Origin of the sequence: Paenibacillus cisolokensis, from assembly GCF_018403665.1 — a bacterium.
Classification (GTDB): domain Bacteria; phylum Bacillota; class Bacilli; order Paenibacillales; family Paenibacillaceae; genus Paenibacillus_AH; species Paenibacillus_AH cisolokensis.
Genome location: NZ_BOVJ01000102.1, coordinates 1 through 57,671, shown reverse-complemented (window position 1 = coordinate 57,671; position 57,671 = coordinate 1). Strand labels below are relative to the sequence as shown.

General features: G+C 54.2%; 49 protein-coding genes, 2 tRNA genes and 12 pseudogenes (1 of these 63 running past the window's edge). 42 read left to right on the top strand and 21 right to left on the bottom strand.

Annotated elements, in window-relative coordinates:
• The 12 genes and pseudogenes from PACILC2_RS14615 to PACILC2_RS14560 all read left to right on the top strand — a co-directional run.
• Nucleotides 1-1,125: pseudogene (locus tag PACILC2_RS14615) on the top strand (extracellular solute-binding protein) (it extends 613 nt beyond the left edge of the window).
• 71 nt (nt 1,126-1,196) lie between these two features.
• The gene (locus PACILC2_RS14610) at nt 1,197-2,093 is read left to right on the top strand and encodes an ABC transporter permease (protein WP_213529257.1); all 897 of its coding nucleotides are present in this window, start codon (nt 1,197-1,199) and stop codon (nt 2,091-2,093) included.
• Nucleotides 2,094-2,110: 17 nt separating this feature from the next.
• A pseudogene (locus PACILC2_RS14605) lies at nt 2,111-2,987 on the top strand (carbohydrate ABC transporter permease).
• 57 nt (nt 2,988-3,044) lie between these two features.
• Nucleotides 3,045-4,103 (top strand): glycoside hydrolase family 53 protein, encoded by a 1,059-nt coding sequence (locus tag PACILC2_RS14600; RefSeq protein ID WP_213529256.1) that lies wholly within the window; start codon nt 3,045-3,047, stop codon nt 4,101-4,103.
• 254 nt (nt 4,104-4,357) lie between these two features.
• Nucleotides 4,358-5,257, top strand: a complete 900-nt coding sequence (locus PACILC2_RS14595) for a CBS domain-containing protein (protein ID WP_213529255.1) — start codon at nt 4,358-4,360, stop codon at nt 5,255-5,257.
• Between the two features lie 5 nt (nt 5,258-5,262).
• Nucleotides 5,263-5,556, top strand: a complete 294-nt coding sequence (locus PACILC2_RS14590; protein WP_244863520.1) for a hypothetical protein — start codon at nt 5,263-5,265, stop codon at nt 5,554-5,556.
• Nucleotides 5,557-5,677: 121 nt separating this feature from the next.
• Nucleotides 5,678-6,676 carry a PstS family phosphate ABC transporter substrate-binding protein gene (locus tag PACILC2_RS14585; RefSeq protein ID WP_062497089.1) on the top strand — a complete coding sequence of 333 codons (999 nt, stop codon included), beginning with the start codon at nt 5,678-5,680 and terminating at the stop codon, nt 6,674-6,676.
• Nucleotides 6,677-6,890: 214 nt separating this feature from the next.
• A complete protein-coding gene (gene pstC, locus PACILC2_RS14580; RefSeq protein WP_372447137.1) occupies nt 6,891-7,742 on the top strand; it encodes a phosphate ABC transporter permease subunit PstC in 852 nt (283 codons plus the stop codon).
• Between the two features lie 3 nt (nt 7,743-7,745).
• Complete coding sequence (gene pstA / locus PACILC2_RS14575; RefSeq protein ID WP_062494548.1) at nt 7,746-8,621, top strand: phosphate ABC transporter permease PstA; 876 nt, start codon at nt 7,746-7,748, stop codon at nt 8,619-8,621.
• Nucleotides 8,622-8,645: 24 nt separating this feature from the next.
• The gene (gene pstB, locus PACILC2_RS14570; RefSeq protein ID WP_062494546.1) at nt 8,646-9,401 is read left to right on the top strand and encodes a phosphate ABC transporter ATP-binding protein PstB; all 756 of its coding nucleotides are present in this window, start codon (nt 8,646-8,648) and stop codon (nt 9,399-9,401) included.
• 31 nt (nt 9,402-9,432) lie between these two features.
• Complete coding sequence (phoU, locus tag PACILC2_RS14565) at nt 9,433-10,092, top strand: phosphate signaling complex protein PhoU (protein ID WP_213529254.1); 660 nt, start codon at nt 9,433-9,435, stop codon at nt 10,090-10,092.
• 111 nt (nt 10,093-10,203) lie between these two features.
• Nucleotides 10,204-10,557: a hypothetical protein gene (locus PACILC2_RS14560; RefSeq protein WP_213529253.1), complete on the top strand. Its 354-nt coding sequence runs from the start codon at nt 10,204-10,206 to the stop codon at nt 10,555-10,557.
• Nucleotides 10,558-10,774: 217 nt separating this feature from the next.
• Here PACILC2_RS14560 and PACILC2_RS14555 read toward each other — a convergent pair whose 3' ends face one another.
• Complete coding sequence (locus tag PACILC2_RS14555) at nt 10,775-11,848, bottom strand: AI-2E family transporter (protein WP_213529252.1); 1,074 nt, start codon at nt 11,846-11,848, stop codon at nt 10,775-10,777.
• Nucleotides 11,849-12,038: 190 nt separating this feature from the next.
• Between PACILC2_RS14555 and polA the strand changes: the two genes are divergently transcribed.
• From polA to PACILC2_RS14530, 5 genes and pseudogenes are all read left to right on the top strand, one after another.
• Nucleotides 12,039-14,708, top strand: a complete 2,670-nt coding sequence (polA, locus tag PACILC2_RS14550) for a DNA polymerase I (protein ID WP_213529251.1) — start codon at nt 12,039-12,041, stop codon at nt 14,706-14,708.
• Between the two features lie 143 nt (nt 14,709-14,851).
• Complete coding sequence (gene mutM / locus PACILC2_RS14545) at nt 14,852-15,721, top strand: DNA-formamidopyrimidine glycosylase (RefSeq protein WP_213529250.1); 870 nt, start codon at nt 14,852-14,854, stop codon at nt 15,719-15,721.
• 116 nt (nt 15,722-15,837) lie between these two features.
• Nucleotides 15,838-16,536 (top strand): sporulation membrane protein YtaF, encoded by a 699-nt coding sequence (ytaF, locus tag PACILC2_RS14540; RefSeq protein WP_213529249.1) that lies wholly within the window; start codon nt 15,838-15,840, stop codon nt 16,534-16,536.
• 38 nt (nt 16,537-16,574) lie between these two features.
• A pseudogene (gene coaE, locus PACILC2_RS14535) lies at nt 16,575-17,170 on the top strand (dephospho-CoA kinase).
• A gap of 55 nt (nt 17,171-17,225) precedes the next feature.
• A complete protein-coding gene (locus tag PACILC2_RS14530; protein ID WP_244863519.1) occupies nt 17,226-17,735 on the top strand; it encodes a lytic transglycosylase domain-containing protein in 510 nt (169 codons plus the stop codon).
• An 81-nt stretch (nt 17,736-17,816) separates the two neighbouring features.
• Here the strand turns inward: PACILC2_RS14530 and PACILC2_RS14525 are convergent, their stop codons facing one another.
• The gene (locus tag PACILC2_RS14525) at nt 17,817-18,035 is read right to left on the bottom strand and encodes an alpha/beta-type small acid-soluble spore protein (protein ID WP_062494525.1); all 219 of its coding nucleotides are present in this window, start codon (nt 18,033-18,035) and stop codon (nt 17,817-17,819) included.
• Between the two features lie 130 nt (nt 18,036-18,165).
• Here PACILC2_RS14525 and nrdR point away from each other — a divergent pair, with 130 nt between their 5' ends.
• The 4 genes from nrdR (at nt 18,166) to PACILC2_RS14505 (ending at nt 20,733) form a co-directional block, all read left to right on the top strand.
• The gene (gene nrdR, locus PACILC2_RS14520) at nt 18,166-18,654 is read left to right on the top strand and encodes a transcriptional regulator NrdR (protein ID WP_062494522.1); all 489 of its coding nucleotides are present in this window, start codon (nt 18,166-18,168) and stop codon (nt 18,652-18,654) included.
• Nucleotides 18,655-18,897: 243 nt separating this feature from the next.
• A tRNA-Ala gene (locus tag PACILC2_RS14515) sits at nt 18,898-18,973 on the top strand.
• 192 nt (nt 18,974-19,165) lie between these two features.
• Nucleotides 19,166-20,506 carry a glycoside hydrolase family 140 protein gene (locus PACILC2_RS14510; protein WP_213529248.1) on the top strand — a complete coding sequence of 447 codons (1,341 nt, stop codon included), beginning with the start codon at nt 19,166-19,168 and terminating at the stop codon, nt 20,504-20,506.
• Nucleotides 20,507-20,657: 151 nt separating this feature from the next.
• A tRNA-Lys gene (locus PACILC2_RS14505) sits at nt 20,658-20,733 on the top strand.
• An 88-nt stretch (nt 20,734-20,821) separates the two neighbouring features.
• Here PACILC2_RS14505 and PACILC2_RS14500 read toward each other — a convergent pair.
• The 4 genes and pseudogenes from PACILC2_RS14500 to PACILC2_RS14485 form a co-directional block, all read right to left on the bottom strand.
• Nucleotides 20,822-21,505, bottom strand: coding sequence for a cupin domain-containing protein (locus tag PACILC2_RS14500; protein WP_213529247.1), 684 nt, complete (start codon nt 21,503-21,505; stop codon nt 20,822-20,824).
• Between the two features lie 136 nt (nt 21,506-21,641).
• Nucleotides 21,642-23,374, bottom strand: a pseudogene (locus PACILC2_RS14495) (ABC transporter ATP-binding protein).
• Nucleotides 23,375-23,620: 246 nt separating this feature from the next.
• Nucleotides 23,621-24,568, bottom strand: a complete 948-nt coding sequence (locus PACILC2_RS14490) for an alpha/beta fold hydrolase (protein ID WP_213529246.1) — start codon at nt 24,566-24,568, stop codon at nt 23,621-23,623.
• A 92-nt stretch (nt 24,569-24,660) separates the two neighbouring features.
• Nucleotides 24,661-25,446 carry a TetR family transcriptional regulator gene (locus PACILC2_RS14485; RefSeq protein WP_213529245.1) on the bottom strand — a complete coding sequence of 262 codons (786 nt, stop codon included), beginning with the start codon at nt 25,444-25,446 and terminating at the stop codon, nt 24,661-24,663.
• Between the two features lie 203 nt (nt 25,447-25,649).
• Here PACILC2_RS14485 and PACILC2_RS14480 point away from each other — a divergent pair, with 203 nt between their 5' ends.
• The 3 genes from PACILC2_RS14480 to PACILC2_RS14470 all read left to right on the top strand — a co-directional run bounded on the left by PACILC2_RS14480 (nt 25,650) and on the right by PACILC2_RS14470 (nt 27,311).
• Nucleotides 25,650-25,916, top strand: a complete 267-nt coding sequence (locus PACILC2_RS14480; RefSeq protein ID WP_145977254.1) for a hypothetical protein — start codon at nt 25,650-25,652, stop codon at nt 25,914-25,916.
• 334 nt (nt 25,917-26,250) lie between these two features.
• Nucleotides 26,251-27,066 carry a protoglobin domain-containing protein gene (locus tag PACILC2_RS14475; protein ID WP_280515315.1) on the top strand — a complete coding sequence of 272 codons (816 nt, stop codon included), beginning with the start codon at nt 26,251-26,253 and terminating at the stop codon, nt 27,064-27,066.
• A 5-nt stretch (nt 27,067-27,071) separates the two neighbouring features.
• Nucleotides 27,072-27,311: a hypothetical protein gene (locus PACILC2_RS14470; RefSeq protein WP_213529243.1), complete on the top strand. Its 240-nt coding sequence runs from the start codon at nt 27,072-27,074 to the stop codon at nt 27,309-27,311.
• A 445-nt stretch (nt 27,312-27,756) separates the two neighbouring features.
• Here PACILC2_RS14470 and PACILC2_RS14465 read toward each other — a convergent pair.
• The 4 genes and pseudogenes from PACILC2_RS14465 to PACILC2_RS14450 form a co-directional block, all read right to left on the bottom strand.
• Nucleotides 27,757-28,318, bottom strand: a pseudogene (locus tag PACILC2_RS14465) (transcriptional regulator).
• Nucleotides 28,319-28,512: 194 nt separating this feature from the next.
• Nucleotides 28,513-29,063 (bottom strand): annotated as a pseudogene (locus PACILC2_RS14460) (NAD(P)H-dependent oxidoreductase).
• 217 nt (nt 29,064-29,280) lie between these two features.
• A complete protein-coding gene (locus tag PACILC2_RS14455; protein ID WP_213529242.1) occupies nt 29,281-30,378 on the bottom strand; it encodes a methyl-accepting chemotaxis protein in 1,098 nt (365 codons plus the stop codon).
• Nucleotides 30,379-30,419: 41 nt separating this feature from the next.
• Entirely contained in the window at nt 30,420-30,968 is a 549-nt protein-coding gene (locus PACILC2_RS14450; RefSeq protein ID WP_213529241.1) for an MCP four helix bundle domain-containing protein, read from the bottom strand.
• A 159-nt stretch (nt 30,969-31,127) separates the two neighbouring features.
• Between PACILC2_RS14450 and PACILC2_RS14445 the strand changes: the two are divergent.
• The 9 genes and pseudogenes from PACILC2_RS14445 to PACILC2_RS14405 all read left to right on the top strand — a co-directional run.
• Nucleotides 31,128-32,194 (top strand): annotated as a pseudogene (locus PACILC2_RS14445) (alpha/beta fold hydrolase).
• Between the two features lie 366 nt (nt 32,195-32,560).
• On the top strand, nt 32,561-32,755 hold the full coding sequence (locus tag PACILC2_RS14440; protein ID WP_213529240.1) for a hypothetical protein: 195 nt from the start codon (nt 32,561-32,563) through the stop codon (nt 32,753-32,755).
• Nucleotides 32,756-32,829: 74 nt separating this feature from the next.
• Nucleotides 32,830-33,483, top strand: a complete 654-nt coding sequence (locus PACILC2_RS14435; RefSeq protein ID WP_213529239.1) for a nitroreductase family protein — start codon at nt 32,830-32,832, stop codon at nt 33,481-33,483.
• 28 nt (nt 33,484-33,511) lie between these two features.
• A complete protein-coding gene (locus tag PACILC2_RS14430) occupies nt 33,512-33,706 on the top strand; it encodes a YezD family protein (RefSeq protein ID WP_213529238.1) in 195 nt (64 codons plus the stop codon).
• 169 nt (nt 33,707-33,875) lie between these two features.
• Nucleotides 33,876-35,075 carry an LLM class flavin-dependent oxidoreductase gene (locus PACILC2_RS14425; protein WP_213529237.1) on the top strand — a complete coding sequence of 400 codons (1,200 nt, stop codon included), beginning with the start codon at nt 33,876-33,878 and terminating at the stop codon, nt 35,073-35,075.
• Between the two features lie 21 nt (nt 35,076-35,096).
• Nucleotides 35,097-35,868, top strand: a pseudogene (locus PACILC2_RS14420) (ABC transporter ATP-binding protein).
• A gap of 60 nt (nt 35,869-35,928) precedes the next feature.
• On the top strand, nt 35,929-36,771 hold the full coding sequence (locus tag PACILC2_RS14415; protein WP_372447136.1) for an ABC transporter permease: 843 nt from the start codon (nt 35,929-35,931) through the stop codon (nt 36,769-36,771).
• Between the two features lie 109 nt (nt 36,772-36,880).
• Nucleotides 36,881-38,219: pseudogene (locus PACILC2_RS14410) on the top strand (LLM class flavin-dependent oxidoreductase).
• A gap of 189 nt (nt 38,220-38,408) precedes the next feature.
• Nucleotides 38,409-38,762, top strand: a pseudogene (locus tag PACILC2_RS14405) (nucleotidyltransferase family protein); the annotation flags it as partial.
• Nucleotides 38,763-38,816: 54 nt separating this feature from the next.
• Here the strand turns inward: PACILC2_RS14405 and PACILC2_RS14400 are convergent.
• Nucleotides 38,817-39,902 (bottom strand): aliphatic sulfonate ABC transporter substrate-binding protein, encoded by a 1,086-nt coding sequence (locus PACILC2_RS14400; RefSeq protein WP_213529234.1) that lies wholly within the window; start codon nt 39,900-39,902, stop codon nt 38,817-38,819.
• Between the two features lie 293 nt (nt 39,903-40,195).
• Here PACILC2_RS14400 and PACILC2_RS14395 point away from each other — a divergent pair, with 293 nt between their 5' ends.
• The 6 genes and pseudogenes from PACILC2_RS14395 to PACILC2_RS14375 all read left to right on the top strand — a co-directional run bounded on the left by PACILC2_RS14395 (nt 40,196) and on the right by PACILC2_RS14375 (nt 46,075).
• Nucleotides 40,196-42,028: an AraC family transcriptional regulator gene (locus PACILC2_RS14395; protein WP_213529233.1), complete on the top strand. Its 1,833-nt coding sequence runs from the start codon at nt 40,196-40,198 to the stop codon at nt 42,026-42,028.
• Nucleotides 42,029-42,060: 32 nt separating this feature from the next.
• Nucleotides 42,061-42,849, top strand: coding sequence for an IucA/IucC family C-terminal-domain containing protein (locus PACILC2_RS14390; RefSeq protein ID WP_213529232.1), 789 nt, complete (start codon nt 42,061-42,063; stop codon nt 42,847-42,849).
• Between the two features lie 60 nt (nt 42,850-42,909).
• Nucleotides 42,910-43,548 carry an ABC transporter substrate-binding protein gene (locus tag PACILC2_RS26975; protein WP_244863518.1) on the top strand — a complete coding sequence of 213 codons (639 nt, stop codon included), beginning with the start codon at nt 42,910-42,912 and terminating at the stop codon, nt 43,546-43,548.
• Complete coding sequence (locus PACILC2_RS26970; RefSeq protein ID WP_244863517.1) at nt 43,533-43,934, top strand: ABC transporter substrate-binding protein; 402 nt, start codon at nt 43,533-43,535, stop codon at nt 43,932-43,934. The genes PACILC2_RS26975 and PACILC2_RS26970 overlap by 16 nt, the downstream gene beginning before the upstream one ends.
• 82 nt (nt 43,935-44,016) lie before the next feature.
• Nucleotides 44,017-45,040: pseudogene (locus PACILC2_RS14380) on the top strand (FecCD family ABC transporter permease).
• A 105-nt stretch (nt 45,041-45,145) separates the two neighbouring features.
• The gene (locus tag PACILC2_RS14375) at nt 45,146-46,075 is read left to right on the top strand and encodes a FecCD family ABC transporter permease (protein ID WP_307860593.1); all 930 of its coding nucleotides are present in this window, start codon (nt 45,146-45,148) and stop codon (nt 46,073-46,075) included.
• Between the two features lie 61 nt (nt 46,076-46,136).
• Here PACILC2_RS14375 and PACILC2_RS14370 read toward each other — a convergent pair whose 3' ends face one another.
• From PACILC2_RS14370 to PACILC2_RS26955, 10 genes are all read right to left on the bottom strand, one after another.
• Nucleotides 46,137-46,964 carry a carbohydrate ABC transporter permease gene (locus tag PACILC2_RS14370; RefSeq protein ID WP_213529231.1) on the bottom strand — a complete coding sequence of 276 codons (828 nt, stop codon included), beginning with the start codon at nt 46,962-46,964 and terminating at the stop codon, nt 46,137-46,139.
• Nucleotides 46,961-47,209, bottom strand: coding sequence for a carbohydrate ABC transporter permease (locus tag PACILC2_RS14365; RefSeq protein WP_213529230.1), 249 nt, complete (start codon nt 47,207-47,209; stop codon nt 46,961-46,963). Before PACILC2_RS14365 ends, PACILC2_RS14370 begins: the two co-directional genes overlap by 4 nt.
• On the bottom strand, nt 47,167-47,334 hold the full coding sequence (locus PACILC2_RS29405; protein ID WP_372447135.1) for a hypothetical protein: 168 nt from the start codon (nt 47,332-47,334) through the stop codon (nt 47,167-47,169). Before PACILC2_RS29405 ends, PACILC2_RS14365 begins: the two co-directional genes overlap by 43 nt.
• A 23-nt stretch (nt 47,335-47,357) precedes the next feature.
• Nucleotides 47,358-47,642, bottom strand: a complete 285-nt coding sequence (locus PACILC2_RS14355) for an ABC transporter permease family protein (RefSeq protein WP_213529229.1) — start codon at nt 47,640-47,642, stop codon at nt 47,358-47,360.
• 278 nt (nt 47,643-47,920) lie between these two features.
• On the bottom strand, nt 47,921-49,063 hold the full coding sequence (locus PACILC2_RS14350) for an ABC transporter substrate-binding protein (protein WP_213529228.1): 1,143 nt from the start codon (nt 49,061-49,063) through the stop codon (nt 47,921-47,923).
• Nucleotides 49,064-49,324: 261 nt separating this feature from the next.
• A complete protein-coding gene (locus PACILC2_RS14345) occupies nt 49,325-50,782 on the bottom strand; it encodes a helix-turn-helix domain-containing protein (RefSeq protein ID WP_244863524.1) in 1,458 nt (485 codons plus the stop codon).
• 31 nt (nt 50,783-50,813) lie between these two features.
• Entirely contained in the window at nt 50,814-52,379 is a 1,566-nt protein-coding gene (locus tag PACILC2_RS14340) for a sensor histidine kinase (protein ID WP_213529226.1), read from the bottom strand.
• A 512-nt stretch (nt 52,380-52,891) separates the two neighbouring features.
• Entirely contained in the window at nt 52,892-53,323 is a 432-nt protein-coding gene (locus tag PACILC2_RS26965) for an STAS domain-containing protein (RefSeq protein ID WP_244863516.1), read from the bottom strand.
• Nucleotides 53,323-54,000 (bottom strand): ATP-binding protein, encoded by a 678-nt coding sequence (locus tag PACILC2_RS26960; RefSeq protein WP_372447134.1) that lies wholly within the window; start codon nt 53,998-54,000, stop codon nt 53,323-53,325. The genes PACILC2_RS26965 and PACILC2_RS26960 overlap by 1 nt, the downstream gene beginning before the upstream one ends.
• A 41-nt stretch (nt 54,001-54,041) precedes the next feature.
• A complete protein-coding gene (locus tag PACILC2_RS26955; protein WP_244863515.1) occupies nt 54,042-54,446 on the bottom strand; it encodes a histidine kinase dimerization/phospho-acceptor domain-containing protein in 405 nt (134 codons plus the stop codon).
• Between the two features lie 365 nt (nt 54,447-54,811).
• Between PACILC2_RS26955 and PACILC2_RS14330 the strand changes: the two are divergent.
• From PACILC2_RS14330 to PACILC2_RS14320, 3 genes and pseudogenes are all read left to right on the top strand, one after another.
• Nucleotides 54,812-55,659: pseudogene (locus tag PACILC2_RS14330) on the top strand (helix-turn-helix domain-containing protein).
• Between the two features lie 186 nt (nt 55,660-55,845).
• Complete coding sequence (locus PACILC2_RS14325; RefSeq protein ID WP_213529225.1) at nt 55,846-56,565, top strand: DsbA family oxidoreductase; 720 nt, start codon at nt 55,846-55,848, stop codon at nt 56,563-56,565.
• A 1-nt stretch (nt 56,566) separates the two neighbouring features.
• On the top strand, nt 56,567-57,583 hold the full coding sequence (locus PACILC2_RS14320; RefSeq protein WP_213529224.1) for an LLM class flavin-dependent oxidoreductase: 1,017 nt from the start codon (nt 56,567-56,569) through the stop codon (nt 57,581-57,583).
• The last annotated feature ends 88 nt before the right edge of the window (nt 57,584-57,671 follow it).

The window sequence follows — 57,671 nt, the reverse complement described above, 5'->3', positions numbered from 1 at the left end:
CACGATTATTTGCTCTGGATCCGCCAGGACTGGCTGGACGATTTGAAGCTGGAAGCCCCGAAGACGATCGAGGAGCTGGAGGCGGTCATGGAAGCGTTTAAGACGCGCAATCCGGACGGCTTGAAGCCGGGCGAGGTGATTCCGCTCAGCATCGGATTCAAGTCGTCGATGAATACATGGATGGGCGATCCGTCCTGGATCTTCGGCGCTTACGGCACAATCCCGCAGCAGTGGAACGTCGGCGCGGACGGCAAGCTGGAGTACGGATCAATCCATCCGGGCATGAAGCAAGGGCTGCAGAAGCTGAACGAATGGTACGACAAAGGCTATATTCCGAAGGAAGCGGCGCTGTGGGACGAGAACAAGACCTCCGAACCCGCCGTAGCCGGCAAAGCGGGCATCATTCCGGGACCTTACTGGATGAGCGGCTGGCCGTTGCTCGACACGGCCAAGAATGTCGAAGGCGCCGTATGGAAGCCGTATCCGATTCCATCCGGACCTGACGGCAAGGCGGGACGCCACGGCACACACTTCACGAACGGCGTCATTCTGATCAATAAAAACATGAAGCATCCGGAAGCGTTCTTCACCTATCAAAACTACTTGTTCGACAACTTCGCCAACCCGGAAAAGGGCAGCGAATACGATCTGGGGCTGTTCAAAGGCTACGATTACGATCTGGACGAAAACGGCAAACCGCTGCACCTCGACAACATCCCGGGCGGTTACGTCAATTCCATCCGTTATTTGCTCGTCCGAGACGGCGCGCGCATTCCGGATGCCCAGATGAAAGCGCTGCTCAATCTGGCCGAAGGCAAAGAGCCGGAAACCCGTCTGGAGAAGGAAGTGAAGAACAACTACGGTCCGGAGACGCCGGCCGCCGCCAAGGTGCTGCTGGAGCAGGAAGACATCTCGATGAAGGATATGTTCACGGGACCGGCAACGAAGACGATGAAGACGAAGATGGACTATCTGAACAAGATTGAGAGTCAGACGTTCAATGAGATTATTTACGGCGAGCAGCCGCCCGAGGCGTTCGACAAATTCGTCGAAACGTGGAAAGCGTCGGGCGGAGAGCAAATCACGAATGAAGTGAACGAATGGTACGACAGCGTCAAGAAATAGGGGAAAAAGAGAAGGCGGCCGTGCGAAGGGCCGCCTTTGCCGGATTATTGGTCAACAGGAGGGCCTTTTTCATGAAACAACGGATGCGAAACTGGCCGTTTCATATCATGATTTTGCCGTCGCTTCTTTTTCTGATCGTGTTCAGCTATATCCCGATGGCCGGCATCGTAATGGCATTCCAGGATTTTAAACCGTGGCTCGGCATCGCCGGCTCCGAATGGGTCGGGTGGGACAACTTCCGCTACCTGTTCGAACGGCAAGACAGTGTGCAGGTTATCCTCAATACGCTGATTATCGCCGTGCTGAAAATCTTGTTCAACCTGATCGCGCCGTTCACGTTCGCAATCTTCCTTAACGAGTTGCGGCAAATGGCGGTGAAGCGGTTCGTCCAAACGCTCGTCTATTTGCCTCACTTCCTGTCCTGGGTCATTCTCGGGGGCATTCTGGTCGATATTCTCTCAACCGACGGCGGCATCGTCAATCGCGTGCTCGTCGAATGGTTCGGCATCGGACCCGTCTTCTTCCTGGGGGACGGTGACTGGTTCCGGGTAACGGTCATCGTCTCGGACGTCTGGAAAGAGTTCGGTTTCGGCACCGTCGTCTTTCTGGCGGCGCTGGCGAACGTCAATCCGTCGCTGTACGAGGCCGCGGAAACGGACGGAGCGGGCCGGTTCAAGCAGACGCTTCACATTACGATTCCGGCTATGATCCCGATTACGGTCGTCGTCGGCACGCTCGCGCTCGGCAACGTGTTGAATGCCGGGTTCGATCAAATCTTCAATCTGTACAATCCGCTCGTCTATGACAAGGGCGATATTATCGATACATTCGTCTATCGTACCGCAATTCTGAACGGCGAGATGGGCTTCGGCACCGCCATTGGATTGTTCAAGTCGGTCATCGGCATGATTCTGATTCTGATCTCCTACCGGCTGGCCTATAAGTGGGCAGGCTACCGCATATTCTGATCATGGGGTGAGCCACGATGTATTACAAAACGACGTCCTATCGGATATTCAATGCGTTTAATGTCACGTTTCTCGTGCTGCTAGCCGTGCTTTGCGTTATTCCGCTCATCCATGTGATGGCCGTCTCATTCAGTTCCAAGGCGGCGGCCGACGCCAATATGGTCGGGCTGTGGCCGGTGGAGTTTACGCTTGAGGCGTACAAGAAGACGGTCCGCAATCCCGTCTTTCTCCATTCCATATGGGTCTCGGTGCAGCGGACAGTGATCGGGACGGCGTTAACGCTGCTGCTCGCCTTTCTGGCGGCCTATCCGCTCTCGAAGGAGAGCGCGGTGTTCAAAAGCCGGACTTTCTATTCCTGGATCTTCGTTTTTACCATGATCTTCAACGGCGGTCTCGTCCCGTTCTACATCGTCATCCAGAAGCTCGGTCTGATGAACAGCTTCTGGGTGCTCGTCCTGCCGGGCGCGGTCAACGTCTGGCTGACGATTCTGCTGCTCAATTTTTTCGCGGCGTGCCGAAGGAACTGGAGGAGGCCGCTTTGATCGATGGAGCCGGCCATTTTCGGACGTTGTTTCGAATCTATTTGCCGGTTTCGCTGCCGGCCATTGCCACGCTCGCGCTGTTCAGCATGGTGTTCCATTGGAATTCCTGGTTCGACGGGCTGCTCTATATCAGCGACGCGAAGAAGCAGCCGCTCGCAACCTTCTTGCATACTGTCATCATTCAACGGGATATGAGCACGATGAGCATGAGCCCAAAGGAACTGGAGCTGTTGTCGCAAACGACGGTGAATGCCGCTCAGATCTTTATCGGAGCGCTCCCGATTCTGCTCGTCTACCCGTTTTGCAGAAATATTTCGTAAAGGGACTCGTGCTCGGTTCGATCAAAGGTTGAGGCGAAGACGCAGGCGTGTCAAGGCAAAACGTAAAGGATGAAAGGATGGGGTTACAGATGACGGCGGTATTTCTGAACGGCATGGATGTATCGTTTCTCGACGAAATCGAACAAGCGGGAGGAACGTTCCGCGACGGGGACGAGGTGCGGGATGCGCTGGCCATCCTGCGGGACAACGGAATCAACTCGATCCGGCTACGCATCTGGAACGACCCGCCCGGCGGTTACTGCAATACGGAGCGCACGCTCGCCATGGCCGAGCGGATCAAGGCGCTGGGCTTGCATTTTCTGCTCGACTTTCACTATTCCGACAAATGGGCGGATCCGGCCAATCAGTGGAAGCCGAGGGCGTGGGAGAAGCTTGGCTTTGACGAGCTGCGGGAAGCGGTCCGGCTGTACACGAAGGAGACGCTGACAGCGCTGAAGGCGCGCGGCGCGCTGCCGGACATGGTGCAGATCGGCAATGAAATTACGCCCGGCATGCTGTGGGATGACGGTCGGGTAGGCGGCGACGATTGGGATACGGACGGGCAGTGGGGAAAATTTACGGAGCTCGTTAAAGCCGGTATCGACGGCGCGAAGGAGGCGGCACCCGATATTAACGTCATGATCCATATCGACCGGGGAGGCGACAATGCGGGGAGCCGCAAGTTTTACGACCGCTTCGAGCAATACGGCGTCCCGTTCGACACGATCGGCCTGTCCTATTATCCATGGTGGCACGGTTCGCTCGACGATTTGCGCTGCAATCTGGACGATCTGGCCGTCCGTTACCGGAAAGACATCATCGTTGTCGAGACGGCCTATCCGTGGACCATCGGCAAGCGGGAAGGACATCCGTTCATCGTCCAATCGGAAGAGCAACTGCACGAAGGCTATCCGGCGACGCCGGAAGGACAGGCCGCTTATATGCGAGATTTCGTCGAGCTGATCAAGCGGACGCCGGAAGGCCGCGGCGTCGGGTTTCATTATTGGGAGCCGTGCTGGATACCGGCGAAGACGGAGTGGTCGGTCGGGCATCCGAATAACTGGGCGAATTTGACGCTGTTCGATTTCACGGGGCGCAAGCTGCCTGCGCTCGAGATCTTTCGGTCCTCCGACGTCCGTCCGGAGTAACAAAAATGTCATAGCGGCGGCCGGCGCCCACATCGTCGGGCAGTCGGAAGATAGAGGCTTTGGTCCTTGAGTTGTCAAGCGGCCGGAGCCTTTTTACCGTTTTGAAGTGATCTCCCCTCCCAGGCTGGCTTTCATTCGTTTGCAGGAATAGGCAAGTTTTACACTGCGCTAACATTTTTCCGGGTTCGCGTTGATACTGAAGACCTATATTTGTAGGAAACGATTGTTTTGACGCTACGGAAGGGGAGATGCGAATGACAGCCGGCGTAATGGACAACCGGTCGGTCAACGGCGCTGACGGCGGAGGCGAACTGACCGCAGCGCCTGCGGACATGACAAATCGCGAAAAGGGTGACGTCGCCGAACGAACGCCGTCCGCCGTCCGTATACGCGACTACATCCGCCCGGCGGCGGCGCTTCCGCCTTCGGCATCATGCCGCGACGCTTTGGCGGTTTTTCGCCGGGACGGGGAACGGGAATGCATCGTCGTTTGCACAGCGGAAGGCGAGCCGCTCGGACTGGTGATGCGGAACGGATTCTTCACGCGGCTCGGCCAGCGGTTCGGGGCGGAGCTGTTCGATGACAAGCCGATCGAGCGGCTCATGAAAGACGTTTTGCTTACGGCCGACGCCGATTCGCCGCCGCAGACGGTTATCGATGCGGCGCTGCGGCGCGAGGACGGCGCGTTCTATGATTGCGTGCCGGTGACGGAGAACGGACGGCTGGCCGGCGTCCTGTCGGTATCCGATCTTCTGCGCATGTCGCGCGATCTGCAGGAGGAAGCGATCCGCTCGCAAGCTGCGATCGCCCTTCAGGCGGCGAATGGAATGGAGCAAATTTCGGCATCGGTTGGCCGCGTTCTGGAATCCGCCCGGCTCGGCGACGAGCGGTCTGCCGCGATGCTGGAGCTGGCGCGCCAGGGGAAGGACAAGCTGAAGCGGCTGGCCGATATGCATCGGCTGATGGCCGAACAGGCCGTGCAGCAGGAGAGCCGGATATCCGCTCTGCGCGAGGAAGCGCTGGCCATCGGGAACGTATCCGCCCTTATTCGCGAGCTGACGGAGCACAGCCAGCTGCTCGCTCTTAATGCATCGATCGAAGCAGCCGCGCGGGAGAGCACGGCAAAGGGTTCGCCGTCGTCGCCGAAGAGATGATGAACTTGGCGAACCGGACGAAGCGTTATGCCGATGAAATCGCGAAGCTGACCGGCGGCATCTCGGCTGCGGTGCGCGACCATGTCGGCTTTTTGCAATCGGAACGGGCCGAAACCGAGGGCAGCGGGAAGCTTGTCCGCGAGGCGGAGGCGCTGTTCGAGCAGCTGTTTCAATCCGCGGAAACGAATCGCGCAAGCACGGGCGAGATCGGGCGGCTCGCCGAATCGTCCCGCTCGGCGGCGGAACAGGCAGGCGAAGGCATGCGGCGGCTGCTTGCGAATTGGTCCGGAAAAGCGTGAAAACAAATTAACAGTAATTTTACATAACCTGAACACTCGATTTACAAACGGCTTGTAATATAGAAGACGTAAGAGCAAGAATAGACAAATCCGGGGAGTGGTAGAGTTGTTGAATCGGCAAATGAGCAAGGGGATCTTGATGCTGGCGATGGCCATGCTGCTCGTGTTCGCTGCGGCGTGCGGAAACGGCGGTTCGGGCGGCGAAACGGGCAATGCGCCGGCCGAATCGGCGAACGGCGCGCAGGAGAACGGCGGAAGCAAGCCGGCCGAAGAGGAAGCGAAATTGTCCGGCGATATTGTAATCGATGGCTCCAGCACGGTCTATCCGCTGACGGAAGCGGCTGCCGAAGAGTTCAACAAAGAGCATCCCGACGTTCGCGTTACGGTCGGCGTATCCGGCACGGGCGGCGGCTTCGAGAAATTCGCGGCCGGCGAAATCGCGATTGCCGACGCATCCCGTCCGATCAAGGACGAAGAAGCGCAAAAAGCGAAAGACGGCGGAGTGGACTTCATCGAGCTGAGCGTCGCCTATGACGGCTTGTCGGTCGTCATCAACAAGGAGAACGACTGGGTCGACCATCTGACGGTCGAAGAACTGAACAAAATTTTCGCCGCGGGCAGCACGGTGAAAACGTGGGCCGATGTGCGCGAAGGGTTCCCGGCCGAGCCGATTACGCTGTTCTCGCCCGGCGCGGATTCCGGCACTTACGATTACTTCAACGAAGCGATTCTGGACAAAAAAGGCATCCGCAACGACGATCTGATCAGCTTCAGCGAAGACGACAACACGCTCGTTCAAGGCGTGGCAGGCAACAAAGGCGGCATCGGCTACTTCGGCTTCGCCTATTTCGAAGAAAATGCCGACAAGCTGAAAGTGGTGCCGATCGAAGCCGGCAACGGTCCGGTCGAACCGACCCTTGAAACGATCAAGGACGGCTCATATTCGCCGCTTTCCCGCCCGCTCTACATCTATGTCAACAAAGCCGAACTGGAACGTCCGGAAGTGAAAGCCTTCGTACAGTACTATATCGACAATATCGGCAGCATGGCCGCCGAGGTCGGATACGTGCCGCTTCCGGATGAACAATACGCGAAGGAAGCCGCCAAAATCGAAGGCTGACATTCTCGCAGAAAACAGCAAGCTCTTGGAAAATGTGGTGTCTTGCAGGCATCACATTTTTCACGCAACCGATGTTAACGAATTGTAAAGGCAAGGAGTGAGCGACGAAATGTCTATGCCGACTCTTCCGGCAAGCAAGGCGAAGCGGGGCAGGACGGACGCCGGATCGACTTACAGCTTCAAAAACGAAAAGAAAAGCTTGGCCGACACCGTCATGCCCTTGCTCCTTTTTCTCTGTGCAGCCGTGTCGATTCTGACAACGATCGGAATTGTCGTCACGCTGCTTACGGAAACCTACCACTTCTTTCGTGAAATACCGATATTCGAATTTTTGACGGGACGCAAATGGTCGCCGCTCATTCCGCCGGTCAGCTACGGCATTTTGCCGCTGCTGTCGGGTACGCTGCTCATTACGGTGATCGCTTGCATCGTCGCGATTCCGATCGGCCTCGCGAGCGCCATCTACCTGTCGGAATACGCGCCGTCAAGCGTGCGCCGCGTCGTGAAGCCGATTCTGGAAGTGCTGGCGGGCGTTCCGACGATCGTATACGGATACTTCGCGCTGACGCTCGTCACGCCGCTTCTGCGCGAAATCTTTCCGCAAATGGGCGTGTTCAACGCGCTTAGCGCCGGCATCGTCGTAGGCATCATGATCATCCCGATGGTCTGCTCGCTGAGCGAGGACGCGATGTCGGCCGTTCCGCGCAGCCTTCGCGACGGCGCCTACGCCCTCGGCGCGACGCGTCTTGAAGTGGCGCTGCGCATCGTCGTGCCGGCCGCCTTCTCCGGTATCGTCGCATCCGCCGTGCTTGCGTTCTCGCGCGCCATCGGGGAGACGATGATCGTCACCGTGGCGGCCGGATCGACGCCGAAGCTGACGGCGAATCCGCTCGAAAGCATCCAGACGATGACGGCCTATATCGTGCAGGTCAGCCTGGGCGATACGCCGCGCGGCAGTCTGGAGTACGGGTCGATCTTCGCCGTCGGCATGACGCTGTTCGTCATTACGTTTCTGCTCAATATTCTTGCCCAATACGTGGCAAGACGATTCCGGGAGGAGTATTAAGCCATGGGTGTACTACAGGATGCCAACCGCAAGCAGATCGCCGGGCGGCGCCGGCTCGATTTCGCGCTCCATCTGCTGTTCGTGGCCGCTACCTCGGTCGGCGTCGTCGTGCTGATGGCGCTGCTCGTCGACATTCTGATCGACGGCGCCTCGCGTCTCCAGCCGGATCTGTTCAACCAATATCCGTCGCGGCGGGCTAGCCAGGCCGGAATGAAGTCGGCGATCGTCGGTTCGCTGTACATGCTTGTCATTATGGCGCCGCTGTCGTTCGTGCTCGGCGTCGGGGCGGCGATCTATCTCGAGGAATATGCGCCCAAAAACCGGCTGACCCGTCTCATTCAGCTGAACATCAGCACGCTGGCCGGCGTGCCGTCCATCGTTTACGGCATACTGGGGCTCGCCATCTTCGTTCGCGCCATGCAACTGGATCGAAGCCTGCTGGCCGGCGCTCTGACAATGACGCTGCTCGTCCTGCCGATCATTATCGTTTCGTCCCAGGAGGCGATTCGGGCGGTTCCGAGATCGCGCCGCGAGGCCTCGTTCGCGCTCGGCGCCAACAAATGGCAGACCGTCGCCCGCGCCGTGCTGCCATCGGCCTTCCCGGGAATTTTGACCGGGGTCATCCTGGCGATGTCCCGGGCGATCGGGGAGACGGCGCCGCTCGTCATGATCGGCGCGATGACGTACGTCGCGTTTCTGCCGAACGATCTGCTCGATTCGTTTACCGTCATGCCGATTCAAATCTACAACTGGATCGCCCGTCCGCAAGCGGAATTCCGGGAACTGGCCGCCGCAGGCATCGTCGTCCTGCTGGCCGTATTGCTGCTGATGAACTTCGCAGCTATTCTTCTGCGCAACAAGTACAACAAGAAAGTGTGACGGAGCGATGAAAGGAGAAGCCCTATGCAAACGTTGATCGAAATCAGTAACCTGAATTTGTACTATTCTTCCGTTCACGCGCTCAAGAACGTGTCGCTGAGCATTCCGGAGAAGGCGATCACGGCGTTCATCGGGCCGTCGGGCTGCGGCAAATCGACGCTGCTGCGCACGATGAACCGGATGAACGATATGATTCCGGGGACGCGAATCGAAGGGAAGCTGACTATCGGCGGAACGGACATTTACTCCAACGAGGTGGACGTCGAGACGCTTCGCAAAAAAGTCGGCATGGTGTTCCAGCAGCCGAACCCGTTTCCCAAATCGATCTATGACAATATCGCTTACGGCCCGCGTCTGCACGGCATTCGCAACAAGAAGCAGCTGGACGAGATCGTCGAGAGCAGCCTGCGCGCCGCTGCGCTTTGGGACGAAGTGAAAGATCATCTGAAACGGTCCGCGCTCAGCATCTCCGGCGGGCAGCAGCAGCGGCTGTGCATCGCGCGGGCGCTCGCGGTCAATCCGGATATTCTGCTGATGGACGAAGCGACGTCGGCGCTCGACCCGATCTCCACGCTGAAGATCGAAGAGCTGACGCAGGAACTGAAAAACCGTTATACGATCGTCATGGTAACGCATAACATGCATCAGGCGGCGCGGGTATCCGATCAGACGGCCTTCTTCCTGAACGGGGAAGTCGTCGAGCACGCCGATACCGAAAAGTTGTTCTCCAATCCGTCCGATCAACGGACAGAAGACTATATCAGCGGACGTTTCGGCTAACAAGCGGCCGTACGAGGAGGAAACCACATTGATGACGACACGCAAGGAGTTCGATTCCGGGCTGGAAGAGCTGCACCGTTTGATCGTGGACATGGGAGAGCGGGTGGAGCGGACGCTCGCCCTGTCGATGGACGCGCTCGTCCATCTGAACGCGGATCTGGCCAAACGCATTATCGCCGAGGACGCCGAGCTCAATCTGATCGAGGAGAAAATAACCGATCTCGGCACGAAACTGATCGCTACGCAGCAGCCGGTCGCCAAAGATTTGCGCCGCATTCTGGTCGCTTTCAAAATATCGAACGATCTGGAGCGGATGGGCGACCTGTCCGTCGACATCGCCAAAGTCGTGCTGCGCCTCGAAGGACAGCAGTTCATCAAGCCGCTTGTCGATCTGCCGCGCATGGCCGAAATCGTTCAGACGATGATCTTCGAGTCGACCCAGTCGTTCATTCAGGAAAACGTCGACTTGTCGTACAAGATGGCTGCGGACGACGACCGAGTCGACGCGCTGTACAGCCAGATTTTGCAGGAAATGTACACGCTGATGGCGGATAATCCGAAAATCGTATCCCAGGCGATGCTGCTCAGCTTCGTCGGCCGCTATATCGAACGGATTGCCGATCATGCGACCAATATCGGGGAAAGCGTCGTCTACCTGGTGACGGGCAAACGGCCCGATTTGAACCAGTAAGGTCCGGCCTCGCTATAATTAGGACGCAAAATGCGCATCCTGTCTTTGTAGGCGTCAAATTCCGGCCTTGTCCAGGCCGGCTGAGACCAAGACAAAGAAGGAGCGATACCTTTGCAAGGACAACAGCCTTCCAACTTGAACATGACATACGAGCAGTTTCAGGAACAGGTGCGCCTGCGGGAATTGCAGGAGCAGGAGCAGGCGCGGATCGCGCTGCAGAGAGCGGGCGCCGACAGCGGCTCCGGCCTGATACGTCAGCTCATTCAGGAGCTGCAGAATATCCAGCAGGAAGTCCAATTGTCGGCCAATCAACTGCAGGTTCAGATGGATGCGCAGAAGCGGCAGACCGAGCGGCTGGTGCAGCGCATTCAGCAGGCGGAGCAGCTCGTCCGCAGCAGCCTCGGTGCGCCGGGCGCGGCCGGGAACACGGTTCAGCAGCCTCCCGTCCAAGGCTATACGCAATAGCCGATTCGTCACGTCAAAACCTCCGGAATCCGGATCAGCAGGATTTCGGAGGTTTTTCGCCATTTTCTTGTGTTCATTCCGGCGCACGCGCGCGAGACACCGATCAGTCCGACCATGTTGTCATAGCCGACCCGGAACGCTACGGCAATCATCAGACAGCCGATCAGCGCATCATTCCCCTTAACGAACTCATGTACGAATCTTCCTCCTAAACATTTCAGCTGTACTGGCTCTCTGCCGCGTAATGGCGGAAAAGGCGGGATGCCACGATTTTTAAAATCAGATAGGCCGGAATGGCGAACATAATGCCGATGATGCCGAACGCGCTTCCGCCCGCCAGCAGGATCAGGATCGTCGTCAGCGGATGAATGTCCAGCTTTCTGCCGTAAATATGCGGCGAAAGCAGGTTGCCTTCGATCTGCTGGGCGGTCACGTTGACGATCAGAACACCGATAACCGTCGAAGGGCCATCGATAAACGCGATGATCAAGCACGGAATAAGGCCGATAATTTGCCCGACGTACGGAATCATGTTCAGCGCGGCCAGCAGCAGCGCCAGCATAAGCGAATAGGGCAGCCCGATCAACAGGAAGCCGATATAGATCATAATGCCCAGCAGGAAACTGAGTATAATACGGCCGAGAATAAATTCGCTCATGACCTTGTCCATATCCCGCAGCGTTTCCACGACGGCGGCGCGGTATTTTCCGGGAAGCCGTTTTTTCAAGGCGTCGTAAGCTTTCCGGTCTTCTTTGAGCATGTAATAGGCGAGTACGGGCACGGTGGAGACGATCAGCACGACATTCGTCAGAACGGACACGGCGTTCGTGATATAACTGGTCACCTGGTTGAAAGCGCGGCCGATATATTCCGTCAAGTTGGAGCTGAGATCGAGCTTGCCCGGGTCGGCCGCCCGGAACCAGGCATGCTCGCGCAGCCGTTCCAGCTGGGTCTGCAGATCGGTCAGCAAGACCGGCAAATTGTTCGTAAAGCTGGTGAATTGCGCCTGCAGCGTCGGCCAGGCCAAAGTCGAGATCAGAGCCGTCAATCCCCCGAACACGAGGTACAGCAGCAAGATCGCGGCAGACTTGTTCAGCTTCCTTCGATGCAGCCATCTGACCGAGGGCCGGAGCAAATAATAGAGAAAGACGGAAAACAATAGCGGCAGCATAACGATGTTGAATGCGGCAACGAGCGGACGGAACACGAATCCGACCTTGTCGAGCAAGTAGATGATGATGAGCACCAGAATAATGCTGATGCAAACCTGATAGAACCTCCCGATTTTCATCCGTTCACCTCGTATCGAAAAGGCGTGCAATACGTGACAATACCCTTTTTCGCCGCCGAGCAATCAGGGTCCTTCCTTAATATAAATAATGGAAATACGCGCCAATCGCGGACAGGTTTCGGCAAATCGGGAAAGGAAGCGGCTTTTATGTTAAAATAGTGGGCAGGACTAAGGTGAGTGAGGTGCCGGGATGAACAAATGGGTTTTGATAGACGGCAACAGTATCGCGAACAGAGCTTTTTACGCCATTAAACCGCTGACGACCTCGGCCGGCCTGAACACGAATGCGGTGTTCGGCTTTACGACGATGCTGCTGCGCCTGCTGGAAGAAGAGAAGCCTTCCCATATGCTCGTTGCGTTCGACGCCGGCAAAGTGACGTTCCGTCACAAAGACTACGGCGATTACAAGGGCGGGCGGGCCAAGACGCCTCCCGAGCTGTCCGAGCAGTTCCCGCTGATGAAGGAGCTGCTGCGTTCGTTCGGCATCTCCCAATACGAGCTGGAAGGCTACGAGGCGGACGACATTATCGGGACGCTGTCGCGCATCGCGGAGGAGCGCGGCGACGAGGTCGTCATCGTCACCGGCGACAAAGATATGCTGCAGCTTGCGACGGATCGCGTTACGGTGCTGCTGACCCGCAAGGGCGTCAGCGAGGTGGAGCGATTCTCGCCGGCTGCCATCAAGGAGAAGTACGGGCTCGAACCGTTGCAAATTATCGACCTGAAGGGGCTGATGGGCGATCCGTCCGACAATATTCCGGGCATCCCCGGAGTCGGCGAGAAGACGGCGCTGAAGCTGCTGCACGAATACGGTTCGGTGGAAGAAGTGCTGGCGCATTCGGACGAATTGAAAGGCAAAATGAAAGAGAAGGTCGAGCAGCATAAGGACGACGCCATCATGAGCAAGGAGCTGGCGACGATTTTCCGGGAAGTGCCGCTGGAGCGGGAACCGGACGAGCTGGCTTACCGCGGGTACGATCCCGCCGCGCTGGCGGAAGCGTTCCGCAAGCTGGAGTTTCGTTCGCTGATCGAGCGGCTCGGACTGCCCGGGGAAGGCGGAGCCGCCGCCGACGCGTCCGCCGACGCGGCGGAGCTCGATATCGTCGCGATCGCATCGGAGGACGAGACGGACAAGCTGTCCGCGATGGCCGATGCGCTGGCGCAGTCGCAAGGCGTGTATATCGAGGCGATCGGCGAAAACCCCCATCATGCGGTCGTGCTCGGTCTGGCGGTTGCGGCTGGCGGCCGCGTATATGCGGCCGCTCTCGAAGCGCTGCAAGGCGAAGCGGGCGCTCCGATCCGCAGCTGGCTGGCCGATGCCGGGGCGCCGAAAGTCGGCTACGATCTGCACAAGGCGGAGCTGGCGCTGCATTGGCTCGGCTGGGAGCTGCGCGGAACGGCGTTCGATGTGCAGCTTGCCGGCTATTTGCTCGATCCGACGGATACGTCCCAGACGATCAGCGGGCTGGCGCAGCGGTACGGTCTGCCGGCCGTTCCGACCGACGAGTCGGTCTACGGCAAGGGAGCCAAATTTAAAGTGCCGGATACGGAAACGATGCTGCGCCATCTCGCCGTCAAGGCCGACGCCATCGTAAGGATTGCGGTTCGGCAGAAGGAGGACCTGGAGCGGGACGGAATGCACCGGCTCTATTACGAGCTCGAGCAGCCGCTGTCCGCGGTGCTGGCCGGAATGGAGAAGCAGGGCATCGTGGTCAATGCCGAAGCGCTGGAGCAGCTCGGCCGCGAGCTGGAACGGGATATCGCGGCGACGATGACGGAAATTTACCGGCTTGCCGGCACCGAATTCAACATCAATTCGCCGAAGCAGCTCGGCGATATTCTGTTCGACAAGCTGGGACTGCCCGTGATCAAGAAAACGAAGACCGGCTACTCGACCGACGCCGACGTGCTGGAGAAGCTGGAGCCGTATCATGAAATTGTGCCGCTCATTTTGCATTTCCGCCAATTGTCGAAGCTGCAGTCGACGTATGTGGAAGGCTTGCTGAAGGAGATTCGCCGGGATACGGGCAAGGTCCATACGTATTTCCGCCAGACGATTGCGGCGACCGGCCGACTCAGCAGCCAGTTTCCGAATTTGCAAAATATCCCGATCCGGCTGGAGGAGGGACGCAAAATCCGCAAGGCGTTCGTGCCCTCGGAAGAAGGCTGGTATATTCTGGCCGCCGACTACTCGCAGATCGAGCTGCGGGTGCTGGCCCATATATCGGGAGACGAGAGGTTGAAGGAAGCGTTCATCAACGATCTGGACATTCATACGAAAACGGCGATGGACGTGTTCGGCGTCAAGGCCGAGGAGGTGGACGCGAATATGCGGCGGCAGGCGAAAGCCGTCAATTTCGGCATCGTCTACGGCATCAGCGATTTCGGCCTGTCGCAAAACCTGAATATTACGCGGAAGGAAGCGGCGGCGTTTATCGACCAGTATTTCGCCGCGTTCACGGGCGTTCGCGCCTATATGGACAATATCGTCGCGCAAGCGCGCGCCGACGGTTATGTGACGACGCTGTTGGAACGGCGGCGGTATTTGCCGGAAATCAAGGCGTCGAACTTCAACCTGCGCTCGTTCGCCGAGCGGACGGCGATGAATACGCCGATCCAGGGGACGGCCGCCGATATTATCAAGCTGGCGATGGTTCGCATGCACGAACGGTTGAAGGAACAGGGGCTGCGCAGCCGCATGCTGCTTCAGGTACATGACGAGCTCGTGTTCGAGGTGCCCGAAGACGAACTGGAGACGATGAAAACGCTCGTGCCCGAAGTGATGGAGAACGCGATCGAGCTCGACGTTCCGCTCAAGGCCGACGTTCATTACGGCGTCAATTGGTATGAAGCGAAGTAAACCGCGTTAACCGACAACGCTTGAAAATAAGGGAGGGCTCGTAGGCGCCCAGATGTTGAATTGGAGACAGGGTTCGAAATCGCCCCAAGTTTGGAAAGGAAACAGGGGTTCGAAATCGCCCGAAGTGTTGGGAGGGAGAGAACATGCCGGAACTGCCTGAGGTGGAGACGGTCCGGAGGACGCTCAATCAGCTTGTGGCCGGCAAGCGAATCGAATCGGTCACCGTAAGTCTCCCCCGGATTATTCAGCGGCCGGCGGAGCCGGAAGCTTTCGCCGCCGCGCTGGCGGGCCGGACGATCGAGACCGTGGAGCGCAGCGGCAAATTTTTGCGAATTGTATTGGACGGGCTCGTCCTGGTGTCGCATCTGCGGATGGAAGGCCGGTACGGCGTCTACGCGCAGGACGAGCCTGTGGAGAAGCATACGCATGTCATTTTCCATTTCGACGACGGTACGGAGCTGCGCTATAAAGATGTGCGGCAGTTCGGCACGATGCATCTGTTCGCCCCCGGGGAAGAGCTGAAGCAGCCTCCGCTGAGCAGGCTGGGGCTCGAACCGCTCAGCGATTCCTTCACGCCGGATGCGCTGCGAAAGATGCTCGCCCATCGTCCGACTAAGATCAAGCCGCTGCTGCTCAATCAGACATATGTGGCCGGTCTGGGCAATATTTATGTAGACGAGGCGCTGTTTCAAGCGGGCATCCATCCGGAGCGAAGCGCCGATTCGCTTAAAGCTGCGGAATGGCGCCGGCTTTACGAGTCGATTCGCGCAACGCTCGAACGCGCGGTCGAAGCGGGAGGCTCCTCGATCAAATCGTATGTGAACGGTCAAGGCGAGATGGGCATGTTTCAGCATCAACTGCTTGTCTACGGCCGCAAAGGCGAACCGTGCTCCCGCTGCGGAGGCCCCATTACGAAGACGGTCGTCGGCGGCAGAGGAACGCATATTTGCCTCCGCTGCCAGCCGCCGCGCCGCAAGCGCCGGGCGGCGACCGCCGGCGAACTGTCGAATTAGGCGGGCCGCCAGCGGCTGAACGGTCGATACCAGCCAGGCACGCCGAACTTTTCCCCCACATATGATATACGAAATAAATGGGCGGCCGCATGCCGCCCGACGGGGAGGGTTCGGGAATGCTGGCGCATTACGTATCCTTGCTGCTGCTTGCATTTGCGGTAAGCGTGGACGGGTTCGGTGTCGGGATCGCATACGGCTTGCGCAAAATTCGTATACCGCTTCTTTCGGTTTTCATTATCGCCGGCTGTTCCGGCCTTGTCATCGGCTTGTCCATGCGGGCCGGGGAGTGGATATCCGCGATGCTGCCGCCTGCCGTTGCGCAATTGATCGGCGCCGTCGTCCTGATCGGAATCGGAGGCTGGGCGTTGTTTCAATACGGCCGCAACCGGGCCGGCCGCAGCGCCGTCCAGCCTGACCCGGCTGGCGACGACCGGCTTCCGGCGTCTCCAGTCCGGCAGCGGCAGCGGACAGCGGCTACCGTGCTCGTGCTGGAGCTGAAGCGGCTCGGCCTTGTTATCCAAATTTTGCGTACGCCGCAGGCGGCGGACGTCGACCGTTCGGGCGTCATTTCGGCATCGGAAGCGGTGCTGCTCGGCTGCGCGCTGTCGCTGGATGCGTTCGGAGCGGGACTCGGGGCGGCGATGATCGGGTTGCCGGCTTTGCTGACGGCTATCGTTGCCGCCGTCTCAAGCGCAGTCTTTTTGCTTGGCGGCATGCATGTCGGATTCCGGTTTGCCGGATGGAGAGGCATTCAGACCTTGTCTTTATTGCCGGGAATCGTATTGATGGCGATGGGTATTATGAAACTGTTATAATGATCGAATGATTACGGGTGAACGTCGAGGTGAAGGGAATGATCATCGGATTGACGGGAGGAATCGCATGCGGCAAAAGCACGGTTGCGGCCATGCTTGTCGCGCGCGGCGCCTTCCTGGTTGATGCCGACGCGGTGGCGAGAGAAGTGGTGGAGCCGGGGGAACCCGCCCTGGAAGCCATCGCTTCCGCGTTCGGACAAGCCGTGAAGAAGGCCGACGGCACGCTTGACCGGAAAAGCTGGGCGCCATCGTTTTTGAGGACCGGGACAAGCTGCGGCAGCTGGAGGCCATTCTCCATCCGGCGATCCGCGCCCGCATGAAGGCGCGCATTGACGCATATGCGCAAGCGAATCCGGGCAAGCTGGCGGTAGCGGACGTTCCGCTTCTCTTTGAGACGGGACAAGCTTCCGCTTACGAGGGCGTGCTCGTCGTTTATGTGCCGCGCGCCGTACAAATCGAAAGGCTGATGCGGCGGGACGGAATCGACGAGGAGAAGGCGAAGCAGCGCATTGCGCTGCAAATGGACATTGAAGAAAAACGGAAGCGGGCGACTTGGGTTATAGACAACAGCGGAACGGTCGAGCAGACGGAACAACAGGTGGAACGTTTCTGGCGCAGCTTGGGTATGACATGAAGAGACGGAGCAAAAAAGATATTTCCTCCTTCTGTTCATTTTGGTGATCGGCCTGTTGTTCGTCAAATCGGACTGGATGGGACGCTGGATGTATCCGATCCGGTATATGGAGGATATTCGGGCGAGCGCATCCAATTACAATATCGACCCTCACCTCGTAGCAGCGATCATACGCGCGGAAACCAACTTTTCGACCGGGGCGGAGTCCGCGAAAGGCGCGCTCGGCCTGATGCAGATTATGCCGGAGACGGCGGACTGGATTATGGAGAAGGCCGGTTTTACGGGGATTACCAAAGAAATGCTTCGCCATCGGGCAGACGTCAGCATCGAGCTTGGAAGCTGGTATCTCGGATCGCTTCACAAGCAATTCAACGGCAATTCGGTTGCCGTTGTCGCGGCCTACAACGCCGGGCCGGGAAACGTCAGCAAGTGGCTGAACAACGGACAGTGGGACGGCAAGCTGGAGAACATCTCCCAGGTACCGTTCGGCGAGACGCGCCACTATGTACAACGCGTTTTTTATTACTATAATAAGTACAAAGACTTTTATCCGAAATTCGAATGAAAAACGTGCGAAAACGAACGAAACTTTGGCAAGCTTGCCGATCGGGCAAGCTGCCAAAGCTCCGGTTATTAAGCCTTTGGATTATTTGAATTGACCAGCAAGAGATTGCTCAGCGATTTGCACCAGGCGGCGGGTAATGTAACCGCCCAGAGAGCCTGCGTCGCGAGTAGCCATGTTTCCGTAGTATCCGTCTTGCGGAATGGCAATACCCAGCTCTTGCGCTACCTCGAATTTCATTTGGTCGAGGGCTGCATTCGCTTGCGGTACAACCAGTTGGTTGCTGCTGCGTCCTTGTGCCATTGTTGTTCACCTCCTCGCGGGTTGGTATTTGTATTATGTACGATATAAGCGAGTTCATTACGGCATTTGATTGGTAAATTATAGCGACCGGCGAACGGGACAGCCGGGGCGGAATGGAGGGAGCATCGTTATGAAATGTCCTTATTGCGATTATTCAGGTACGAAAGTGCTTGATTCGCGGCCTGCCAACGAGAATAAATCGATCCGCCGCCGCCGTGAATGCGAGAAATGCAACCGCAGATTCACTACGTTCGAGATGGTCGAAGAAACGCCGCTCATCGTCATCAAAAAGGACGGCAGCAGGGAAGAATTCAGCCGCGACAAGATGCTCCGCGGCCTGATCCGGGCGTGCGAGAAGCGGCCGGTATCGGTGGAGCAGCTCGAAGTGATCGTGTCCATGGTCGAGAAGGAACTGCGCACAACCGCAAAAGCGGAAGTGGAAAGCCGCGAAATCGGCGAGCTGGTCATGCAGCAGCTTTATCCGGTCGACGAAGTTGCTTACGTTCGGTTCGCTTCCGTTTACCGACAGTTCAAGGACATCGACATGTTTATGAAGGAACTGAGCAGCCTGCTCTCCAAACAATCTAACATCGGACGGTCGTCCGAGTCCCGGGATTGAAGCGGCGATACCGTAGCCGGATTGAACGTTTGACCGGGCAACGAATATGGAGCTTGCCGCTCTCATTCAGGGCAAGCTCTTGCCGATTCGGCGCGAAGCATCGGCGGCGGTCATAGTTTGCCGCATTCGCTTCAAAAGCAAACGATGTTCGCGAAAAAAATATTGACAACCTTTTCTGGATTATGATATGATCTATCATGTCGCCGCAAACGCGAGACCTCAGATTAACGCAAAATGAAATACGGGGAATTAGCTCAGCTGGGAGAGCGCATCGCTGGCAGCGATGAGGTCAGGGGTTCGAACCCCCTATTCTCCACCAACATGCAACGCAAACGGCAGAGATGCCGTTTTTTTTGTTTATCACGAATTACACAAACAGAGTGCATAGAGTGCTTTATTTGAGTGGAAATGCAGCCAACATTGAATCTTAATTCGAACATTGTGCGACCGCAGTTGTGATATATTAGTTATGAACAAGTCACCCCATTTGAAGAAAGGTGGCAGAACAAGCATGGAGATCCAAGCAACGCCATGGTTAAAGGTAAGCGAGAACCAAAGATTTCTCGTCAAAGAAGACGGGACCCCGTTCTTCTGGCTTGGAGATACCGCCTGGGAACTGTTTCACAGACTTGACCGGGAAAATGCGGAACTCTATTTGAAAACAAGGGCAGACCAAAGATTTACCGTCATCCAGGCCGTTGCTCTCGCTGAATTTGAAGGATTAACCGTACCCAATGCTTATGGCCGAAAGCCTCTCCTGCAAAACGGTAGCGGACAGTATGATCCGACGCTTCCGGATGTTTCCACCGAGGGCTATGATTATTGGGATCACGTGGATTACATCGTTGACAAGGCGGCGTCATTGGGGCTTTATATTGCACTGCTGCCGACATGGGGAGATAAGTTCAATCTGGCCTGGGGCAAGGGGCCGGTCATATTCAACGTCGAAAATGCCAGAATATATGGACGGTGGCTAGGTGAACGTTATAAGGATAGGCCAAATATCATTTGGGTTCTGGGTGGAGACCGCCCATTGACAACAGCGTTGCATTTTGCCGTTATCCGGGGGATGGCGGAAGGACTGAAAGAAGGCGATAGCGGACGCCACCTGATAACCTTCCATCCTATGGGAGGCTATTCTTCCTCCTATCATGTACACGACGAAAGCTGGCTCGATTTCAACATGATCCAATCCGGTCACGGCGATTTGAACAAAGACAATTATAACTTGGTCGGGATGGATTATTACAAATCGCCGCTCAAGCCTACATTGGACGGGGAACCGTGCTATGAAGACCATCCCATCGGTTTCAAGCCGGAAAGAGGCTATTTTGACGCCGCTGATGTGAGAAAGACCGCCTATTGGGCCGTTTTTGCCGGAGCATTGGGGCATACGTACGGACACCACTGCATCTGGTCATTCAACCAAGAACGTTCTCCCTGCTTCATCATGCAGTGGAAAGATGCGGCACAACGCCCCGGTGCAAATCAAATGCAGTTTGTCAGGGCGTTAATGGAATCCAGGCCCTTCCTTGAACGTGTTCCCGATCAGAATTTAATAGCGGAAAATTATGAAGGCGCAAATCATCTGCAGGCTACCCGGGGAAAGAATTACGCATTCATTTATACTCCTAATGGCCTGAATATCAAGGTCAATATGGGGAAAATCTCTGGCGAAACGGTCAGGGCATACTGGTACGATCCACGGACAGGAGGATTTCAGTTCATTGGTACATATGAGAATAAAGGCATTCTCACCTTTGTCCCCCCGACAAGCGGAAGAGAAAATGACTGGGTTCTGGTTTTGGATGACGAATCCATGAATTATCCGGTTCCGGGGAAGCAATATTAATTTGATTTCATGCCATTTTTCGATAAATCTTGTCACTAAATGATCCGATAAAGCCGTAATCGGCGGCAGTCCGGACGCTTGACACAAAGAAGCCTAGCATATATAATACTAAAGTGTCTCATAAAGCGATTTTCGCATTTATCGATTATTTGGGCTCTTAGCTCAGTTGGTAGAGCAGTTGACTCTTAATCATCTGGTCCAGGGTTCGAGTCCCTGAGAGCCCACCATACATTTACAGCAAAACGGCCTGGACGGCCGTTTTTTTTGTCGTATATTCCAGTGGCTCCGCCGAAACCAAAACTTTATTTGAAATGGTTAATACCCGTATCCCCATCCATTCCCGATGTACGGCTGTTGCTGCGGGGGAGCAAAGGTTTGACGCTGCACGTGTCCCTGTCCCTGGTAGTAGTGCGCTTGATTCGGATACGCCGGAGCTGCCGCTCGTTTGTTGTGGCCTTGCTCCGGCGCGCAATCGCTGGGCGGTCCGATGACAACGGTATTGGTAATGGGCGCTAGCGTGTCCTTAACTTTCGCCTCGTTGAGGCAATACGTATGGGCAAACACATTGGCCGGCGTTAATCGCAGCATGTCGGAAGCAGGTATGAATTCCGGAATCGGTGCATCGAATATAGCCAATAAATGGGTGTTGTCGGCTGTGGCCATTTCATAATGCCACCATCCTTGAGGCACATTGGCTACTTGGCCCGGCTGGATCGGGAAATTGCGAAGCTCTTTCGTAAACGGGTTAATCAGGGAGACAATCGCCGCGCCTGAAATACAATATACCAATTCAGATGCATTTTGATGAATATGGGGCTCGACAACGTTTCCCGTGCTAAGAAAAATGTCCAGCAGGGACACATTTCCTAATGTGTTGAGCTGATTGACGGAAAGAGCGTTAATATAATTCCGGTTATCCTTTTTGAAAAATTGGTTATTATTTAAATCAAACGTAAACCGCACCGATGGTGAAGTAAAGTCCATGTACGAAACCGCCACTTTATTCCCTTCCCTTCATTCCCGAATAGGCTTTTGACTTATGGGTTATCTTATGTTTCTTCCCAAATGAAAGTGCGCCGTTTTTTCATCTTGAAGGTAAAGGGAAACCGGCATCGGGGTAGCATGGCGTCCGAATCTACAATCCAAACTGCTTGGAATACAATTTTGCGTATACGCCATTGCGTGCAAGCAGGGCATCGTGCGTTCCTTGTTCCACAATACCATCCTCCGTCAATACGATAATTCGTCCCGCATTGCGGATTGTGGAGAGGCGGTGGGCAATGACGATGGTCGTACGTCCTTTTGCCAGCAATTCCAATGATGCCTTAATGACGCTTTCGCTCTCGTTATCCAGCGCGCTTGTCGCCTCATCGAAAATAAGAACGGGCGGATTTTCAAAAATACGCGGGCAATGCTTAGACGCTGCTTCTGTCCGCCGGACAGTTTGACACCTCGCTGGCCGATCTCGGAGTGATAGCCGTTCGGCAAGCTCATAATAAAATCATGGGCATTGGCATGCTTGGCTGCCGCAATAACTTCTTCGTCGCTGGCCGCTTGATTTCCATAGCGGATATTTTCCATCACCGTCCCTGCAAAAAGGTAGACGTCTTGCAGTACAATACCTATTTTTGTCGTAATGATTGCAGGTCGATATTACGGACGTCGATCCCGTCGATTAACACCTCCCCGTCAGTCACATCATAAAGGCGGGGGATGAGCGAGCATAATGTCGTTTTTCCCGCACCGGACGGCCCTACTAATGCAACATATTCGCCCGGCTCGATACGAAGCGACAGGTTTTGGATGACTTTGTCCAAATGATCTTCATAACGGAAGGAAACTTGTCTGAATTCAATCTCGCCTCGTATCTCCGGCAGAATGACGGCATCCGGTTTGTTTTCGATGGCCGGCTTCATATTCATGATTTCCATAAAGCGCTGAAAGCCGGTGATTCCTTCCTGAAGCTGTGTGCTCATATGATTCAGTCGTTGAATCGGCTCGATCATAAAGTTGATATACAGCAAAAAAGTAATCAAATCCGCCAAGTCCAAATCAGTGTTGACGATATTGACGCTGCCGAAGATGATCACAGTGATCGTAATCAACTGAATAATCGATTCGAAGCTGTTGTAAAAAAGCGCCTCCGCTTTATAGGTGTTCTTTCGGCTCTCGAGAAAACGGATATTTTCCCGGTTAAACTTCTCGATCTCGAAGCTCTCGTTAGCAAACGATTTTACGGTGCGGATCCCCGCCAGACTATCCTCTATCTGAGCGTTAACATCCCCGATTCGCTCTTTGTTTCTTCGTAATGCCTTGTTCAACATTTTATTGAAATACACAGTCAAGAGACCGAGAACCGGTAAAAACAGAATACGGCGAGCGTTAACGGTGCGTTAATAAAGAACAAAATACAAAATGCCCCGATAAAGCGGACGAAATATTTCGTGTAATCTTCCGGACCGTGATGGTACAGCTCGGAAAGCAGCAGCAGGTCGTTCGTCAGTCGGGACATGAGCCGACCTGTCTTTTCCTTATCGTAAAAGCTTAAGGAAAGCTTCTGCATGTGGGCGAACAGCTCGCTGCGCATGTCGCTTTCCATGCGGGCGCCTACTTCATGGCCTTTGTAGTCCACAAAGTAATTCCCGATATTCTGAATCGCGACTAAAACGAGCATGAGCCCGCCAATCGCGAACACTTCTTGGAGTGCGTCGATAAATCTCCTTCCAGAACATCTTTCGTAATATACCGAACGAGCAACGGAAACACCAAAGTTACGGCGGATGTCATAATGGAGCAGGCCAATACGGCAAGAAACAAGCGTAAATACGGCTTGTAGTATGAGAAAAATTTACGAACTGGAAAACGCATCGAATTTCCCCTTCTTTGTGTTATTTCAAAACACATATAAAGGGGAGCACCGTTTAGGATTAAAGCAAGTGTCCCTCCTTATATGTTTGCACGGTTGGAATCGTCATGTTTTTCATTTCAATTGCCTCCTCGTTTTTTCATAATTCCATTGTAAACTGTTTCAATATTTATTTTCATGGTCTTATTTGGTTATAGTCAGATTTGTCGGGTGAGGCACTGGCGATCGCATCGAAGAATCGCTCATGCTCATGTCGCCGACGACGATCTCCCGAGCCGATCGATGGCGTTCACGACCTGTTGCGGATGATTTTGCGGGATCATGTGGGCAACTTCCGGCAGCATGATGAGCTCGGCATGCGGGATATCTTCCTTTAACCGCAAAGACTGCTCTTTCGTTCCGAACGGGTCTTTCTCTCCTGCAACGATGACAACCGGATGGTTTATTTCCTTGTAGCGCTTGCTGATTTGTTCGGCCGCAGGGGAGAAGGCCAATACGTCCTCGCGATTTGCTTTAAACTGCCCCGGTCGAAGCCACAGCGCATGGGTCGCTTCCCGATAGCCGGCTGGTATCGATTCCGGTGCAAAGGTGGCTTGCAATGTGCGGTCTGCCAGAAATGTTCCGAGCGGACTGCGCAATAACGTATGAAGAACCAGATCTCCGATTACAGGAGTCGTTACCAGTTTGGAGATCGGATCTCCGTTCTCCGCAGGATACCCTTCCTTGTACATCGCCGCGCCCAACGTGACAATCCCTTCAAAATCCTGCGGATATAGCAGCGCATACGATAACACCAATGTTCCGCTCCAGGAGTGGCCCACCAGGATCGGTTTTTCGATGCCCAGCTCCTTTAAAGCGGCATGTATGAGCCGTGCCTGTACGAACGGGGTCACGTTCTCGGAATCCGGCCTTTCGCTATGTCCGTATCCGGGACGGTCAAAGGCGATCGCCCGATAGCCTTTGCCGGCTGCTATCTCGATGACGCGTTCAAAATCATTGCCGGTCAGGACGCCTCCGTGGATCAACACAACGGGTTTGCCCGAACCTTTGCTGATATAATGCAATCGGACACCTTCTATGGTTACGAACCGGCCGTTCGGAGGAAATTTCAATTCCGCCTGTTTGAATTTATACCGGTTGTACAGAATGAATCCTCCCAAAGCGATTGTCAATAATAAAAGGGCCCAAATCCACATCGCATTCCTCTCCTCTTCGCTGCATTTTTACAATAATAACATACTTACAAGTATGTTGTGCCGTTTGCAAAACCCGTAAGGCTACGGGTTGCTTAATTGCGGTTCGATTCCGGACGAATCCCTTGCCATAATACGCTGGAGATCTCTGCTGCAAGAGATTGGAACGAAACTTGATCGGGGGCTGTCAGCCACATTAATACTGCCCCGTTGATAAGAGCGTGAAGGGTGACGGCCAAGTTGTGCGGTTCCGCATCTTTCGTGATGAGTCGCCGGTCTTGCAGCTCTTTTAATAGGACGGAGGTACCTTGAATCAGTTTCGTAAAAGCTTCGTTTAATTTTTTGCGGATTTGGGGCTCGCGGCTGTTTGCAATAAATTCGAAGAAAAGCAAGGGGCGCTCGCCTCCGCCTTCTTTGCACGCTTCAAATTCCGACTGGAGCAACCGTCTCAAAGATTCTGTCGGGTTATCCGAAGCGAACACCTTATGAACCTGACCGGGAAGTCTGTTCAGCAGACGGTCGAGACTTCGTTCGCATAAAGCCAGGAACAGGTCGCTTTTGCTCGAAAAGTGCCAGTATACCGCTCCTTTGGTCATGCCGGTATCGGCTGCCACCAGATCAAGCGTGGCGCCATTGTAACCATGCTTCGCAAACAGACGGGCGGCCGCGTCCAGTATTTTGGTCCGCGTGTCGGCCAGAGAAGGATCCCGGTATTTTTGCAGGATAAACGTTCTCATCGCTTCCTTACTGCCGAAAAACCTTTGAACGGTCGTCCAATGCACGCCAGCTTCCTTCGCGACGTCGGCGAATGTGATTTTATCATGCGGAAGACGAGCGGCCAGTTCTTTTACCGCTTTTTGAATTTGTTCGGAAGATCTCATGTGATCACCTCCGCGAATGAATAATGTTATTCAGATTCTTGAAAGTATGCGTTTATAGTAATTCATACAAATGATGATGTCAAGTGTGACATAAATCACAGTCTAATCCAAGCGATTATGGTATATTTAATTACATTTTAAGATTCATAACCGGTGCCTGTTTTCGAATATTGTATTGTGTCAATGTGAGATATGGAGGTTCCATGATGATGAAAATAGAGGAATGCAAGGAAGAGCAGGTCGTCATCCGGTTAGAAGGAAACATGACATCAAATGATATGGCCTCGATCCAAAACGAGCTGTTCCAGCTTGTCGAAAACGGGTATCTTTATTTTGCTTTTAAAATAGACAGCGCAACGAAACTGAACCGGTCGTTTGTCGGTTTGCTCGTTGCGATCCAACAACAAGTGGCCGAAAAGGGAGGGGCTGTGACGATGTGTTTCTCGAATGGGAACCGGTCGGTACATTGATGGCAGAGCCTGCTTTCCGGCGCCATCGAAGAAGTGGAAGCGCTGTCAAACTATTTTGTCTATGAGGAGCGGTCAACATGCGGATAAGAAAGAAGTCTCCTAATCACGAGCTGACTGATGTCGAGCATCGTTTTTGGAAAACGTACGGTCGGCAAAAGCAGGATTTCACCTTCATGAATCGCACGACATTCGCAAATCCTTCAGCATGATCGATCTGAATGAGGAAGATCTGAAGCTGATCTAGGCATTGCAAGGCATAATGGACGAGCACCTCGAACAAATAACGGACGCGTTTTATTCTACTATACTTGACATCGATCATTTATGAGCGACGATAGAGAATCACACCACTATCGAACGTCTGAAGATAACGTTAAAGGACCATTTGTTTGACATGTTTTCGGGCGTCATCGACGAAGGGTTCATTGAAAAACGATATAAAATCGCAAGCGCGCATGTACGCATCGGATTGGAGCCGAAGTGGTACATGGGAGCCTTTCAAAACTTGCAAAACAGCATCATCGATGTTATACAGAACACTTTTTCCAACAAATCCTTAACGGTTCGAATCCACAAAGCCGTCGCCAAGCTGCTGAATATCGAACAGCAAATCGTGCTGGACGCTTATGAAACGCAAAATTTACATATAAAAGAAGAGCAATATGAAAAAGCAAAGCAAGAACTGAGGCGGCATATCGGAACGATGAGCGGAGACTTGGCGGCTTTGGCCCAGCAAACGAGCGCGTCGGTCGAACAATTGGTGGCGGGCGGGATCGAAATCAGCCGTTCGTTCGAGCACAGCATCGCCAATTCGGAATCCACACAATCTATGGCTTCGATCGGGAAGGGCAGAATTAACCGTTTGAATCAAATCGTAAGCGACGTATTCCGGGGAATGAACGAAATGAATCGTCTAGTGAATGATCTGGGCCAATCGTTCGACCAAATAAAAGGGATCGCTGCCATCGTACAAGAAATCGCGGCCCAAACCCATTTGTTGTCTTTTAACGCGTCGATCGAAGCGGCCAGGGCCGGATCGAGCGGTGCGGGCTTTTCCGTCGTAGCGAGCGAAGTGAAAAATTGTCGGAAGATACGAAGAAAGCGGTCGATCACATTCAAACGCTTATTGAAACCTCGGCAGCATGGATGAAGGATGTGGTTCGGGCGTTAGACGTGGTGAGCGGTCAAATCGCCGATGCGCAGACGGAAGCGGCATCCTCGGACCAATTGTTCGAGGCTATCTACGAATCGATGAATCAAAATATTCGGGAATTGCAAACGAACAAGCAGGATCTCCGCTCCTTTGTCCAGGTTATTGAGGAGATCGGCACGGCCACACAGAAAGTATCGCAGTCAGCCGAAAAGCTGAACGATCAGACGCTGCGTCAATTTTGACCGGTGTTTCCTTCTTGCCGATTGATGGTTCGGGAGCTCCCTATTTTGATCCGACATGAGCGGAACCCGGGTTCGTTCGCATAGAGCGAAGCGGATGAGCTAGAGTTAGGCATCGCGGCGTCTCGGCGTCTCATATGACGCTGGGCGCGGCTTCGCCGAGTTGGCTTCGATAGGATGAGCACGAGACGAGTTTGCTCAGCAATAGCTGCTGAGAATGGTGAACCCGGGGTGGTTCGTTTACGGACGTCGGAAACGTTCTTTGTGCTAACGAATCTCACAAGCTTTATTTTGGCCAATAGGCTGCTTTTTGGAATTTTAACGAATCTGAGCCACCTTATTTACGTTTTACCGCCTGAATTCGATCGCTTTTAAGCAAATAGCGTTGCTCAGATTCGTTACAATTCCGGAACATCGATTTTTGACCAAATAGCGATTGTGAGATTCGTTAAAAAGTCGATGGAAGCTTGTAGGTCCGGTAACGTTGATTGCCGCTGGCGATGTCGAGCTTTTGCTTGCCGACCAATTGACGGAGAATCCGTCTCGCATACTGTTCGGTAAGCCGCAGATGAGCGGCGAGTTCTTTAGGTGTGAAAGGTCGCAGCATGCGGCGCGCAAATCGTAAAGCTTCCGCCTCGGCCCAAGTAGGCGATCGGAAGAAAGAGCCAATCGTCGAGGGCGAGCAACGATTGCTTCATACATAAATCCTTGAAGCGGCTGGCCTCGATATCCCGGGCATGACTTCGATAATCCTGAATCTCGATACATCCTTTGGCGTTGCCCGGTAGATAGGCAAGATCCAGATACCGGTATCCGTTGTTGAAATCTCGAACTTCATATTCGGGATATAAGTGATCCAGGTTGCCGATGGCGGGATACCATATCCAGCGCAAATAGTCTATCGTTCCACGGCTCAGCCCTTTTTGAAGAAACTCCCGTCTGCGCGGGTTCTTTTCCTCGGCAATCTGCTTGGCGATCCAATGGCTGTACAATGCGTCAAAGTTGCTCATCCATAACCACACCCCGTCCGATTAAAAATAAAATACCGCCCCAATACGCCCATGTTCCGAACGAACATGACGTATGATAGCGGTATGTGCTTCACACCGATAGATTTAATCCCAATTTACCATATGCCATACGGTTCATCAAGCCGGATCGCGGTGAGCTATCCCTGGAAGTTCCGCCACGCCGGGATTCGGTTTTAACGGGTTTGCGACAAATTGGCAAGTTCGTCGTACGGTGCGGTCAAATATGCGGCCAGCCGTTCGGCGCTCTCTTGAATTTCTTCATCGCTCAAATACGGCGTTCCGTATAGAATAAACGGCGGCAAATAGATCATTTCGGTAAGAAATGTAGTCGCTTGCAGCGGAATTAAAAATTGCTCCATCGTATATTTGCTTCTGCCCTCGGGCCGGTACGAATCTTCCGGCCTTCCCGCCGATATGGCCAATACGAATTCTTTGCCGCGCAATTTGTTCCCGGTGCCGTAGCCGAAGCCGTACGTGAAAACTTCATCCTGGTATTTTTCAGCAGGGGCGGAGTGCTGTGCCAGTAAAAAGGAAACTGGAATACGATCCGATCATGTTCCGTCAGCAGCCGTTGTTCGCGCTCCACGTCCAGCACTTCCGTCGGGTAAGTCTGATATAAATCGTGCACCGTAATGTTTTGTTCTTTCTCCAATCTTTCCTTCCATGTCCGGTTGACTCTGGATTCCTGCAAACGGGGATGGGCGACGAGTGTAAGTGTTTTCATGATTCGATGCGTTTCTCCTCTTAGTTTCGCTTTTTGTTACGAGTATACAAGTATAATAGCACAATCCTGCGCCCGAAGCCCAGCGGCAGCCGCGGGACGGCGCTGGGCGGCACGGCCGCTTGCCGAGGTCGATGCGGTCTCGGCAGTGTCGGAGTCTCCGGATATGAAGCTGAAGAAAGACGAAAAACCCGCAATATATGCGGGTCGATCGGAACATTCACACGCGGAATCGTGAAATGATATCGTTTAATTCCTGGGCTGTTCGACTCAATTCGACGGAAGCTGCTGATATTTCTTCCAAAGACGCAAGCTGCTGTTCGGTCGCCGCCGTAACTTCCTGGGCACCTGCCGACGTTTCCTGCGAAATGGCGACCGTTTGTTCCATCGACGCAGAAATTTCTTGTGAGCTTGCAGCCATTTGTTCGGAGACGACAGATGCTTCCTGAACTTCTCTTTCCACATGATGCACCGATTCCAGAATCTCAACGAAAGCTTGTTTCGCATCGTTGGCGGCGTTCATGCCGTTTTCCACCTCCCGGACGCTGGAACGCATCGCTTGTGCGACTTTGTTGGATTGAAGCGAGATATTTTCCAAAAGCCCTGCTACGCTTTGTGCCGATTGCCCGGATTGATCCGCCAGTTTCTTCACTTCTCCTGCAACTACGGCAAACCCATGCCCCGCTTCGCCTGCTCTTGCCGCTTCAATGGATGCGTTAAGCGAAAGCAATTGGGTTTGGGCTGCAATTTCTCGCATCAAGCCGACAATACTTCCGATTTCGGATAACCGTTCGTACAACTGATCCATCATCTCGGATGATTCCGTGGCGGCATGCTGAACCGCTTCCATACGACTGTAGAGGTGCTGCAAAAGCTCGCTTCCCCGTTCCGCTCTTTCGGCTGTTTGCAGAGACGATGCGTGCATGCCTTCCGTTGAAGCGGCCAATCGTTGAATCCCCGTCGACAGCTCTTCGACTGCGCGGGAATTGGATTCCGCTCCTTTTGCCTGATTTTCCGCTCCTGCAGCGATATCCTGAATCGCAGTTGTAATTTGTTGCGCCGCTTGCGTCGACTGATCGGCGCTTGCGGCCAGTTCCCGGGAGTTTGTTGCGACTTCTTCCGCGCTGAGAGCGACAGTGCGGATCAGCGAACGCAAATTGGACGCCATCTTCTGGAATGCCGCAGACATGCTTCCCATTTCATCACGGCTTCGAATGACCGGAATGTCTTTCGTCAAATCCCCATCTGCGATCAATTGCGCGGCAGCAGTCATTTCGACAAGCGGCTTGGAAAGGCGAGAAGCAAGATAAAGCGCCAATCCGATCGCTGCCGTTATCGCAATGACCAGCGTCAGTAGAACTACTTTTGCGCTGTTTCGACAGTCGCTTTATTTTCCCGGCTCGCATTCTCCATTTGATTCTGTTGATAGGAAGCGAGACCGTCGCTTTTTGTCCGGATATCCCGGCTGAGCGGAAACAAATTTTCTGTCGCGTATTGCAGCGATTGTTCGGGTGACTTCTGCATCAGGCTAACAAATTCCGATTTGGCATGCTCCAGTTTTTCAAGGTTCGCTTTCATTTCCTGCAGCAAACGCTTGTTGTCTTCCGATTGCACCATGGCGGACCCTTCTTGAATCGAATTCGCCAATTGGTTCATAGCCTCGTTCATTTTATCCAAAGCGGCCGAATCGCGCGTGAGCAGGAAATCACGAGCACTGCTGTTGATCTGGGTCGCCTGTATCTGCATCTCTTTCGCTTTAAGCAATATGAGCGCTCTCCGGTCTACAAGGTCCGAATAACTACGGTCTACGATTCCCATATACGCGTACGCTATTATGCCCGCAACGCCAAGCATAACGGATATGGCTAGAAAACTGGTCAGTAATTTGATACGAATTGGAAATCTCATGATGATATTGCTGCATCCTCCTGCTATATTATGTTATTTGCTTTTTATAATATCAAAAATTGACGAATTTTGTCATCGGGTTATTGCAGTCTCCGGTTCCACATTGTTGATATAATGTTAGAATGGAAGTAATGCCGCCGCGACCAAGGAGACTTCGAGATGAAAAAGAAAATTGTCAAAATACTGAAAATCGGCATCGTCATATTCGTTCTGCTTATTGGAACCGGAATGGTATTCCCGACATGGACCCCCCGAATAAAAGGAGACTATAGCATCAGTACGTTAGGGCAAGTGGAAATCAACGGCACCGGGCATGAAGTGATGATCAGGGGCGCGGACCGGCGCAATCCGATTGTCATATTCGTACATGGCGGCCCGGGTTGTTCCGAAATTCCTTATGTGAGAAAATACCAGGACTTGCTTGAGGAGCGTTTTACGATCGTTCATTACGATCAGCGGGGGAGCGGAAAGTCCTATCATTTTTTGAGGACTACTCCGATTTGTCGACAGACCTGCTCGTAGACGATTTGCTGGCATTGACCGATTATGTGACGGAGAAACTGGGACAAGAGAACGTGCTGCTGATCGGCCATTCTTTCGGCACATACATCGGGATGAAAGCGGCGGCCAAAGCGCCGGACAAATTTGCTGCCTATATCGGAATCGGGCAAGTTTCGGATCATGTAAAAAGCGAACTGGACAGTTTGGACTATACGATCGAGCAGGCGAAGCTGGCCGGCAACGCCCGCGATGCGGAAAGGTTGGAGCGTCTGCGCGAACCGATCGGGAAAGGCGAGCGGATCACTCCCAGAGACATGGTTCGAAAATATGGCGGCGCGGCGAGATTGATTGACGACAATATGGATTATTACACGGGGTTCCTCTTTAATCCCGAGTACAATTTGCTGGATGTCATACGCTATTTGAAAGGAGTTTCGCTGTCGCAAAAAATATTGTTGGCGGAAGAAGCGAAAAACAATATTGTCCATATCGTCGATCGATTGGAGATTCCCTGCTATTTCGTGATGGGAAAATATGATTATATGACATCGGCAAAGGCGGCGAAAGAATACTTCGATATGCTGGAAGCTCCGGTGAAAGAATTTGTTCTTTTCGAAAAATCCGCTCACTATCCGCAGTTCGAGGAGAAAGCGTTGTTCGCCGAATGGCTGTACCGGACGTGGAGCCGGCAAATTTCCAAACCCGGTGTTGACAGCTTCCGGTAAACATGTTAATCTCTTATCAGTCCACTTATGCCAACTAAACTCATTGGAATTATAAAATATGTCCACCAAATATTTTGGAGACTTTCTGCCGCTCCCGGAGCGGGAAAACGGAAAGTCTCCTTTTATTTTCTCATTGACGAAAGGAGGATCGGGTGAAGCGATAGACCGGTGGGCATGATGCTGAAATCCGTGTATGGAACCTGAATGCCGAGGAGGAATGGCAATGAGCAAAGAAGTGCTGGATCACCAGAAATTTCGCATCGAACTGGAGGACGGTTCCTTTTTGTCGGGCGACGTGCGGACGATCAAGGACGGCGCCGCCAAACCGGTACTGCTGATCGGACACGGGTTCCGCGGCCATAAGGATTGGGGGACAGCGAGCGGCTGCTGGCGCAGAACCGGGCGCTTCGCGAGCTGGCGCCGCATCAGACGTTCGTCGCCGTCCCCGGAGGCAACCACACGTTCGGAGTCGCCGATCCTTACGAAGGCCCGACCGATGCGCTCGATCAGGCCTTCGAGGAAACGGCCGTCTTCCTGAAGCGCGTCTTCAGGCAGGCATAATCGGCTGGCACGACGATCGCCGGGCGTTCGGTTTTCGGTTACAAACCCTTATATCAAGATTGGGAGTGGTCCAGATGAGCAACATTCATTCTTCATTCGCTGCAAGCCCCCCGGCAGGATTGTCCTATGACGAAGAGGTGCTTGCAAGCCGACAACCCGATTATCCGGTGCATCCTCTCATTCTGAACAGGTGGTCGCCGCGATCCTACGCGACGATCCCGGTCAGCGACGAAGTGCTGTTCACCGTGCTGGAAGCGGCGCGGTGGGCGCCTTCCGGGGGCAATCAGCAGCCTTGGCGGTTCTATGTCGCCCGTACGAAGGAAGAGCATGAAGTGTTCCAATCGTTCATCCGGCCGCGGAACCAGCTGTGGACGCGAAAGGCGCCCGTTCTGCTGCTGATCGCATCCGAGAAATTCCGTGACAACGGCGAACCGTTGAATACGCACGCCTTCGACGCCGGCGCGGCATGGGCGACGCTGGCGCTGCAAGCGCGGCTGCTCGGCTTATCGACCCGCGCGGTCGGCGGCTTCGATCAGGAGCTTGCCCGGAAGACGCTGCAGGTGCCGGATTCGATTGCGCTGCATGCGGTCATTGCGCTCGGATACCGGGGCCGTTTGGACGAGTTGGATCCGAGCTTCCACGAGCAAGAAAAACCGAATGGCCGGCGGCCGATTGCAGACAGCCTGCTGCCGATTGCGCCGCCGGACACTGATCTGGCAGATGTCTAAATTCGTCAATGAGAAGGAGATATGTACGATGACCAAACTGGAATTCGACGAGACGATCATTCGTTGGATATTGGAGGAAGTGAACGGACTGGAATACGGCGTCGTTCAAATCAACGTGCACGACGGACGGATTGTTCAAATCGAGCGAACGGAACGCAAACGGTTCGACGTGCGTCAGTCATCGCGCCCCAGAGCAGGCAAAATATCGTATCGACCTCGGTAATGCGACACCTAACCCAGATGTCGACCGGTTTGCCGGAGACTTACCACCGCACGGAGGCTGTGCGGATATTGGTAAGTCTTTTTTGTCCTATCGCTGCCAGGAGGAGATGAGTGACTTTATTCTGAGTTGAATCATGAAAATATCTGAATGATCGAGGGGTGTGAGTAATATGGCAAAGCAAAATCAGGAAGTGGAGTTCGGCTGGTTCATTCCGACGACGGGGGACGGCAAGTATATCGGCGTCAAACCGGAGCGGGAGTCGACGGGGGAATACATGATCGAAGTGGGCAAGGCGGCCGAGCAGGCAGGCTTCACGTTCGCGCTTATCCCGACCGGCGGCTCCTGCATCGATTCGTGGATCGTCGGATCGCAGATCGCGGCGCATACGAAGATTTTGAAGCCGCTTGTCGCTTTCCGTCCCGGTCTGATCGCGCCGGTGCTTGCCGCCCGGATGGCGGCGTCGCTCGATTACGTATCCGGGGGCCGGGCTCTTGTCAACGTCGTGTCCGGCGGGGCGCCTGCCGATCTGATTGCGACCGGCGATCCGCTCGCGCACAATCATGACGAGCGTTACGAGCGGACCCGGGAGTTTCTCGAAATTGTAAAGGAGGTATGGACGCGTTCCAAACGTAACGGCGAACAATTCCTCGCCGCCAATTCCTCCTATGGCTCGAACGAGAAGCTGTCATACAAGGGCAAGTATTATCAGCTCGACGGTGGCGCAAGCCTTCCGGCGCCTGTGCAGGACCCTCACCCCCCGCTTTACTTTGGCGGCAGCTCCAAGGCCGGCAAACGAACGGCGGCAGAAACGGCCGACGTATACCTGATGTGGGCGGAACCGCTCGATTGGATCCGCGAGCAGATCGAAGAGATGGAGACGCTGCGCGCCGAATTGAAGCGCGAGAAAGGGATCGAACGGAAGCTGCGCTACGGTCTCCGCGCGCAGGTGCTCGTGCGGCCTACCGAGGAAGAAGCGTGGTGCGTGGCGTGGGACATCATCAGCAAGGTCGCCCCCGCGGCGATCGAGCGGTCCAAAGCCCGCTTCGACAACACGGATGCGACGGGCCAGAAGCGGCAAAACGAGCTGCGCGAGCAATCGCGGAACAACGACTTTCTGATCGCTCCGAACTTGTGGGCGGGATTGTCGACCGTTCGCGGCGGCGGCGCGATGCTGCTCGTCGGTACGCCGGAGCAGGTGTCGGACCGGCTGCTGGAATACGTCGATCTCGGCATCTCGTCCTTCATCCTGTCGGGTTACCCGCATCTGGAGGAAGCGAAGATTACAGGCGAGCTGCTCCTTCCGCTCGTGAAGCGCAAGCTGGCGCAGCGCGAAGGGCGAGATCCGCATCCGTTTCATGAGACGGCCTGAGCCGGAAAGGAGAGGTTGCAATTGTCCGCCGCTTTGCAGATCAATCGGTTGAACAAGTCGTTCGTCACGCCTTCGGGCGTCGTTCATGCGCTGAAAGACATTCAACTGCACGTGCGTCCCGGCGAGTTCGTCACGATCATCGGACCGAGCGGCTGCGGAAAGAGCACGCTGCTCAAAATTATCGCCGGCCTCGATATCGACTATGACGGCGAGGTGCTGCTGGATCAGCAGCCGGTGAGAAAGCCGGGCATCGACAAAGGATTTATTTTTCAAGAGCATCGCCTGTTTCCCTGGCTTACGGTCGAACGGAACATCGCCGCCGATCTGCCGCTTTCCCGTCCCGACACGCGCCGCAAGGTCGACGAGCTGATTGAGGCCGTGCGCCTGAAAGGCTTCGAAAAGCGTACCCCCGCGAGCTGTCCGGGGGAATGTCCCAGCGCGTGGCGATCGCCAGGGCGCTCTTGCGCAATCCGAAAGTTCTGCTGCTCGACGAGCCGTTCGGAGCGCTCGACGCTTTCACGAGAGGACATATGCAGGAAGTTCTGCTCGACATCTGGAGAAGAAACAAGACCATGATGATATTCGTCACGCACGATATCGACGAGGCCGTCTTTCTCGGCAACCGCGTCGTCATCATGGACCCGCGGCCGGGTACGATCCGCGGCGTCATTCCGATCGACCTGCCGTATCCGCGCAAAAATCCAGCGGCTCGTTCCAGGAATTTCGGCGCCGCGTATTGAGCGAGTTCGAGAAGATCGATGAGCCGGAGCTGGTCGACAGCTACGGCATTTAACGATATTCGAGACAGAGAGGTGTTACCATGAATTCTACAGAAGCGATCGCCCGTCCTGTTTTGCCGAAGGAAACCGGAAACGGCTTGCCGCTGCCGGAATCGCAGCGTGACCATTCCGGCGGCATCCGGTCGAAACGCCCAAATAAACGGACTGTCCTGATTCGCGGCTCGCTGCTGCCGGTCGGCATTCTGACGGTCTGGCAAATCGCAGGTATGCTGGAACTGATCTCCGCGAACTTGCTGCCTACGCCGGTGGCGATCGGCCGCTCGTTCGTGGACCTCATCGTTTCCGGCGAACTGTTCGGCCATCTGGGGATCAGCGTATACCGCGCCGCCCTCGGCTTCCTGCTGGGCGGGGGGCTCGGTTTGTTGTTCGGCTTCGCCGTCGGCTTGTTCCGGCGGTTCGAGGAGACGGTCGACCCGACCGTCCAGATGCTGCGCATGATTCCGCATCTGGCCATTACGCCTCTGTTCATCCTCTGGTTCGGCTTCGGCGAATTTTCGAAGGTGCTGCTCATTGCCAAAGGCGCGTTCTTCCCGCTGTACGTCAATACGTTTCTGGGCATCCGCAACGCGGACTCGAAGCTGTTCGACGTAGCGCGCATCCTCGAGTTCAGCCGGTGGAAGCAGATTACGCGGCTCGTCCTGCCGGCCTCTCTGCCGAACATTCTGCTCGGACTGCGCCTGTCGCTGGGCGTCTCCTGGCTCGGCCTCGTCGTCGCGGAGCTGATGGGCTCCAGTGAAGGCATCGGTTATTTGATTATGGACGCTCGCCAGTTCTCCCAGACGTCGATCGTGTTCGTCGGCATCATCATCTTTGCGATCGTCGGCAAGGCGACGGATTCATTCGTCCGTTACCTGGAGCGGCGGCTGCTCCGATGGCGCGACAGCTTCAACGGTTGATCCCCAATTCAACGGTTGATCCCCAATCCCTGTACGGCAATCCCGTCGGCAGCCATCCGTTTCCATCCGGGAGCTTTTGCATGAATTTGGGAAAGAGAGGGGTTACAGGATGAGCAAACGAGACCGTCAGCTTCACCTGAATTTGTTCGTCGCTCCGATGGGGCATCATGAAGCGGCTTGGCGACATCCGGATACGAACGTCAACCAATTATTGGATTTCGCTTATTATCAGCGGATCGCCGTCAAAGCGGAGGCCGCCAAGCTGGATTCGCTTTTCTTCGCGGACCGGTTGTCGACGAGCCCCGCTATGGTCCGGTCCGGCGCGGCAGGCGGTTTGGAGCCGCTCACGCTTCTGACCGCGCTCTCGGTCGTCACCCGCCGGATCGGCCTGATTGCGACGGTGTCCACCAGTTTCAACGAGCCGTTCAATCTGGCGCGCCGTTTCGCCTCGCTCGATCATTTGAGCGGCGGACGCGCCGGTTGGAACATCATTACTTCCGGTACGGATGAGGAAGCGCAAAATTTCAATCTCGACCGGATTCCGGAGCATGCGGAGCGTTATGAGCGGGCACGGGAGTTTCTCGATGTCGCGACGAAGCTGTGGGACAGTTGGGAAGAGGATGCACTCATTTGCGACCAGCAGGCGGGGATTTATGCCGATTCCGCCAAGGTGCATGAAGTAAACCATAAAAGCCGGTTCTACTCGGTGAAAGGGCCGCTGAACGTGTCCCGCTCCCCGCAAGGGCGGCCGGTGTTGGTGCAGGCCGGATCTTCGCGGGACGGCAGGCGGTTCGCGGCCGAATTCGCCGAGGCGATCTTCACGGCGCAGCAGACGTATGAAGATGCGCGTCTTTTTTACCGGGACCTGAAGCGGCAAGCGGAACAATTCGGCCGTTCTCCGGAGCATGTACACATTCTGCCCGGCATTTGCCCGATCATCGGCCGCACCGAGGAGGAGGCATTGGAGAAGGAAGCGAAATTGATCGAGCTCAGCAATCCTGCTCACAGTCTGCTGATGTTGTCGAAACGTGTCGGGTTCGATTTGTCGGGCTATCCGCTTGACGGACCGTTCCCGGACCTTCCGGTCGAAGAAGTAAGGGGACATGTAAGCCGGACGGATTTGATCGTACGGCTGGCTCGCAGCGAGAATTTGACGCTGCGGGAAGTGCTGCATCGGTTGGCCGGCGGACGGGGCCATCGGACGATCGCGGGGACGCCGGCGCAGATCGCGGATCTTATCGAGCATTGGTTTACGCAGGAAGCGGCCGACGGCTTTAACATTATGCCCCAGGTCATGAACGGGGGGGTTCGATGACTTCGTCGATTTCGTCGTCCCGGAGCTGCAGCGCAGAGGGTTGTTCCGCACGGAATATACGGGCGCAACGCTGCGCGATCATTACGGCCTGCCTGTCCCGGCCAATCGGTTCGTCCGTGAACACGCGCAATGAATCGTAGAAGAGAACAATTTTTCTTTCATCTATAAAGGTATCTCTGACCGGCAGTTTGCGGTGCAAGAAAATCCTTCCAACTATCTTGCGATTCAACTACAATAAGCATATATGTTCGGGAGGAGATCGTTTTTGAAAATAGAAAATGAGCAGGACATCATTCAACTTGTAAAAGACGACGCGTGGATGAAGCAGCTGGAACAAAAGCTTAAAGGTATGAATCCCGACATTCCTTGGTCTGTCAAAAATGAAGCAAGAATGCACATTGTAAATAACATACCGCCATATACTTCGTCCGTCGATGCGATCTCAAAATTTCCCGAAACCGCGACAGCATTAGGGCTTGCGTTAGACGAACGAAACGACGTGGTCTTAGCTGCCCCTTGCGGTATTGAAGATGTGCTGAATTTGCTTGTGAAACCGACGCCTTGCTTTGCAGAAACGAAGGAACGAGCCGAAATTTACGAGGAACGGATCGCGAAGAAAAATTGGAAGAGCATTTGGACCAAAATAGAGGTTTGCCATATTCGGCATACCTGCTGAAACCCAAGATATGTCGAGAAGCCAGCGAATTCACGCTGGCTTTTTGAATTTTCTTTATTTCCCCTCCTTCAGTTCATTCAATGCCTGCTCGACAAATTTGCTCTCCAGCACCTTCGAGGTGTCGACCTGTTTGTCGATCGCGCCGACGGAGTATAAGAAGTCGGCTTGTTCCTGATGCGCCTTGGCGAACTCCGGCGTGATCGGGGAGAGCAGCGGTTCGGAATTTTTCAACACGGTCGCGACGATCTCCCGATCAAGCTTCTGCGACTTGGCTAGATCGTCGGTCACTTCCTCGATGTGCGTCGTAAAGTAGAGGCGGGCTTCCTCGTACGCCTTCAGGAATGCGACGGTCAGGTCGGGATGATCCGTAAGGAACTTCGTGCGGGCGATAATGAAGTCGGGGGCGTTAATGTTCAGGTCTTGGCCGGAAACGAGAACTTGGGCGCCCGTCTGGAACACGGCAGTCGTCGCATACGGTTCCCAAATGGACCAGGCATCTATCGCGCCGGAGTCGAGCGCCGGACGCGCTTCGTCGGGTTGAAGCTGAATCACTTTGATGTCGTCGCGATTCAGTCCGGCTCTGTCGATCGCCAAATAGAGGAAGTTGTAAGCGCTGCTGCCTTTGGCGACGCCGATCTTCTTGCCCTGCAAGTCTTTCAATTCCTTGATCGGGCTGTCTTTCGGAATGACGATCATGTTGCCCTTCTTGCCGTCGGATGTCACGGCCACAGCACGGAAATCGATATTGCCGACTTGGCCGGCAATGACCGGCGTTCCGCCTACGGCGCCGAAATCGATGCGGCCCGCCGCGAGCGCTTCGAAATGCGGAGGTCCGCTTGCGAATTCGTGCCACTTCACTTCGGCATTTACGGCAGCCAGCGCTTCTTCGAAGAGGGCTTTCTCGCGGGCGTACGGCAAAATTCCGGTCTTCCCTTGGACGCCGATGTTGATGACGACTTTCTCCTGTGTCTTCCCGTTCGAATTGTCGCCCGACTGGTCGCTTGCCGGTTGGTCACCGGAGCCGGAGGCGTTCGTGCCGGTAGCCGCGCTTTGGCCGCAGGCGGCCGGCAGCAAGGCGAGTACAGCGATAATCAAAACCGTGAGTGCATGATGCCGGGTTCGTTTGCTTACGTTTCCCATTCGGATTTCCCTCCTTAATCCCATTGAAACGATCGTTTGCGCTGCAAATATAAAGCCTCCTGGCGTTCCGAACGGGTTCGGATGGCAGGAGGCCTTTGGCGGACCAATCGGCAATATGCTGTTGGTAGACATCATAACATCATTAATCCTATTATTCAAGTGGGAATGATGATATTAAAGTAAGAGCGGCCGCTTTATTTTTGCCATCTAAATTGATAGTGATAATCATTATCTATATAATAGACTTATTCCGCAGGCCGCTATTTTCAAACCCGATACGGGAGGGAAACGAATTGACTTTTCAAGACCAGATGCCGCTATGGAACGATGCGGCTCTCCAGGTGCTGGACGTGCGTCACAGGATGATGCGGCCGGGCGAAAGCTTGCGAGCGTACCGGCTTCCGTCCAGCCTGTTTTTGTTTGCAACGCGGGGCAAGGCGCTGGTGTCGATCGATGAAATCGCTTACGAGGCGAATTCATGCCTGGTCTGCCACGCCGGTAAAGGCGCGATGCTCGATATTGCGCGGGTGGCCGAAGGTCTTGAATATTACATGGTGTTTTATAAAGCGGTATGGGCGGCGCCGAGCCGGGAACCGCTTCGTTTGGATCAGACGGACAATCCTTTTCATCTTCAATATGGTTTTGTGCCGCAATACCCGCTCTCTCTCTATTGGAAAGCGGAGGAAATGAACCGGTGTTGGCAGCAAGGCGGCATGCTGGAAACGTTTCATGTCAAAGCGTTGTTTCATCAATTTGTTTACGAGCTGCTGCGGCAACGGCACGATCGAGGCGAAGGGGCGGTGCAACCGAATCCGCTATCCCAAGCGATTCGCTATATCGAGGAATGCTACGCCGAACCGCTCACCCTGCCAGCTTTGGCGACCATGCTGGGCTGCAATGCCAGACGGTTGCAGCGGCTGTTCAATGCGAAGCTGCATGTCGGTCCGATGGAATATTTGATCCGGGTTCGTCTTGACAAGGCCAAGCTGCTGCTGCAGCATACGGACGTGCCGATCGTCCGGATCGCCGAGGCCGTCGGCTATTCGGACAGCTACTATTTCAGCCGGTTGTTTAAAAAGTACTTCGGCGTCTCGCCCCGCCAGTTTCAGGAGCAGGTCCGGCAAGCGGAACGCCGTCGTCAAAATCCATTCCATCTGTCGCAATCGTACATTGTTCCCGGAATTGCGCAAATGTATAGTAATACTAGTGATGATGAGACTCATTATCAATTACAGTCGGGGGCGGTTGTATATAAAGGAGGAGTGGGGCCTAACAGACGAAGATACATCAAGCACCTGAAAGGCGAGACGGAGCTGAAGCGGGCTCCGCAGAGAATCGCGGTGCTGGACTGTCAGTATATCGATCAGCTGCTCGCGCTTGGCGAACGGCCGGTCGGCAGCGTCAGCGGCACGACCGACGCCATGAAATTTCCCGAATACTTGTCCGACCGGCTGGCCGGCATCCAGGTGCTGGGAACGAAGGAAGCGCCTGATCTGGCGGCCGTCGCCCGGTCGGCTCCGGATCTGATCATCTGCACGGAGTTCCAGGAGAGCGTTTATGAAGAGCTGAGCCGAATAGCGCCGACCGTGATGTTCGACAGATATGAAGATTGGCGAATCACGCTTCTGACGTTGGGACAGATGGTCGGCAAGGAACGGGAAGCGCAGAACGTGGTGAACGAGTACAATCGAAAAATCGCGGCGCTGAAGGCCGCGCTCGCCGGCAATCTCGGAGGCGAAACCGTCGCCCTGATCCGGCCGCGCGACAATAAGATCCGGCTGCATATGACGGCGCATCGCACGGCGAAAATTTTGTACCGCGATCTCGGCATGGCGGCGCCGGCCATGGCTGTGGACGACCGGAGGACCAGCTCGTATATTTCGCTCGACGCAATGCCGAAATTGAACGCGGACCGGCTCTTCGTGTTGAAGGACGACACCAATGCGGAGCTAACGGACCGGTATCAGCAAACGGCGGTCTGGAACGATTTGAGCGTCGTGCAGGCCAATCGGGTAAGGACGGTCAACACAACGTTATGGATCGGTTACTACGGACCGATCGCGGTCAATCGGGTAGTCGATGAAATCGCCGAAGCTTTGCTGCGGCCGAATTCGAAAACGTCGTAAACGGGAAAAAACTTAAAAGGAAGAACGCAAACATGGGAACGATAAACCGGTTGGAGGCCGGGGAATGGGATTATTTGACGAAGCACTTTCGCATTTGCGAAAGTCCGCCGTCAAATTCGGCTGTCTCCATTCCGTCCGCCGATTTGCTCGACGAGGAAAAATGCGCGGCCTATTTGGATCAGCTGACCGGAGTTCTCCAATCGCCGTCGCGAATGGTTACGGCATCGATGTTTTCCAAGCGGTACGCATTCCTGACCGTTATGCCCGGCTTGTACGCGATGACCATGTACAACAAAGGAATCGATCTGTCGATCGGGAGCAGCCATCTTGAAACGTCCCCGGACCGCAAGTCGTGGTTGTCTCATATCCGTCTGGGCCGTTTGCATGTAAGCCTGCCCGCGGCCGGGAAACGGTCCGAATGGCGCGATCGCATCGCGAACAGTCTGTTTGCCGAACATCTCGCCCCGATATGGCGTTCCGTCTCCAAAGTCGCCAACGTTCCGATGCCGATTTTATGGGAAAATACGGCTGTCCGCCTGTTTTCCTTGTACGAGAAGCGAATGGAAGCGGAGGCCGGCGGCGAGGCGCGCTCCCGTATGCAGGAAGACTTCGAATATCTGATCGGCAAAGCGCCGGCGTCTTTGTTCGGGGAAACACGGAATCCGTTCGGCCGGTTTTACGGCGGCTCGCGCGCCGTTTCCGCATCGAAGCCATCGGTCCGCATTCGAAAAACATGCTGCTATTATTATCAAGTTTCCACAGATAGAGAGTACTGTACGGTCTGCCCGAAACTACATTACGCAAAGGACGGACGTTCATAAAGATCGATTACTTACTAAAGAACATTTTTACAGCGGCGGTAATCAGGGGAGGAAGCAGGAATGGTCAAAATGCAAAAAGGGTTCGCGATTTTGGCGGTCATGATGTTGGTGGCGTTCGTAGCAGCCGGCTGCGGGGGGAATCGGCAGGAGGCAGCGTCAACCTCGCAGCCGCCGCAATCGGAAGCGGAAACGCCGTCCTCGCAGTCGTCGCAGCCGTCGGAGGCGCAAAATACGGAAAATCAGGATGTCCGCGTCGTTCGGCATGCAATGGGCGATACAAAAGTAAAAGGGACGCCGGAAAAAGTGGTCACGCTGTTTCAGGGAGCGACGGACGCCGCCCTGCTGTTGGGCGTGAAGCCGGTAGGAGCCGTTGAATCCTGGATCGAACAGCCTTGGTACAACTATATCCGGGACAAGATGGAAGGGGTAACGAACCTCGGATCGGAAAACCAGCCCAACCTGGAAGAAATCGTCGCGCTCAAACCGGATCTGATCATCGCTTCCAAAACGCGTCACGAAGAAATTTACAGCCAACTGTCGGCGATCGCTCCGACGGTCATGACCGAAGAAGTGCATCTGTGGAAGGACTCCTTGCATCTGACGGCGGAAGCTTTGAACAAGCAGGATGAGGAAGAGAAGTTTCTGGCGGAGTGGGCGGACAAAATCGCCGATTTCCAAGAAAAATGGGAGACAAATTAAAGCTGGAAGTCGGGATTGTCGACTTCCGGGCGGATCATGCGCGAATCGTATATACGGGATTTTCGGCTCTCGTGCTGGACGAGCTGGGAATTGCGCGTCCGGTCAACCAGCAGGGGGCAGAAGACTGGGGGGTCAAGCTCGCCTCCAAAGAAAACATTCCCCAAATGGATGCGGATATCATCTTTGACCAGACGAGCTTGTCGAGAGATGACGGCCGGCTGGATTTGAGAAAGGAATGGACCGAGCATCCGTTATGGAAAAATTTGAGAGCCGTTCAGCACAATCGGGTGTACGAAGTGGATACCGCGGTATGGAATAACGGCTCCGGTCCGTTGGCGGCAATGGAAATGCTGGAAGACCTCTACGAAATCTATGATTTGCAATAGCGTATTTCGAAATGACGGGACTGTTGGCCGCAAGTGGTGTCAACAGTCTTCTTCTCATCGTGACTAAAGAGGGAGGACCTTTGTGAAAGCATTGTTGCACCGGACGTTTTTGAAAGCGCTGGGATTGGGGGTCTGCATTTTCCTGCTGGCGATTTCATTTCTGTCAAGCATTGCGTTTGGGACGACGGACATCAGCCTGCAAACGACAGCCGAGTCCTTTATCCGTTACGATGCCGCCTCGAACGACCATGTCATTATCCGGACGACCCGGCTCCCTCGCGCCGTCTTTGCCGCCCTGATCGGGGGGAATCTTGCCGTTGCGGGCGCTTTGATGCAGGCGCTGACCCGCAACCCGCTGGCTTCGCCGAGCATTTTCGGCATCAATTCGGGGGCCGTTTTTTTTGTTGTCCTGGCCATCACCATGCTGCCCGTTTCTTCGATAGACCAATTGATATGGGTCGCCTTTGCGGGAGCGGGCGTTTCCGCGCTGATCGTCTATTTCCTCGGCTCTCTCGGGAGGGACGGCATGACGCCGTTCAAAATCGTGTTGGCCGGTTCGGCCATGACGGCCTTGTTCAGCTCGTTTACGCAAGGGATGCTGGTGCTCAATGAAGCGGGGTTGCAAAATGTGCTGTTCTGGTTGGCCGGTTCCGTTGCCGGCAAAGATATGGACAATCTGATTCCGGTTCTGCCTTACATGCTTGTGGCCGGAATCGCCGCGCTTATGCTGGCGCGGCCTGTCAATATTCTGGCCTCGGGAGAAGATATCGCCAAAGGGCTCGGGCAGCGAACGGTAACGGTGAAAATCGCGATCGCCGTCACGGTCGTCTTGTTGGCCGGGAGTTCTGTTGCGGTTGCCGGTTCCATCGGCTTTGTCGGTCTCGTCATTCCGCACATCGCCCGTTTTTTGTCGGTGTCGATTATCGCTGGATTATTCCTTACAGCGCGGTACTGGGAGCGATTTTGCTGTTGCTCGCCGATATCGCCGCCCGTTTCCTGGTTATGCCCGGAGAGATGCCGCTTGGCGTCATGACGGGATTGATCGGGGTGCCGTTTTTATTTACATTGCCCGTAAAGGGTTTCGTTCGAAAGAGGGGGCTCAATGAATCGGCTGATCGTTTTCGCAGCAAAAAGGGAAGGGTCTCTTTTCTGGTGCACAAAAGAACGGTGACGGTGTTTGCTGCGCTTGCGCTTCTTACTTTCGCCGTTTTGTGACCAGTATCGGACTCGGCAACACGAGCATTTCGCCGCTTGACGTGTTCCGAACGATGATGGGACAAGGGACGGCGGAGCAGGAGATGGTGATCGGGACGCTGCGGCTTCCGCGGATTATTGCCGCCGTCCTTGTCGGAGCGGCTCTTTCCGTTTCCGGTTCGATTCTGCAGGGCATCGTCCGGAACCCGCTGGCTTCCCCGGAAATTGTCGGGATTACAGGGGGCGCCTCCTTTGCGGCTGTCGCTTTTATTACCTATTTGGCGGGGACGGTCAGCATCAAATGGCTCCCGGTTGCCGCTTTTATGGGGGCCGGGCTCGTTTCGGTCGCGGTTTATTTGCTGGCATGGAGCAAAGGGGTAACGCCGATCAGACTGGTGCTGATCGGAATCGGAATTTCGGCGGCCACCGGTTCGCTCATCATGCTGATGATCACCCTCAGCCCGATCACGGCTGCCAGCCGGGCATACATTTGGTTAACGGGAAGCATTTACGGCGCATCGTGGGAACAGGTGTACATGCTGCTCCCCTGGGTGGCGGTATTGATTCCGTTGGCGCTGCTGTATTCCCGAAACGTCAACGTTCAGGGATTGGGGGACGATGTGGCGAAAGGGCTGGGCGCTCCCGTTCAGCTTCACCGCTTCATTCTGCTGTTCATCAGCGTGGCGCTGGCCGGTTCGGCCGTGGCTGTCGCCGGCGCGATCGGTTTTATCGGGCTGATTGCGCCGCACATCGCAAGGAGTCTCGTAGGACCGACATTCGGCGGGTTAATTCCGGTTGCGGCGCTGATCGGCAGTCTGATGTTGGTAATTGCCGACACGGTTGCGAGAACGGTTTTTCTTCCGCTGGATATTCCGGCGGGCGTCTTTACCGCGGGGGTGGGCGCGCCTTTCTTTATTTATTTGCTATACCGGAACCGACATCAGTAGCTCACGGGAAGAGCGGGCCTCGACGATGATCGTCGAGGCGTTGTTGTTCCCCGAGCCGTTCTTATTTGATAGAGCCTTCCGTCAACCCTCCGATAATGTAACGTTGCGTAAAAACATACAAGATCGATATCGGCGCCATCGAAAGAGTGAAGGCCGCAAATGCCAAATTGTAGTCGAAGCTTACTTCTGATTTGAAGTTGTAAATGAACAATGGCAATGTCCAATAGTCGGGATGCCGATTCAGCATAATAAGCGGCAGTTGAAAGTCGTTCCAGATCCACAGGCTGTTCAAGATTAATATCGTTGCGAGGATCGGCATCATCAACGGGTAAATAACCCGCGTGAACGTTAGCCATACGCCGCAGCCGTCGATTTTGGATGCCTGATCGAGTTCCAAAGGGATATTTTTGAGAAATCCGACACATAGAAAAAGTCCTTGCGAGAAAGATAGCGTGAGATACATAATGATCAGTCCGCCTTGATTGAGCAGCTCCAAATTGCTCATATGGCGGTAAATCGGCAGCATGATTGCCTGAAAAGGGACGAAAATGCCGAGCAGGATCAACGTGTAGACGAACCTGTAATACATATGGTTCGAATTTCTCGATACTGCGTAAGACACCATGGGGATGGCTATCAGCATCAGCAGCAGCGATACGAGCGTAATAAATACGGAGTTTTGAAAAATACTCCAAAAATTCGCTTTGTTGATAACAGCTATAAAGTTATCCAAGTATAAGCCGGAAGGGGGAGCAAGGAAGCTTTTCGTCGTTTCCGCTCTTGATTTCATTGCAATGGATACGGTGAGAAAAATCGGACCGAGGATGAAGAGCGTACCGATCCCAAGGAATGTATAGCTGAATATGCGCAGGAACAGGCTTTGCTTCATTGTTGTCCGACCTCCTTCCGTGAAAGCAGCCTAATCTGGATGTAAGAAATAACGGCGATGATCAAGAATACGAAGATAGCTTCGGCCGTGCCGTAGCCGAATTTCATTTCATTCATGCCATGCTGGTAGATCAGGAAACCGAGCGATTCGGTAGAATTCGACGGTCCTCCGTTCGTCATCGCTACAATATAGTCGAATACGGTCAACCCGCTCTTGACCGCCAGCACAACGTTGACGGTAAGCATCGGAATGAGGAACGGCACTGTGATCGCGAAAAACGTTGTCCCGGAGAAGCTCCATCGATAATCGCTGCTTCTGTCAAATCCTTCGGTACATTGGAAAGTCCGGCTATAAAGATAACCATAGGGATGGCAAAGCCCTGCCAAATATTCGTCAGGGCGATACCGTAGATGGCGGTATCTTTATTGCCGAGAATGTTCCGGGACAGCCATTCGACGCCGAGCGATTCGCCAAGCGGAGGAAACAGGGCATAGAAAAATAATTAAAGATCATGCCGACTGTAATCATGCTGAGTACGGCGGGAAAGAAATAAATCGAACGAAAGAAGCCGCGCAGCTTCAGGGAACCGCTCAGCATTAGTGCAAGAATTAAAGCGATACTGAGCTTGCCGATCACAATAAGGATCGTGTACGACAGCGTGAAGACAAGACCGTTCATAAATCGCTCGTCTTGCAGAATCGTACGATAGTTTTCAGTCCGACGATATCGTAGGACAAGGAGAAGCCGTCCCAGTCCGTCAGGCTGTAATAGAACCCGATGAAGAGAGGGACGAGGAAAAAACGATATACAGCAGTACCGCAGGAACCGTAAGCAGGAAAAATATCGTGCCAGGCTTTAAGCCGCGAATGTTCATAATCGACCTCCATCTTGCAAAAAGCGGGAAACACCTTGACCGAACGTTGGCTTTCAAGGTCTTCCCGCCTTATTGAACTGCGTTATTGATTGAATTTATTGTAGAAAATCGTATCGAGCTTATTCAGATACTGATCGATATCTTTCGTCAGGAATAACTCTTGCGTAGCTTTGCCTACTTCCGCATTAATGCCCGGAGGCCACAGACGCTCGATTGTAGGGTAAACCTTGCCGCTGGCGATCAGATCCGTCAGAGAAGCAATCTCCGGGCGACCGCTCTCCACACCTTTAATACCCGACGGATATCCTGCCGTTTTCAGATAGGCTTCAACAGACTCCTTGGACGACATGAACTCGATAAATTTGCGCGCTTCCGCCTCGTTCTTGCCGCCGACCGGAAGACCGATTGCCGTATCGACGGAGACTTGTGTTTTCAGATCCGCCGGGTCTTCCGTAGGCAGAGGGAACATCGCGAATTTCAGATCGGGATTGGAAGCTTTGATCTCTTTGATCGCCCAGATGCCGGTAAACCACATCGCAGCTTTGCCATTGGCAAAGTCGCGAAGAGCGTCATCATAGCCTGTGCCCATATTGTCCTGCTGACCGTATTTCCGCAGATCAAGCAGCTTTTGCGCGAATGGCTTGAAGTCCGGATTGTCTGTAATATGGGCTTTACCATTCATTACGTCGTCAAGGAACTGTTCGATGTTCGGCATCGTTTGTCCCATTTTGTAGACGACCTCCTGACGGATGCCGTTGAAGTCCTTGTCGTGGAAATACATCGGCGTCACGCCGGCAGCCAGAAGCTTTTCGGAGATTTCGATCAATTCGGCATATGTCTTAGGCGGCTGAAGATGATGTTTTTCGAATATTTCCTGATTATAGTACACGCCAAGCGTTGCGAGCCCGATCGGCACCATGTAGTTTTTTCCGCCGATCTTGCTCAAGTCCGCAATGGCAGGCTGCACATTGGCCATCAGCGGGTCATTCGTCAAGTCGACGACTCGGCCTTCCTGGGCCATCTTTTGAAATACGGCATTATGCGGGTAATGAGTGAAGACGTCAGGCGCGTCATTGGTGGAAACGCGCATCGACCATACGTTTTCCGGGTTCGGTACATTGTTTTGTTCGACGATGATGCCCGGATTCTCCGCTTCGAATTTCGCAATCAGCTCGTCTACGACATCCACGACTTCCGGCTTCATCTGAAAATATTCGATTTTCACTTTGTTGCCGCTTTCCGCAGTGTCATTCGGGCCGGTGGATGCGTTTTCAGAATTTCCATTGGAACAAGCCGTTGACACCAATGTTAAGCCAATCAATGCGACGACCCCGCTTCTGATCCAGCTTTTTCTCATTTGCCCAACTCCTTTATCGATTTGTCATATACGCTGTACACCCGCCATTGTAGCAAGAGAAGAGCAAAGGAAAATAGGAGAGAACTGACTCGACAAATAGGAGAAAAATGAACAACTTTCCTTTTAGTCTTAGTCGTTGTCTGAAACGACTGGTTTTGAATTTCTGGATTTTCCCGGCGTCTCCCCGAAGTATTTTTTATACATCTGAATAAAATACGAATCATCGTTAAAACCGACCGCGCTTGCCACGTCGGAGACGGATAGTCCGGATCCGCTCTCAAGCATCTGGCGAGCCTTCTCCATACGAACGGATAACAGGTAGCTGGCAAACCCCATGCCGCTTTTTCTTTTGAACAATCGGCTCAAATAGCTTGGGTCGACGAAATATTTATGCTTGGCAAGCTCCTCTAACGTGATCCGGCTTGCATAATGAATTTCGACATCTTTCTTTATATTCTCGACCAGATCAAACTTGGCTTCCTTTTGTTTGAGCAATTCGCAGACCGCGTGAACCCATCCCGTCAAACCTTCTTCCAAGTGCTGCAAGGAGCAGTAATCAAACAGACTTCGTTGTTCGATGAAGGAAGCCTCGACTTCATGGCTGGAACGGCCGATAAGGGTGTTCATGACATTTACAGTGGCGGCGAACCAGTCCTGGAGCATATAAGCGGAATACTGGCACTCGGAGAATCGTTTTAACCAGGAGCGGATCATATCCGCCGCTTCCTCAGCTTGATGCATGGCCATCTTCCGTTGAAAGGCGAGTGACCATTCGTGAATAAGATCGGCGTCATATCGAAATGTTTTGCGGATGCTCTCGCTGCAGACGACTGTCCGGGTGCTGGCGGCGAAGCTTTGCAGCGCAGCCAGCTTCGCCGCTTTATAGGATTCAGCCAGTCGACCGAGTTCCGAGAAGCGGGCGCTCGCTCCCATGGCGAGACAAGGCTTTCCCGTCTCGCGCCGGAGCTGGTCGTTTAACGAATCGCATACGATTCTGATGCTTTCATAGGCAAGGCCGGTCTCACTGCCGCATACCCAGGCAAGAAGCAAGTGCGGGTGGTGCCGGTCGCTCATCACGACATGATGCCGTCTTTGCCGCTTGAACATCTCTTTAAAGAGTAAGGCAAGGGCTTCATACTGGCCTGGGTGCAGCCAGAAGACGATTGTCCGGTAGCACCTGCCTTCGATATCGGCAGCCAACGGAGAATGGCGCGGGTCGATTTCACCGTAGAAGCCGGCAGCCAGCGCATGCTCTTTGGCTTCTTCTTGCTTTGCCGCGATTCTTGCTTTCAATTGATCGAGAAGCGGGTACAGCTCCTGCCGGTCAATCGGCTTGAGCAAGTAATTCTCGACCTTATAGCGGATCGCTTCCTGGGCATAAGGAAACTCGTCGAAGCCGCTAATAATGACGACGGACATTTGCGGATCACGATGATAAATATGCGCAGCCAATTGGATACCGTCCATACCCGGCATACGAATGTCCGTCAGCAGCACGTCGGGCCTGTCCGTTTCAAGGGCCTGCAGGGCCGAGCTGCCGTCTTCCGCTTCAAGTACGTCGGCTTGCCGGTCCCAGTCGCGAATCATTTGCACAATGGCTTTTCTGGCAAAAAATTCATCATCGGCCACCAAAATTTTCATCGCTGCTCAACTCCCTGTTGATCGGTAAATGTATGGAAATGGATGTACCCTCTTGATCATTGCTCGTAATCTCCATGCGGTAGTCATTGCCATAAAAATGTTTGATTCGCGCATGAACGTTGCGAAGGCCGAAGTTCCGCCCGGTGTCTTCTTCCGGCGTATGCTTGTTTTGTTGCAGCATCGCCGTCAGTTCTTTCAGCTTCTCTTCTTTTATGCCGACGCCATTATCGCAGACGCAAATATAGAGAAGCTGGCCGCGCTGCCCGATTGTCAGCTTGAGCAGCCCTTGTCCGCCTTTCGGTTCCAAACCGTGATAGAACGAATTTTCAATAATCGGCTGAATGAGAAACTTTAATATTTTACAATGAAGCACATCCGGACTGACATCGTATTGAACCTCGAACTTGTTCGGAAAACGGATTTGTTGAATTTTTATATAATTCTCAATCTGCTCCAGTTCCTTCTCGATCGTCACTTCGTCCCCGTATTTGATATTGTAGCGGTAAATGCTGGCCAGACTCTTCGTCATCACCGAAATTTGATCCAGCCGATGAAGCTCCGAAATGGAATGAATCGCATTCAGCGTATTGTACAAGAAATGAGGGTTGATCTGAGACTGCAGCATCTTCAGCTCCGCTTTCTTTTGCAGCTCGCTGGAAGCGATTTCGGATTCGCGGCTGGCTTTAAGCCGAAGGATCATGTCGTTGAAGCTATTGATGAGCCTGCCGATTTCATCTTCCCGGTCGCTTCCGGGTATGACATTGGACAACTGGACAGTATCCATCGTTTTCATCGATTTACACAAATTGAGTATCGGTTGTATGAAGTATCGATGAAAGAAGAAGGCGAGTGCCAGAGCTGCAATTAGCGAAAGCAGGCTGAAGAACACATAATTGAGCGTATTGTTGACAAAGGTGTCAAAGATGTGATGTACCGGAATGAACTGAATGATGGTCCACCCGGTCACTTTATTGACGCTGCCGCTGAAAAGATAGAGCTGATCCTTATATTTCAGTTGCAAAGTCCGTTTGCTGCCGTTTGTGATTTGCGTAAAGTTTGACGTGAGCCTCTCCATTTCTTGTACTTTTATTTCGTTGAACCGAGCGTCCGAATTATAGAGAATGCGATTGCCTGAGAGTACCAGCGTACCGAGCTTCGGCTCGTCGTCCGATATGCCGCCGAGCATATTCTCGAACGCGCGGTCGTAAATGTCGATTTTGGCATATCCTTCCCTGCCGTTGCGCAGGTTCAGGTCGGACAAATACCGCACGATGGAAATTCGGTGGTTAGTCCGTTTGGCAGTCTCCGGGGAAACGGTTACTGCAAAATGAGTGTTCTTTAAACGTTCTCTGCCGATCGAATTTATCGTTTGGACGATTTCAACGGCCTTTTCGGGCTTGCTGCCATAGATGCTTCCGTTTGGCGCAAGGACGGAAATCATGGCAATATTGCTGTTAATGAGCACGAATTGTTCCATGGAAGACTGCATGTAGTTTGCGTCCGCAATATACTGTTTTCCAGAAGCGGGCTTGCTCTTATTCATGATGTCATTCAGTCTTGGCTCTGTCAGATAAAAGAAAGAGCTGCGGGCAAGACTGGTAAAAAATCGTCGATCGTCACATTCGTACGGTGGTTAAGCTGCTGCAAGATCCCTTCATAATCCGAATTGGTCTGCTTGTATAATTGCATGCCTGAAAAATGAGAGCGGAAATAACCGGAATGACGATGATGAGTATGTAGGTCATGACAAGTTTGTTGCGAAATGTTGTCCGATGAAAACGTCTGAGCAGTCTATGCAGCATGTACGCATCCCTCTCTTTGGCGTCTTGGATTCATTTGTTAAACGGGAAACGAAAGTACAAATACGAAGTAGGACCGAAGTTTTGCTTTCCATCGGTGCGGGGGAGCAGGTTGGAAGGGCGGCGCCGGCTTCGGCGGGTAGGGCGCTTGATTTGGATTTGGTCGGCAGGATCGGTGGAATTTACGGTATAGTGGCATAATAAAGGGGCTCGCCCAGAGCCTTTTTTCATTTGTGGGATAGCCCCTTCTCTTCGTTTACGTACTCTTCATGTAAATGCCCAACTCCTTCAATGCTTGCTGCAATGTTCTTTTCGTTTCTACCTTCCCGATCCCGATAAAGGAGATATCCAGATTGGCCATCGTGTCGGCCAATTCGGGACGAATCCCGGTCAAAATCGTTTTGCAGCCCATGAAGCTTACGCTGTCTATCATCTTGAACAATTGCTTCACAACGGTCGTCTCCGGCACCTCTAACCCCGACATATCCATCAGCAATGTGCCGATCTTTTGCGCGCCGATCTGCTGCAGCACATTTTCCCGAATCATCCGGGCTCTCTTGGTGTCGATCGACCCGAGCAGCGGAAGAATCGCGACCGAAGGCGTGAGCGGAATGATCTGCACCGACAGCGTGTTGATCAGCTCTTGCTGCGATTCGATCAATTCCTCCTTGAACATCGTATAGCTCATTAAAAATGGCGCAGGAACATGTCCAATATCGGATTCATTCGCCGTTCCAAAGCGAAAAATTGTTCACGGGTCGTTTGTTGCCCGCTCAAACGTTCGAAGTTGTATATGAAGTCCCACAACACGCTATGTATCGCTTGGAACCATTCGAGCTTGGCCGACAAACTGAGGGAAGGATGCTTCGCCCAAAACCGGCCTTCCCGCTGCGCGAAGTCGGCAATTTCCAATTCTTTGTTGTCCGCCATCAGCTCCACCAATTTGTGTGCATTGCCCAACAAGTCGATATCGCCGATTTCTTTCATTTCCTGGATCATTTCTTTCATCTTAGCGCTTTTGCCAAGCAGCTGCTTCTCGAACTCTTCTTTGTTGAGACTCAGAAAATCTTTGAGCTGAAGCCCTTTCTCGTAACGCAAATCCAACACGACCACCCCTTTCTCCTGGGAAAGTTCCAGCGGAAACTGAAGGGTGAAGGTCGTGCCAAGTCCTTCCTCGCTTTCGACATCAATGGTTCCGCCATGCTGGTAAACGGTGGAGAACACATAGGCCAGTCCCATCCCGGTCCCGTCCGATTTGGTGGAGAAGAAAGGCGTTCCGAGCAGCGCGAGCTTGTCCCGCGGAATTCCGGCGCCCGAATCGGCGATTTTGACGCAAACCTTGCGTTCCCGGAGATAGTGATGAATTTTGATCGTTCCTTTCCCCGAAATCGCTTCGAAAGCATTTTTCAGTATGTTGAAAACGCTTTTTTCAGTTGATTCCTCCTTCCGACAATTTCGGCTTCTTCATGTTCGAAATGTTTCTCGATCGTCACGCGATAAAGCTGATCCTGAAACAGGTTTAATATCGATTCAAGCTCCGCGCACAGGCTGAGTTTCGTCATCGGTTCGTCTTCCAGATCCTCTCTGGATACATGAAGGAGGTTCTGCAGCGTCGCAATGGCGTTGTCCAGTTCCTGCTGCGCGATTTCGATATAACTGTGCGGTGATTGTTTCTGCAAAAGCTGCAGAAAGCCCTTGACGGCCGTCAAAGGATTACGGACCTCGTGGGCGATACCGGCCGCGATTTGCCCTACGGAAGCGAGGCGCGACCGATGATCGTCCCATTTATCGGGCGCATCGTTTACATTCAAGGTTTGTCGCTCCTTTCAGAGGAAGAGATTTGATGTGGATGCGAACGATTTTTCCTCCCTATTGTCTGCCTGGCCTTTTGCATTTACTTCATTCCTTCCGTAGTATGCTGTAGCTTTTCAGAAAACTTCTCTATGTATATGTTTCTTTTTCCGCCCTGGCAGTTCCTGCACTTCGTTGACAGAAACGCTCCGGGTATGCCGCTATATTTCGAAGTTTTGTTTTTTGTTGTTGGAGTATGCCGGGATGAGCACGGTCGGGGAACCGGTTTGTATACGCGGTCAGGCATTTTTTCAGGCATACGTCATTCCCATACGGACGATCTGTGTTAAGATGGGTATGCGAACTTTTGTTCTGTATCCCCGGAATGAAGCAGGATTGGAGAAAGAAGGTGGAGCCCGTCGACCGCTATGCCGGAATCGATCAAGTGATCGACTATATTCACCAGCATCTTGACGAAGAGCTTACCCTTGAGCGGTTGGCCCGTTACGCGGCTTACAGTCCGTACCATTTCTTCCGCATTTTTAAAGAGAGGGTCGGGCTTTCCCTCCAATATTACATTTCGTCCGTCCGTTTGCAGAAGTCGAAAGATCTGCTCCTGAATCCCCGTCTGAGCGTGCGCGATATCGCTCTGGAATTCGGGCAGCAAAGCCTCGGCACCTTTAGACCCGGTTTACCGAACGGGTGGGCGTGACGCCGGCCGGCTTCCGAAATCAGACGATGCTGGCGGACAATTCCATGAATATTTTGCGGAACCTCGGACAATGGAATACTCCGCTTCCGACCGCGAGCCCCGGCACCTGTGTGAAAGGCGCCGTTTCCGCGGAGACCTCTTTCGAAGGCGTCATTTTGATCGGCCTGTTTGCGAAACCGATACCCGAAGGTGCTCCATTATACGGCACGCTGCTTTCTTCCTTGGGCAACTTTTGCTTTGAGAACGTAAAGCCGGGCACGTATTACCTGATGGCGACATCCGTTGCCTGGGGCATGCAGGCCGCCGATGTTCTGCTTCCGTACAGCACGATGCGCTTTCGCGCGAAATCGCCGATTGTCGTCAGCTCCGGCTCGTCCGTCCCCTTTCAGCAAGTGAAGCTCTATTCTCCGCGTCTGGACGATCCTCCCATCCTGATCTCGCTTCCGCTGCTCATGAACCAATTTCTCAATCGAATGTCCGGAAGTGCGGCCGCAGCCGATACGGATAAAGTGTTGTATTAATTTGTATTAATGCTTTCGCCACCGTTCTTTATGTTGAGCGGATCGGCGGACCGGCGGCGATTTTCGTTCGGCGCTGCAGGAAGGAAGCCGGGGGAATGAGCCGGCCGCCCCTCGAAATCGTGACTTTTTGCTCGACGTGTTATACTGGAGGTGTAGATCCACCACATCAATGGGAGGCGTTGCCCTGTGAAGGTTGAGATATGGTCCGATTTTGTATGCCCATTCTGTTATATCGGCAAGCGCCGTTTCGAAGCCGCTCTGCGGCAATTTCCGAACCGCGAGGCTGTCGAAGTCGTCTATAGAAGCTTCGAGCTCGATCCGAACGCCCGGCGTGACGGCAATCCGGGCGTGCATGACATGCTGATGGCCAAGTACGGCATGAGCAGGGAGCAGGCTGTCGCCAATACGAACCAAATTACGCGGCAGGCGAAGGAGCTCGGGCTTGATTATTACTTTGACCGCACCATCCAGACGAATACGTTCGATGCGCACCGTCTGGCGCATTTCGCGGCGTCGAAAGGAAGGCTGGTCGAGATGACGGAACGGCTGCTGAAGGCGCATTTTACCGATACGCTTCATCTCGGCGATATCGAAACATTGGCCGATTTGGCCGCCGAGATCGGTCTTGACCGTGCCGAGGCGCTGCGCGCGCTGAAGAACGGAGACTATGCGGACGAGGTGCGCGCGGATGAGCGGGAAGCCGGACGGCTCGGCGTCAGAGGCGTTCCGTTCTTTGTCATCAACCGCAAATATGCCGTATCCGGCGCGCAGCCGAGCGAAGTGTTCCTGGAGGCGCTGCGGAAGGCTTGGGAGGAAGAGCATCCGCTGCAAGTCATCGGAGATTCGGACGGCGGCGCCGTTTGCACAGACGACGGCTGCGCGGTGTCAGGGCAAGAGGAGCGTTAATATGATCAAGCTGGGCGTACTGGATCAAGTATATGTCAGCGAAGGCCGGACGGCCCGGGAAGGCTTGCTGGAATCGACGCGGCTTATTCAGGCGGCGGAGGAGCTGGGCTACTCCCGGTTCTGGGTGTCCGAGCATCATGCGATGCGTGCGATTGCGTTCTCGAGTCCGGAGGTGCTGGTCGCCCATCTGGCGGCTGCCACGTCGCGTATTCGCGTCGGGTCGGGCGGAATTATGCTCCCGCATTACAGCGCCTACAAGGTGGCGGAAAACTTCCGCCTGCTCGAAGCGCTGCATCCCGGCCGGATCGATCTCGGACTTGGCCGCGCGCCGGGCGGCATGCCGCTGTCGACGAGAGCGCTGCAGCAGGACAAATACGTCGATGTGAACCGTTACCCTCAGCAGGTGCTGGATATTATCGGCTACCTCCACGAATCGATGCCTGCGGGCCATCCGTTCGAGAAGCTGCTGGCTTCCCCGTCGATACCGACAGCGCCGGAGATCTGGCTGCTCGGGTCCAGCGGCGAGAGCGCGAGAATAGCGGCGCTGCTGGGTACGTCGTACGCTTTCGCGGAGTTTTTCGGCACGCCGGGAGGCGAGGAGGCGACGAAGTATTATCTCGATCATTTTGAGTCCAATCAGCTGTTGGAGGAACATCCGCGTGCGATGATCGCCACGCTTGCCATCTGTGCCGAAACGGAGGAAGAGGCGGACCGGCTCGCGCGAAGCAGCGATCTGTTGTTCCTCGGCATCCGAACCGGAAGGGAGCTGCCTTTCCTGCCGTCCGTCCAGACCGCAGCCGACTATCCGTACACCGAGACGGAATTGCAGCTTGTTCAACAAAACCGCCAGCGGCGGGTGATCGGAACGCCGGACCAGGTGAAGGAGGGGCTGCTTCGGTTGGCAGAAGCGTATAACGTCAGCGAAATTCTGATCAACAGTCCGATTCACGACCCGCAAGCGCGTATCCGTTCCTATGAGCTGATTGCGGAAGCGTTCGGGATGAAAGAAAAGCGGTAAGGGAACGGAATGTCCGCTGCGGGTCGGCCGCAGGCCGGCCCGCGAAGCTGGCCGCAGGGCGGACCGCGAAGCTGGCCGTAGGTCGGCC

Bases quoted from the DNA above. Each gene is read 5' to 3' on its own strand.
- PACILC2_RS14610 (WP_213529257.1), top strand. From the start codon at position 1,197: ATGAAACAACGGATGCGAAACTGGCCGTTTCATATCATGATTTTGCCG.
- PACILC2_RS14600 (WP_213529256.1), top strand. From the start codon at position 3,045: ATGACGGCGGTATTTCTGAACGGCATGGATGTATCGTTTCTCGACGAA.
- PACILC2_RS14595 (WP_213529255.1), top strand. From the start codon at position 4,358: ATGACAGCCGGCGTAATGGACAACCGGTCGGTCAACGGCGCTGACGGC.
- PACILC2_RS14585 (WP_062497089.1), top strand. From the start codon at position 5,678: ATGAGCAAGGGGATCTTGATGCTGGCGATGGCCATGCTGCTCGTGTTC.
- pstC (WP_372447137.1), top strand. From the start codon at position 6,891: ATGCCCTTGCTCCTTTTTCTCTGTGCAGCCGTGTCGATTCTGACAACG.
- pstA (WP_062494548.1), top strand. From the start codon at position 7,746: ATGGGTGTACTACAGGATGCCAACCGCAAGCAGATCGCCGGGCGGCGC.
- pstB (WP_062494546.1), top strand. From the start codon at position 8,646: ATGCAAACGTTGATCGAAATCAGTAACCTGAATTTGTACTATTCTTCC.
- phoU (WP_213529254.1), top strand. From the start codon at position 9,433: ATGACGACACGCAAGGAGTTCGATTCCGGGCTGGAAGAGCTGCACCGT.
- PACILC2_RS14555 (WP_213529252.1), bottom strand. From the start codon at position 11,848: ATGAAAATCGGGAGGTTCTATCAGGTTTGCATCAGCATTATTCTGGTG.
- polA (WP_213529251.1), top strand. From the start codon at position 12,039: ATGAACAAATGGGTTTTGATAGACGGCAACAGTATCGCGAACAGAGCT.
- mutM (WP_213529250.1), top strand. From the start codon at position 14,852: ATGCCGGAACTGCCTGAGGTGGAGACGGTCCGGAGGACGCTCAATCAG.
- ytaF (WP_213529249.1), top strand. From the start codon at position 15,838: ATGCTGGCGCATTACGTATCCTTGCTGCTGCTTGCATTTGCGGTAAGC.
- PACILC2_RS14525 (WP_062494525.1), bottom strand. From the start codon at position 18,035: ATGGCACAAGGACGCAGCAGCAACCAACTGGTTGTACCGCAAGCGAAT.
- nrdR (WP_062494522.1), top strand. From the start codon at position 18,166: ATGAAATGTCCTTATTGCGATTATTCAGGTACGAAAGTGCTTGATTCG.
- PACILC2_RS14510 (WP_213529248.1), top strand. From the start codon at position 19,166: ATGGAGATCCAAGCAACGCCATGGTTAAAGGTAAGCGAGAACCAAAGA.
- PACILC2_RS14490 (WP_213529246.1), bottom strand. From the start codon at position 24,568: ATGTGGATTTGGGCCCTTTTATTATTGACAATCGCTTTGGGAGGATTC.
- PACILC2_RS14485 (WP_213529245.1), bottom strand. From the start codon at position 25,446: ATGAGATCTTCCGAACAAATTCAAAAAGCGGTAAAAGAACTGGCCGCT.
- PACILC2_RS14480 (WP_145977254.1), top strand. From the start codon at position 25,650: ATGATGATGAAAATAGAGGAATGCAAGGAAGAGCAGGTCGTCATCCGG.
- PACILC2_RS14450 (WP_213529241.1), bottom strand. From the start codon at position 30,968: ATGAGATTTCCAATTCGTATCAAATTACTGACCAGTTTTCTAGCCATA.
- PACILC2_RS14435 (WP_213529239.1), top strand. From the start codon at position 32,830: ATGAGCAACATTCATTCTTCATTCGCTGCAAGCCCCCCGGCAGGATTG.
- PACILC2_RS14430 (WP_213529238.1), top strand. From the start codon at position 33,512: ATGACCAAACTGGAATTCGACGAGACGATCATTCGTTGGATATTGGAG.
- PACILC2_RS14425 (WP_213529237.1), top strand. From the start codon at position 33,876: ATGGCAAAGCAAAATCAGGAAGTGGAGTTCGGCTGGTTCATTCCGACG.
- PACILC2_RS14400 (WP_213529234.1), bottom strand. From the start codon at position 39,902: ATGGGAAACGTAAGCAAACGAACCCGGCATCATGCACTCACGGTTTTG.
- PACILC2_RS14390 (WP_213529232.1), top strand. From the start codon at position 42,061: ATGGGAACGATAAACCGGTTGGAGGCCGGGGAATGGGATTATTTGACG.
- PACILC2_RS26975 (WP_244863518.1), top strand. From the start codon at position 42,910: ATGGTCAAAATGCAAAAAGGGTTCGCGATTTTGGCGGTCATGATGTTG.
- PACILC2_RS26970 (WP_244863517.1), top strand. From the start codon at position 43,533: ATGGGAGACAAATTAAAGCTGGAAGTCGGGATTGTCGACTTCCGGGCG.
- PACILC2_RS14370 (WP_213529231.1), bottom strand. From the start codon at position 46,964: ATGAAGCAAAGCCTGTTCCTGCGCATATTCAGCTATACATTCCTTGGG.
- PACILC2_RS14365 (WP_213529230.1), bottom strand. From the start codon at position 47,209: ATGCTTACCGTCAACGTTGTGCTGGCGGTCAAGAGCGGGTTGACCGTA.
- PACILC2_RS14355 (WP_213529229.1), bottom strand. From the start codon at position 47,642: ATGAACGGTCTTGTCTTCACGCTGTCGTACACGATCCTTATTGTGATC.
- PACILC2_RS14345 (WP_244863524.1), bottom strand. From the start codon at position 50,782: ATGATTCGCGACTGGGACCGGCAAGCCGACGTACTTGAAGCGGAAGAC.
- PACILC2_RS14340 (WP_213529226.1), bottom strand. From the start codon at position 52,379: ATGAATAAGAGCAAGCCCGCTTCTGGAAAACAGTATATTGCGGACGCA.
- PACILC2_RS26965 (WP_244863516.1), bottom strand. From the start codon at position 53,323: ATGAGCTATACGATGTTCAAGGAGGAATTGATCGAATCGCAGCAAGAG.
- PACILC2_RS14320 (WP_213529224.1), top strand. From the start codon at position 56,567: ATGATCAAGCTGGGCGTACTGGATCAAGTATATGTCAGCGAAGGCCGG.